Origin of the sequence: Specibacter cremeus, from assembly GCF_003946885.1 — a bacterium.
Taxonomy (GTDB): Bacteria; Actinomycetota; Actinomycetes; order Actinomycetales; family Micrococcaceae; genus Specibacter; species Specibacter cremeus.
Genome location: NZ_RWKQ01000002.1, coordinates 1 through 54,452 on the forward strand (window position 1 = coordinate 1; position 54,452 = coordinate 54,452).

The window sequence follows — 54,452 nt, forward strand, 5'->3', positions numbered from 1 at the left end:
CATGTATCCAGTCTTAACGACCAGGCGGCGAAGTCCAGCAGGCGCGCCTCAAGCCACCCACATTGTTCAGCACCGTCCTAGGACGGCAGGCCCGGATTGCGCCGCCAAAGGCCGGCTCCCCGTTACGGGGGCCGGCCCTCGGCGTGTCCGGCGGTAGATTGGTGGGTATGGACGCCCTGGACGACACCCGCCTGCTGCCCGGCGTGGGAGCCGACGCCACGCTGCTGTTCGTGCACGCCCACCCGGACGATGAAACGCTCGTCACCGGCGCCACGATGGCCGCCTACGCCCGGCTCGGCGCCCGCGTGGTCCTGCTCACGTGCACACGGGGCGAGCTGGGGGAGGTCATCCCGGCGGAACTGGGGCACCTCGAGGTGGGGAAATCGCCGGACGCCGACGGCGCCGGCCTGGCCGCAGAACGCGAGCGTGAACTGGACCGCGCCCTGGCCGCGCTGGGCGTCACCGAGCACTGCTTCCTGGGCCAGGGTTTTGCGGGCCAAGGTTCCGCCGGGCCGGGGCGGGTGTTCCGCGACTCGGGCATGCAATGGGGCCCGGACGGGCGTGCCATGGCCGCCGACGTCGTGCTCGAGGGATCGTTGTCGCGGGTTCCGCTCGACGAGACGGCGACCCTGGCGGCCGGCGCCATCCGCGCGGTCCGGCCGGACGCCGTCGTCACCTACGCGGCCGACGGCGGCTATGGCCACCCCGATCACGTGCGCACCCACCAACTGGTCATCCGCGCGTTGGCGCTTGCCGTCCACGGCGACGGCGACGTGCCGGGCTGGCCGGTTCCCGCCGTGTTCACGATCGTCAGCGACCGGCCGGAACGCCCGCTCGATGACTCGGTGGAACGGATTGCCGTGCACGGTGACGGCGCCGCGAAGAAGGCGGCCATGCGCGCGCACCGGACGCAGATCACCGTCGCGGGGGACCGCTACGCGTTGTCGGACGACGTGTGGAAGGACATCTCGGGGGTCGAGGAGTTCGTCCGGCTCGAGGGCCCGCGACCGTGACGGGTCCCGGAATCCTCCGGCCCAGGCCCTCGCGCGCGGCCGGGATCGCGGCCTCGATCGGCATCGGCCTCGGCGTCGGGCTGCTGGGCACGGCGCTGCACGGGCACGCGTGGTTCGGTGCCGACGCGGTGCTTCCCTATGGCGCCCTCGGGGCGTTGCTGCTGCTGGCCGCCGGCGCCTTATGGGTCGGGCTGTGGGCCCGCAGTGCCTGGTATGTCGTGTTGACCGGTTTCGTGGTGTACGCCTGCGTCGGCGCATTCTCGATCCAGCGCGGCGCCGCCGGGCTGGTGTCCTCGAATTTGCAGGGCGTCGTGTGGCTCTACGGCATCGCCGTGGTCACCCCGCTGACGGCACTGCTGGGCGCCTGGCTGCTGGGTCGCGCGCGGCGCTGAGGCCTGCGTCCCAAGTAGGGCGCACTTGCGCACCGTTTCGGGCCCGGAATGGTGCGCAAGTGCGCCCTACTTGGGACGGCGGGCCGGGGGAGGCGGGACGGCCTTGGCCAGCAGGACCGCGCCGAACGGGATCGTGACCACCCCCGAGCGCGTGCGCACCGTGCAAGCGGAGTCCGTGACGGCGACCAGGTCGCCGAGCGCGTCGGTCGCCCCGTCCTCGACGGCGTACCGGACCACCACGCGGGTGCCCGCCGGGAATGCGCGGATTCGATCAACGGCCTGGCTCACCCGTCCATCCTAGGCCGGCGCCCGGCCGCGGCTTCACACTGTGACGCGGGGGCGTGCGGGCCGGGCAGCGGTGGGGGATAATGGAGACGCCCGGGCGTTGCCGGGCATGCCGTGTAGCGGCAGGCACTTGAGGAGGAAGGTCGGGACGTGACGTATGTAATCGCGCAGCCGTGCGTGGATGTCAAGGACAAGGCGTGCGTTGAGGAATGCCCTGTCGACTGTATCTACGAAGGCGAGCGTTCCCTCTACATCCACCCCGACGAATGCGTCGACTGCGGCGCCTGCGAACCCGTCTGCCCCGTCGAGGCCATCTACTACGAGGACGACACCCCGGAGGAGTGGGCCGACTACTACAAGGCCAACGTCGAGTTCTTCGACACGCTCGGCTCCCCGGGCGGCGCGGCCAAGGTCGGCAACACGCACACCGACCACCCGCTGATCGCGGCGCTGCCCCCGCAGAACCAGGACTAGGGCGCTCATGCAGGAACCGCCCGCCGGTCTCGACAAGCTCGACGGCCGGGGATTGAGTTCGTCGAAATCCCCCCTGGGTCTCGACAAGGCCCCGGGTCTCGACAAGCTCGACCACCGAGACAAGCTCGACCACCGAGACAAGCTCGACCACCGGGCCGCCTTCGGCCTCGCGCTTCCCGACTATCCGTGGGACGCCATGGCGCCCTACCAACAGATCGCCGCCGCCCATCCGGACGGTGTGGTCAACCTGTCCATCGGCACGCCCGTCGACCCGACGCCGACGCTCATCCAGCAGGCACTCGTGGCCGCCGCGGACGCGCCCGGCTACCCGACCACGCACGGCACGCCCGAGCTGCGCCGGGCCATTGTCGACTGGTTCGCACGACGCCGGAACGTCACCTGCCTTGACCCGGCGCAGGTCATGCCCACCGTCGGCTCCAAGGAGCTGGTCGCCTGGCTGCCGCTGTTGCTGGGGCTGGGAGCCGGCGACGTCGTCGTCCGCCCCACCGTGGCGTACCCGACGTACGACATCGGCGCGACGCTGGCCGGGGCGACCTCCGTCGCCGCGGACTCGCTGGACGAGCTCGACGATGAGACGCGGGCCCGGGTGCGACTCGTCTGGGTCAACTCGCCGGGCAACCCGACGGGCATCGTGCGGGACGTGGCACAACTGCGCCAACTCGTGGACCAGGCCCGTGAACTGGGCGCCGTGGTGGCCTCCGACGAGTGCTATGCCGAGCTCGGCTGGGGCCGCTGGGACGTCGAGGAGGGCGGCACGCCGGTGCCCAGCGTCCTGGACCCGCGCGTCTGCGGCGGCTCCGCCGCGAACCTGCTGGCCGTGTACTCGCTGAGCAAGCAGTCCAACGTGGCCGGCTACCGGGCCGCCTTCGTGGCCGGCGACGCCGCCATCATGGCGAACCTGGTCAACAGCCGCAAGCACGCCGGCATGATCGTGCCCCACCCCGTGCAGGAAGCCATGCGCGTGGCGCTGGGCGACGACGCCCACGTCCGCGACCAGAAGTCCCGGTACCGGGTCCGGCGGGCGAAACTCGTCGCCGCACTGGAGGGCTACGGGTTGGCGATCCACCACTCCGAGGCCGGCCTGTACCTGTGGTGCACGGCGGGCCAGGACACCTGGCACACCATCGAGAGGCTGGCCCGGCTGGGCATCGTGGCCGGACCCGGCGTGTTCTACGGCGACGCCGGCAGCGGGTACGTGCGCATCGCCCTGACCGCCACGGACGACCGGATCGACGCCGCGGTGCGCCGCCTGGCGGCGGAGGCCCGCGCCTGACCGGCCGCCGGCGGGCGCATGACGCCGAGGGATTCGGCGCCCGGATTGGTGCCAGCCGCCCCCGAGGCGGTACTTTCATATGTAGACATTCGTGCGCCCCGGGGCCCAAGGGCCCGGGCCGGACCACCCACCCAGGACGGATCGGTCGCGCAGGATTTGAACCAGGGTCCCGGCCACCGGGCCGAGGCACCTCATGAAGGGGACTCCATGACTGAATCCACGAGCGCCACGCTGCGCTATGACGGCGGAGAACTAGAGCTTCCGCGGATAGAGGCAGTTGAGGGCAACGCCGGTTTTGACGTTTCCAAGCTTCTCAAGGACACCGGCGCGGTCACCTTCGACCCCGGTTTCGTGAACACCGCCGCGACGACGTCGGCCATCACCTTCATCGACGGTGACAAGGGGATCCTGCGCTACCGCGGCTACCCGATCGAGGAACTGGCCCAGCACTCCTCCTTCCTGGAGGTGTCCTACCTGCTCATCTACGGGAACCTGCCCACCCCGGCCGAACTGGAGAAGTTCGATTCAAAGATCCGCCGCCACACCATGCTGCACGAGGACCTGAAGGGCTTCTTCGGCGGCTTCCCGCGCGACGCGCACCCCATGCCGGTGCTGTCCTCGGCGGTGTCCGCGCTGTCCACGTTCTACCAGGATTCGCTGGACCCGTTCGACGACGCGCAGGTCGAGATGGCCACCATCCGCCTGATGGCCAAGCTTCCCGTCATCGCCGCCTACGCGCACAAGAAATCGATCGGCCAGCCCATGCTGTACCCGGACAATTCCATGGGCCTGGTGGAGAACTTCCTGCGCCTGAGCTTCGGGCTGCCCGCCGAGCCGTACGACATGGACCCGATCGTGGTCAAGGCGCTCGACACGCTGCTGATCCTGCACGCCGACCACGAGCAGAACTGCTCCACCTCCACGGTGCGCCTGGTCGGCAGTGCGAACGCCAACATGTTCGCCTCCATCTCCGCCGGCATCAACGCCCTGTTCGGGCCGCTGCACGGCGGCGCCAACGAGGCCGTGCTGAACATGCTCCGCGACATCCAGGCCAGCGGCGACCCGGTCGAGAAGTTCGTGGAGCGGGTGAAGAACAAGGAGGCCGGCGTCAAGCTCATGGGCTTCGGCCACCGCGTGTACAAGAACTACGACCCGCGCGCCAAGATCGTCAAGGCCACCGCCCACGAGATCCTGGCCAAGCTCGGCGGCAACGACGAACTGCTCGACATCGCCATGCGCCTGGAGGAGGTCGCCCTGACGGACGAGTACTTCGTGGCCCGCAAGCTGTACCCGAACGTCGACTTCTACACCGGCCTGATCTACAAGGCCATGGGCTTCCCGGAGAAGATGTTCACCGTCCTGTTCGCCATCGGCCGGCTGCCCGGCTGGATCGCCCAGTGGCGCGAGATGATGAAGGACCCGCAGACCAAGATCGGCCGCCCCCGCCAGCTGTACACGGGGGAGCCGGAGCGCATGTACCCCTCGCGCTAGCGGAGACCGACGACGGCGGCCGGTGACCTTTCGTAGCGAAAGGTCACCGGCCGCCGTCGTACTGGTTATTTGGCGACGTCCGGGTTCACCTCGGCCTTGGCAATGGCCACGCTGCCGACGCCCCACTCATCGAGGATCTTCTTGTAGTCGCCGTTGTCGATCAGCTTGTTCATCGTCTTGGCCACCAGCTCCGTCAGGGGCAGGTTGTCCTTCGCCACGGCGATGCCCACCGGGGAGGCCTGGTACACGTCGCCAAACGCCTCGAGCTGCCCCGTGGTCTGCGTGACCGCGTAGGCGATGGTGATGGAGCCCGCCGGCATGGCGTCCACGCTGCCGTTGACCAGGCGCGTGGTGACATCGGTCTGGTTCTTCAGGCTGATGATCTTGATGGCCGGCTTGCCCTCGTCCAGGCACTTCTGGTTCCGGCCGGCCAGGTCCTTGGTCTCCTGGAAGGACCCCGTCTGCACGGCGATGCTGCGGCCGCAGATGTCATCGAGGCTGAAGTGCTTCGGGTTCCCCTTCTGCACCGCCCACTGGGTGCCGGCCTGGAGGTAGCTGACGAAGTTGGCCGCCTTCTTGCGCTCGTTGGTGATGAAGAAGGACGATGCGCTCAGGTCGTATTTGGGCCCCAGCGACGGCAGGATGCTGGTGAAGGCGGCGCTCTGGACTTCGACCTTGAGGCCGAGCAGCGCGCCCATGGCCTTGGTCAGGTCCACGTCGTAGCCGATCGGGGTTTGGCCGTCGGCGCCGCCGAGGAATTCCGCCGGCGCGTAGGACGTGTCCGAACCCACCACCAACGTGCCCTTGGCCCGCAGTTCCGACGGCACCCGGGCCGCCAACGTCGGATCCTTTTGGATGGCGGAGACATTGAAGGACGCCGACGAGGTGGTCAGCGCCGAACCCTCCTGGGAGGCGTTCGTGCAGCCGGACAGGGCCAGGGCCCCGGCGACGAGCAGGCCCGTCGAAAGGGAAACCATCGACTTGACGGTCATGGGGGTCCTCCAACTCTGATGCGTCCGCGGCGGACGAGACTGAAGCCAGCATGTGTGGCCGGGGTTACATCTGTCAAATTGATATGCGGATTATTCAATATGGATGGTATCTATGATCTCCGATGGCATGATGGTGCCATGGCCAAGCCCTTCACGTTGACGCAGCTGCGGTATTTCGCCGTGGTCGCCCGGCTGCGCAGCATGACGGGGGCCGCGGCCGAGCTGCTCGTCACCCAGTCCGCCGTGTCAACGGCCGTCGCCGAATTGGAAAAAGCCGTGGACGCCCAGCTCTTCGTCCGCAACCGGTCCGCCGGGCTGAAATTGACCGGCGCCGGTTCCCGCTTCGCGCAGGAACTCGATTCCTTCCTGGACCACGCCGACCGCCTGTACGAGTCGGCGACCGGGTTGTCCTCCACCCTGTCCGGGGCGTTGTCGGTGGGGGTCTTTGCCCCGCTGGCCCCGTTCCGGCTGCCGGTGATCCTGCAGATGTTCCACACCCGTTTCCCGGGGGTCGACGTCACGTTCCTGGAAGCGGACCTGGGCGAGTTGCGCACGGCCGTGCTGGACGGGCGGTGCGACGTGGCCATCATGTACGGGCTCGGCCTGGACAGCCGGTTCCAGGCCACCGTGGTGGAGCGGATACCGCCCCATGTCCTGGTGGCCGCCGGCCACCCGGCGGCACGGACCCCGGACGTCGCCGTGTCGCTGCACGACTTCGCGGACGAACCCATGATCCTGCTCGACCTGCCGCTGAGCCGTGACTACTACGAAAGCCTGGCCCGGGCGGCCGGCGTGGTCCCCAAGGTGCACTACCGCTTCTCCGGCTACGAGACCGTGCGGTCGTTCGTGGCACAGGGGCACGGCTACGCCCTGCTCAACCAGCGCGTGGCCAATGACAGGCCATATTCGGGTGGACGGGTGGTCGCGTTGGACCTGGCGGACGAGCTGCCGCCCATCGAGGTGGCCCTGGTCCGCTCCGCCGCCATCACGCCAACGCGCAGGACGCTCGCCTTCGAGCAGGTGTGCGCCGACTTCTACGCCGGCGCCCCCACAACCGGCAACCAGGCACCACCCATTCCAACACCTTCCCAGGAGGACTAGACATGCAATCCATCCACGAACGCGCCGAACAGCTGCGGGAGGACCTGATCGGGTTCCGGCATGACCTGCACAAGATCCCGGAGATCGGCCTGGACCTGCCGCGCACCCAGGCCCTGGTGCTGGCGAAGATCAACGAACTCGACGGCGTGGAGGTCACCCGCGGGGAACGCCAAAGCGCCGTCACCGTGGTGCTCCGCGGCGGCAAGGACAACCCCGGCGGCGGTGAACGGCAGGTGGTGCTGCTGCGCGGCGACATGGACGCGCTGCCGGTCACCGAGGAGACGGGACTGGAATTCAGCTCAACCATTCCCGGTGCCATGCACGCCTGCGGGCACGACGTGCACACGTCCGCGCTGTACGGGGCGCTCCGGCTGCTGCACGAACGCCGGGAGGAGCTGGCCGTGGACGTCGTCTTCATGTTCCAGCCGGGGGAGGAAACCTACGATGGCGCCCGCTTCATGGTGGCGGACGGCGTGCTGGACGCCGCCGGACGACGGGCGGATGTGGCATTCGGGCTTCATGTGTTCTCCGGCGAGTACGACAACGGCGTCTTCTACTCGCGTCCGGGCCCGCTGATGGCAGGCTGCGACGAACTGTTCGTCACCGTGCGCGGCGAGGGCGGCCACGGATCAACGCCGCACCTGACCCGGGACCCCGTCCCGGTGGCCTGCGAGATGGTGCTGGCCATGCAAACGCTGGTCACGCGCCACTTCAACGTCTTCGACCCCGTGGTGGCCACGATCGGCAAGCTGGTGGCCGGGACGGCCGGCAACATCATTCCGGACAATGCGACGTTCGACGTGACGTTGCGGACCTTCTCCCCGGGGCACAAGGAAAGACTCCTGGCCGAACTGCAACGCCTGTTCCGCGGCATTGCCCAGGGGCACGGCATGACGGTGGACATCACGGTGGCCCCCGACTACCCGGTGACCGTCAACGACGCGGCCGAATACGCCTACGCGGGCGAGGTGATCGCCGACGTGTTCGGGGCCGGCAGCTTCCGTGAAATGGCGTTTCCCGTGCCGGGCTCGGAGGATTTCTCCCATGTCCTGCGCGAAGTGCCCGGGGCGTTCATCATGCTCGGTGCCACGACGGCGGCCACCCCGGCGGAAGGGGCCAGCAACCATTCGCCGCGTGCCGCGTTCGACGACGCCGTGGTGCCCAGGGCCGCCGCCGCGCTGGCGGAACTGGCCTTCCGGCGGGCCGGCCACGGCAGCCGACGCTGATTCCCGGACCATCCGTGCTAAAAAAGAAGCGTGCCGAAAATCGTTGATGCCGCCGACCGCCGCGACCACGTCGCCGACGCCCTGTACCGGGTGGTGCTGGCCAAGGGACTGGCCGCCGTGTCATTGCGCAACGTCGCCCGGGAGGCCGAGCTGGCACTCGGCTCCGTCCGGCACTACTTCGACAACCAGGCCGACCTGCTCGAGGCCGCGTTCGCGCTGAACTCCGAACGCGTCCATGCCCGGGCGCTGGACGCCCTGGAGGCGTTCGAGCAGGCCGGGCACGCCGACCGGGACGAACTGCTGGCCGGGGCGGCCGGCGTCCTCGAGGAGTTCCTGCCGCTGGACGAAGGGCGGGCGGGCGAGGCCGTGGTGCACATGGAATTCATGCTGGCCGCCCGCGCCGACGACCGGCTGGCCGACGTGGCCCGCGACGACTACCGTGCCACCGCGGCCGTCGTCGGGCGCGTCATCCTGCAGCTGATCGACGGCGGCGCCATGGCGGCCGGCCGCTCCCCGGTCGGGGAGGCGGAGCGGCTCATGGCCGTGCTGGACGGGCTGGCGCTGCGCCTGGTCCTGCAGCCGGCCTGGGCCACGCCCGCACAGGGCAGCGCGACGCTGTGCGCCCATTTGGCCTCGCTCGGCGCCGACCAACCGGAGTAATCTGGAGGGTGGGGCTGTCGCGAGCGGAACGACGGTCCATGGAGGCGAACCATGCAGCATACCGGCGGCCCCGGCTGGAGGATCACGATGGATACCTCCTCGGCCCTGCTCATAGCCTTGTACATTCGCGATGTGGCCGGGCTCGACGGCGCCGGAACCCCCGCACTATCCCACATCGCCCCGCAGGTGCGGGCCGCCGACCACACGCGGCTGACCGCCCACATCGGCGGGGCCGCGGCGCTGCGCACCCAGTGGGAGGCGTGGTGGGAGACGCTCATGGCCGGCCGGCCGCAAATGGAGCCGGAGCTCTCACCGCCGGAGTTCAGCTCCTTCGCCGCCACGCCGGCGCTGCAACGGGTCCTGCAGGCGCACTTCGGCGCCGCCCTGACGTGGGCGCGCGAGCGCACCAGCGCCTACAACCGCATGGCCGAGCAGCGCGAGACGCTCGGGTCGGGCAAGATCCTGGCCGAACTCGTCCAGAACCGTGAACTCGAGCTGGGGCGCAACGCCCGCGACTTCACCCTGACCATCGTCGAGATGCCGCTGGCCGAGCAGCGCGCCTGGTTCATCGAGCCGGACCGGCTCATCATGAGCCAGCACCTGCTCGACGACCACGACGCGTTCCTCAGCTACGTCCAGCCGGTCGTCGAACTGCTCGTCTGAGCCGGCCGGACAGGGCCTGACTCGCTATTGTCCGCCCCGGACGGTGATGACAACCGTCCCCGCGGCCGAGGGTGCGGCGCGCCACCCGACGTTCGCGCCGCCGTCGTTCGCGGAGCGCACCCACGCCTTGCCGTCGTGCGCCACCTCGGTGATGCCGAGCGCCGACGCGTTCGCCACGGCCCACTGGGCCACGCTCCAGCCGAGCGTGTCCGACGCCGGGATGGTCACCGTGGCGCCGGCCGCGGAGATGCCGCCCAGATTCCCGTAGGCGGCGGCCAGGGCGTCGGTCACGGCCGTGGCCGAGCCGGCCTTCGTGGGGTCCGCCAGCGTGCAGCTGAGCGCGCCCGGGGAGTTGCCGGTCAGCGCCGAGGCGAAGGCCTTCGCGACGGATTCGTGCTTGGCGTACGCGGCGGGGTAGGCGGAGCGTTGCACCACCTGGGCCGCCTCCGTGATCGGCATGTCGGCATACCCGGTGACGGTGTCGAGCTCGTTGAAGAACGCGTTCGCCGAGTAGACGGGGTCCAGGATCTGCGCCTCGGTGCCCCAGCCCTGTGACGGGCGCTGCTGGAAGAGGCCCAGCGAATCCATGTCGCCGTGCGTGATGTTGCGCAGCTTGGACTCCTGCATGGCCACCGCCAAGCCGATCGACGCGGCCCGTGCCGGCATGCCGCGGCGCACCGAGATGGCGGAGATCAGCGCCGCGTTCGCCGCCTGGTCGGTGGCCAGGGTGGCTTTCGCGTCGCCGACCGACGCCGTGCAGCCCACGGCCAGCGGCGGGGCGAACATGCCGCGAAACGCGTTCGCCACCCAGATGCCGCCGCCGGCCAGCAGCCCGACGGTCACCAGCACGATGACCAGCCAGGTGGCGGCCGCGCGGCGCCGGCGCGCCATCACCGGCGGCCCGGTACGCTAGTTCGCATGCAGGGCGTCGTTGAGCTCGACGCTCTGGCCCTTGCGCGGCAGCACCTCGACCTCGCCCGTGCTCGAGTTGCGGCGGAACAGCAGGTTCGGCGTGCCGGAGAGCTCCACGGCCTTGACGATGACGCTGGTGTCCTCGCCGTCGTCGTTCTTCGGGCCGAGCACGCGCACCCGCGTGCCAGCGGTGACGTACAGGCCGGCCTCCACCACGGAGTCGTCGCCGATCGAGATGCCCACGCCCGAGTTCGCGCCGAGCAGCACGCGCTCGCCCAGGGCGATGCGTTCCTTGCCGCCGCCGGACAGCGTGCCCATGATGGACGCGCCGCCGCCCACATCGGTGCCGTCGCCGGCCACGACCCCGGCCGAGATGCGGCCCTCCACCATCGAGGCGCCCAGCGTGCCGGCATTGAAGTTCACGAAGCCCTCGTGCATGACCGTGGTGCCCTCGGCCAGGTGCGCGCCGAGGCGGACCCGGTCGGCGTCGGCGATGCGCACGCCGGAGGGGACGACGTAGTCGACCATGCGCGGGAACTTGTCCACGCCGTACACCGTCACGGCGCCGCGCCGGCGCAGCTTGGCGCGCGTGAGCTCGAAGCCCTCCACGGCGGCCGGGCCGAAGTTCGTCCACACCACGTTGGCCAGCTTGCCGAAGATGCCGTCCAGGTTGATGCTGTTCGGGGCGGCCAGCCGGTGCGAGAGCAGGTGCAGGCGCAGGTAGGCGTCGACGGTGTCCGCCGGGGCCCGGTCCAGGTCGATCTGGGCGAACACGACCTGCGCGCTGACGCCGCGGTCCGGGTCCGTGCCGGCCGCCGCCAGGTCCTGGAGGTCGTCGCCGGCCGCCGGCGCGTTCCCGAGCGTCTCGGCGGCCAGGCCGAGCGCGGGGGCGGGGAACCAGACGTCCAGCACGGTGCCGGCGTCGGTGATGGTGGCCAGGCCGAAGCCGTGGGCGGAGCGGGGGGCAGTCGATTCGGCTGTCTCAGTCATGGTCCAAGTCTAGCCAAGGACGCCGGGGCGCCCGGTCCCGCTGGGTAAGCTGGCGGGATGAGTAACAACGACGGCGGCCCGGTCGCCTTGGACCTGCGGGCGGACGTGGCGCTGCTGACGGCGGCGCTGCTGGACATCGAGAGCGTGTCCGGGAACGAGACGGCCTTGGCGGACGCGGTCGAGGCGGCGTTGCGGCCGTTGGCGCACCTGTCCGTGGTGCGCAACGGGGACGCGATCGTGGCCCGCACGTCCCTTGGCCGGGCGCAGCGGGTCATCCTGGCCGGGCACCTGGACACGGTGCCGCTGCCCACGGTGCCCGGGTCGCGCGGCACCGTGCCCGCCAGCTGGGACGGCGACGTGCTGTACGGCCGCGGGGCCACCGACATGAAGGGCGGCGTCGCCGTCCAGCTGGCCATCGCCGCCGCGCTGGCCGAACCCAACAGGGACATCACGTTCGTCTTCTACGACCACGAGGAGGTCGAGGCCGCCAAGAGCGGGCTGGGCCGGCTGGTCCGCGAACACCGGGAGCTGCTGGACGCCGACTTCGGCATCCTGCTCGAGCCGACGAACGGGGTCGTGGAGGGCGGCTGCAACGGGACCATGCGGTTCCAGGCGACGACGGCCGGCCGGGCCGCGCATTCGGCCCGTGCCTGGATGGGGGAGAACGCCATCCACGCGGCGGCACCCATCCTGGCCCGGCTGGCCGCGTATGAACCGTCGACCGTCGCCGTGGACGGGCTGGACTACCGGGAGTCGTTGAACGCCGTGCGCATCAATGGCGGCACGGCCGGCAACGTCATCCCGGACCGGTGCGTGGTGGAGATCAACTACCGGTTCGCCCCGGACAAGACGCCGGCGCAGGCCGAGGCGCACGTGCGCGACTTGTTGGCCGGGTTCGACGTCGTGCGCACCGACGCGGCCGCGGGCGCCCGGCCCGGACTGGACGCCCCGGCTGCGGCCAGCTTCGTGGCCGCGGTCGGCGGGACACCGCTGCCCAAGTACGGCTGGACCGACGTCGCCCGCCTCGGCGAACTCGGCATCCCGGCCGTCAATTTCGGCCCGGGAGACGCGCTGCTGGCCCACTCGGACAACGAGCACGTGCCCGCCGCGGCCATCCGGGACTGCCTGGCCGCGCTGCTGCGCTGGCTCGGCTGACCCGACCACCCGGTCTCGACAGGCTCGACCACCGGTAGTCGAGCCTGTCGAGACCCCGGTGGTCGAGCCTGTCGAGACCCGTCAGGGTTCCGCCAGGTCAACGCGGGCCAGCGCGGTCTTGGCCTTCGCGACCCGGGTCGAGCGGTTCAATCGGCGTTCGAGCCATTTGGCGACACCGGCCAGGATCAGGCACAGGCCCACGTAGATCACGCCGGCGACCATGAGCGCCGGCACCACCGGTGAACCGTACTGGACCTGCGAACCGAAGTACGTGGCCTGGAACAGGATCTCGTTGTAGGTGACGATGAAGCCGAGCGCCGTGTCCTTCAGGATGACCACCAGCTGGGCGATGATGACCGGCATCATGGCCCGCACGGCCTGGGGCAGCAGGATGCTGACCTGGACCTGCGCCTTGGTCATGCCGACGGCCAGGCCGGCCTCCCGCTGGCCGCGCGGCAGCGATTCGATGCCGGCGCGGAACACCTCCGCCAGCACCGACCCGTTGTACAGGACCAGGCCGACGACGACGGCCGTGAACGGGGTGATGCCCTCGACGCCGAGGGACGGCAGGCCGTAGTAGATGATCATCATCAGGATCAGCAGCGGCACGGCCCGGAACAGCTCCGTGAACCAGTAGCACGGGACGCTGATCCAGCGGCGGTCCGCGAGCCGGCCGAACGCCAGGATGACGCCGACCACGAGGCTGCCGACGGCGGCCGTGCCGAACGCGCCCAACGTGGCGCCGATGCTCGTCACGATGGTCTGCTGGACGAGTGGGAACCGGAAGATCTGCCACTTCTCGGCCGTGAACTGGCCCGTCTGCGCAAACCTGTACAGGATGAACGCGATGATGCCCACGACCACGATTGCCGTGATGATGGACAGGTAGACATTGCGGGTGCGTGCCTTCGGTCCGGGCACGTCAAAGAGAACCGAACTCATCGGGCCACCCTCCACTTTTTCTCGAGATATCGCTGCAGCGTGGACAGCACGCCCAGGACCAAGACGATGAAGATGAGCGCCACCCAGAGCAGGCCCACCATCTGCGGTTCGCCGCGCTCGCTCAGGTTGGCGCGGATGGCGCCCGCCTCGGCGACCGAGAAGCCGGCCGCCACGGTCGTGTTCTTCAGCAACGCGATCAGCACGCTGAACAGCGGCGGCACGACGGACCGGAACGCCTGCGGCATGATGATCAGGGACAGGGTCTTGCCGAACGGCAGCCCGATGGCGCGGGCCGCCTCGGCCTGGCCGACGGGCACGGTGTTGATGCCGGACCGGATGGTTTCGGCGACATACGTGGCCGTGTACAGGGACAGGCCGATGATCGCGGCGACCATGAAATTGATCTCCGGCAGGCCGAGCCGCGGATAGCCCAGCGCGAAGAACGCCAGGATCAGGGTCAGTGGCGTGTTGCGGACCGTGTTGACGTACAACGTGCCGGCCGCCCGCATGGCGGGCACCGGCGAGACGCGCATGGCGGCCACGATGGTGCCCAGGATCAACGCGAAGACCGCCGACACCACGAACAGGATGCCGGTGTTCTTGAAGCCCGTGACAAACAGGTCAAGGTTGTTGATGAGTGTATCCACAGTGCACAGTCGCTTTCAGTGAATCAAGGGGAATGGGAGGTGCCGGTGGTGCGGCCAGGGGGCCGCACCACCGGCACCGGCAACCGGGGCAGGCCTAGTACTGGTCGACCTTCGGCTGCTCCACCTTGGTGCCGGACTTGCCCAGCGTGCTGTCGAAGATCTTCGTCCAGGTTGCCCCGCCATTGGTGAACATCTCGTTGATGAACGTGCGCAGCGCGGTGTCGCCCTTGGGCAGGCCGACGCCGTACTTCTCCACCGTGAACGGCTCGCCGACGACCTTCAGGGTGGCCGGGTCCTGGGACGCATAGCCGAGCAGGATGGCCTGGTCGGTGGTCACCGCGTCGACCGTGCCGCTCTTGAGCGCGTCAACGCACTTCGAGTACGTGTCGAACTCGGTGGTCTTCGTGTTGGGGAAGTTGGCCTTGATGTTCTGGATCGGCGTGGACCCGGTGGCCGAGCACACGTTCTTGCCGGCCAGGTCCTTCTCGCTCTTGATCGTGTCGTTGCTCTTCTTCACCAGCAGGCCCTGGCCGGTGATGAAGTACGGGCCGGCGAAGTCGACGAGCTTCTTGCGCTTGTCGGTGATGGAGTAGGTGCCCACGTACAGGTCGATGTCGCCGTTGGCCAGAGCGGACTCGCGGTTCGCGGACGGGATCGGCTTGAATTCGATCTTGTCCGTGCCGAAGCCCAGCGACGCGGCGGTCCAGCGCGCGATCTCGATGTCGAAGCCGCTGTACTCGCCCGTGGCCGCATCCTTGAAGCCGAGTCCGGGCTGGTCCTGCTTGACGCCGATGCGGACTTTCCCGTTGGACTTCATCTTGTCGAAGGTCGGGCTGCCGGTGAGTTTGACATCCTTGGCCACGGCGTACGACGGGCCGCTTTCGGTCCCCGGCGTCGTCGTGCCGCTGCCGCCGCACGCACTGAGCGCCAGGGCGGCCGTCGCGAGCAGGGCAGTGGCGCCCAGGCGTTTCCTGGTCAGGAAGTTTTTCATGGTGTTCCTTTCGTGAACGGCCGTGAGACCGGCCGTGCGAGTGGTGCCGGGCGGGCCCGGCGTCGAAACCTGTTAGTGGGTGAGGATCTTGGAGAGGAAGTCCTTGGCCCGGGCGCTCTGCGGGTTCGTGAAGAAGTCCTCCGGTTTGGCGTCCTCGACGATCTGCCCGTCGGCCATGAAGACGACCCGGTCCGCGGCCTTCCGGGCGAAGCCCATCTCGTGTGTGACGACGACCATGGTCATGCCCTCGCGGGCCAGCTCGATCATCACGTCCAGCACCTCGTTGATCATCTCCGGGTCCAGGGCGCTGGTCGGCTCATCGAACAGCATGACCTTCGGCTTCATGGCCAGGGCCCGGGCGATGGCGACGCGCTGCTGCTGGCCGCCGGAGAGCTGCGCCGGCAGCTTGTCGGCCTGCTGGCCCACCCCGACGCGCTCGAGCAACGCACGGGCCTGCTCCTCGGCGTCGGCCTTGGATGCGCCCTTGACCTTGATCGGCCCGAGCGTCACGTTCTCCAGGATGGTCTTGTGCGCGAACAGGTTGAACGACTGGAACACCATGCCGACGTCGGCCCGCAGGTGCGCCAGTTCCTTGCCCTCCGACGGCAGCGTCTTGCCGTCGATCGTGATGGTGCCGGTGTCGATGGTCTCCAGCCGGTTGATGGCGCGGCACAGCGTGGACTTGCCGGACCCCGACGGCCCGATCACCACGACGACCTCGCCGCGCTTGACCTGCAGGTTGATGTCCCGCAGCACATGCAGCGGACCGAAGTGCTTGTTGACTGCTTGCAGATCCACCAGTGGTTGCGGCTGTTCAGGGCTTGTCATGGCCTCGAATCTACCAACATGCGCCCGGCCGGATAACCCAAATCGCAATCGGTCGCGGATCGTAACGTGTTCGATACGTCCCGCTGCCGCGTTGGCCGCGCCGTGGCATAGCCTAGGGGGATGAGCGCACCCATCGAATCCAACCGGCCCGGATCGGCAGCCATCCTGCGCCGAGGCAGCTGGAAACGCGTCGACGTCGACGGCACCACCTCCGATGCCCGGCTGCTCAAGTCCAAGCTGGGCGGCGAATTCACGCACACGGACCCGTGGCGCGTCATGCGCATCCAGAGCGAGTTCGTTCAGGGCTTCGACGCGTTGTCCAACATCGGCCCGGCCGTCAGCGTGTTCGGCTCCGCCCGCACGAAACCGGGCAGCGTCGGCTACCAGGTCGGCGTCGAGGTGGGCCGGCTGCTGGCCGAGCAGGAAGTCGCCGTCATCACCGGCGGCGGGCCCGGCTCGATGGAGGCGGCCAACAAGGGTGCACGCGAGGCCGGCGGCCTGTCGGTGGGCCTCGGCATCGAGCTGCCGTTCGAGCAGGGCATGAACCAGTGGGTGGGGTTGGGTGTGGACTTCCGCTACTTTTTCGCCCGCAAGACCATGTTCGTCAAGTACGCCCAGGGTTTCATCGTGCTGCCCGGCGGCCTCGGCACGCTGGACGAACTGTTCGAGGCCATGGTGCTTGTGCAGACACGCAAGGTCACGCAGTTCCCGATCGTGCTGATCGGGACGGATTTCTGGCGCCCGGTGCTGGACTGGATCCGCACCACCATGGTCGATGAGGGCGTGGTGTCCGCCGAGGACGTGGACATCGTCAAGCTGGTGGACTCGGCCGAGGAGGCCGTGGACCTGGTCATGGCGGGTGGCGTGCGCGAGCAGGTCGAGGCGTGGCGCCAGCGCATCGAGGACTGACGCCGGCGCCCGGCTGACCCGCCATTTCCCGGGCCGGTCTGGCACCATGGAACGGTGATGTATTTCCTGGTCTTCGTGGCCCTGCTGGTGGCCGGCGGTGTTGCCCTGTACGTGGTGGGCCTGCGGCGTCCGGACCCGGACGCCGCCCTCCTGCGGGACGGCCTCGCCGATCCCGTGGCCAACCTGCCCCCCGTCCTGTTGCCGGCCGATCCGGTCCCGGCGGACGTCGACAGGCTGCGGTTCGCCCTGGGCCTGCGCGGCTACCGGATGGACCAGGTCGACGAGGTCCTGGACACGCTGCGCGACCAGTTGGCGGAACGGGACCGGCAGATCACCGAGCTGCAGGCCCGGCTCGCGTCCGGCAGTGAGGCGCCGGGCGGCGTCGAGCGGGGGCCGGCGTGAGCGCCGTCGTCGTCGGTTCCGACGGGCTGGCCCGCTGCCCCTGGCAGGGCATCGAGACCGACGAACTGTACCAGCGCTACCATGACACCGAATGGGGCCGGCCCGTCTCGGGGGAGCGGGACATGTTCGAGCGGCTGAGCCTGGAGGCGTTCCAGTCGGGGCTGAGCTGGATCACGATCCTGCGCAAGCGGGACGCGTTCCGCACCGCCTTTGCCGGGTTCGATCCGCACGCCGTCGCCGCCTTCACGGACGACGACGTCGCGCGGCTCCTGGACGATGCCGGCATTGTGCGCAACGCGGCCAAGATCAACGCCACGATCGCCAATGCGCGTGCCCTCCTGGCCCTGCCGGACGGCACGACGCTGGCGTCGATCGTGGCCGCGCACGCCCCGGCGGCGCCGCGTCCGGCCACCGATCCGGTGCCCGACAGCACGCCCGAGTCCGTGGCCCTGGCGAAGGAATTGAAGAGGAACGGGTTCCGCTTCGTGGGGCCGACGACCGCGTATGCCATGATGCAGGCGATCGGGCTGGTGGACGACCATGCGCCCGGCTGCTGGGTGCACGACGCGGCCGGCCGGACCACGTGACCCGGGTGGAACCCGACGTGCGCGCCGCGGCGCCGACCCTCAACGGCGTCCTGTTCGGGGCGGTGCGCCGGGGCACGGATCCGTTGCGCCGGGCGCCCTGGTGGGCCAAGGTCAGCCTGCTGTTCCTGGCCACCCGGCTGGTCGCGTACTGGATCTTCCTCGGCGTGGCCCTGCACCAGGGCCCCAGCCCGTGGGGTGCGGGCCAGCCCGGGTACCTGCAGTTCATCGGGATCTGGGACAGCGAGTGGTACCAGCGCATCTTCTCCGGCGGGTACCCGTCGGTGCTGCCGCGCGGCGACGACGGCGCCGTCCAGACGAACGCGTGGGCGTTCTACCCGCTGTTCCCGCTGCTGGTGCGCGGGCTCAACGCCGTGACCGGGCTCGGCTGGGAGGTCGCGGCGCCACTGGTCGCGTTCGCGGCCGCGTGGGCCGCTGCCCTCATGGTGTTTGTCCTGTTCCGCCGCTTCGCCGAGCCGGCGACCGCCCTGTGGGGCACGGCGTTCGTGTTCACCTTCCCGGCGTCGCCCATCCTGCAGGTGCCGTACGCCGAATCGCTGAACCTGCTGCTGCTGGCCGCCGCCCTGTACCTGCTGTCGGCGCGCAACTATTGGGCGGCCCTGCCCATGGTTGTGCTGATGGGCTTTTCCCGGCCCACCGGTGTGCCGTTCGCCGCCGTCGTCGGCCTGCACCTGGCGCTGCGCTGGTGGAACCGCCGGAAGGATCCGTTCCCCGGCGCCGAGCTGGCTTCCGGGGCGGTGTTGCTCGTGGGCGCCGCCGTCGCGGCCGTCGCCTGGCCGGTCATCGCATGGGCGGCCACGGGGGACATGCGCGCCTACATGGACACCGAAACGTCGTGGCGCGGGCACACGTTGGTGCTGTTCAAGCCCTGGTTCGACGCCGGCGCCGGGCTGGCCGGCCCGTTGTGGGGCTGGCTGCTGCCGGTGCTGCTCGCCGCCCTGGCCGTGCTCTACCTGACCTCGCGCCCCGTGGTGCGCCTGGGCCCGGACCTGCGCCTGTGGTGCGCGGTGTACCTGCTGTACCTGTTGGCCGTGCTGGACCCGCAGACGAGCACGTTCCGCATGATGCTGCCGTTCTTCCCGCTGGGCCTGGCGGCGGCCCACCTGTCCCGGTCGCGGGCGTACCGGGGCGCCGTGCTCGTGTTCTTCGTGCTGTTGCAGATCGTCTGGGTCGCCTGGCTGTGGCGCTGGACCGAACTGCCCGGCGGAGGCGACTACCCGCCGTAGCCCGGGCCGTCGCGCCCCCCGATTCGCTCCGAACCCGCAAGTACGGAATAATGGTGTGAGCAAACCAACACAAACGGGGCCCCGGCGAAAAAGCCTGGATTCGATACCGTTGGACCCAAGAGATGGACTAGGAAAAGGGGAAATCCTGATGGCGGCCATGAAACCGAGAACCGGCGACGGTCCAATGGAAGTGACCAAGGAAGGGCGCAGCCTGATCCTCCGGTTGCCCCTGGAGGGCGGCGGACGCCTTGTTGTCGAGATGAACTCGGACGAGGCCGTAAACCTGAAGGAATGCCTGGTCGGGGTCACCGAGTAGTCCCCGCGCCCTCCCCGAGTCCGGCTCGCAAGCGAGCCGGACTCGGGGCCCCTCGGGCGCGTGGGCCCAACGCCCTCCCAACGTTCGCAAGCTCGCAAGCGAGCCGGACTCGGGGTCCCTCGGGCGCGTGGGCCCAGGACCCCCCGGGGGTGTCCACCGGAGCGCACGGTTTAGGAAGGGGTCCCTGGGCTGACTCCAACAAGGAAGGCTCCGTCCCAATTTCGGGACGGGGCCTTCCCTGTCAAGTGCTGTTGTTGACGACGGCGGCCATGCCCAAATGTCCACGCAGGGTGGCTTAGCTCCTGCCTTCGGCATGTTGATCTTTGCGGCGCCTGCCGACCAGTCCAAGGCAGAGTGCAGCCGCTGCCGCGGAGGCGGATGCGACGATGCCGAAGGGAACCGGATCGTGGGCGCCGCCGATGCCGACCAGGGGTGCGGCGAGGCCGCCGAAGGCGAACCGGGCCAGGCCCAGGAGCGAGGAGGCTGTGCCGGCGATGTCGGGATAGTCCTTTAGCGCGAGTGACGTGGCCGGCGGGCTGGTCACGGCCACTCCGCTGACCATGGTGAACAGGGACAGGATGATGGCGGCCAGGGGTAGGTGCAGGAGTGCGGTCGCGAGCAGGCCCAGGGCGCCGGAGACGGCCATGACCAGGCCAGCGGTGAGAGTTCCTTTTTCGGACCACCGTTCAGCCAGACGGCCGGCGATGAACCCAAAGGTCATGAAGCCCAGGGAGTTCAGGCCGAATGCGAATGAGTAGCCCTGCGGGGAGAGCCCATAGATGCCTTGGAGGATGTAGGTTGCCCCGCTCAGATAGGCGAAGATCGCGGAGTATGTGAAGCCGGTGATCAGCACGGCTCCAACGAACACCCGGTCGGCAAGGAGTTGGCGGAAGTCGTTTAGGGTGTGGGAGAACCCTCCGGTGATGCGCCGGCTGGCCGGCAGCGTCTCCTGGAAGACCACCAAGGACGCCACGAGGATGGCAACGCCGACGGCTGCGAGGAACAGGAAGACTCCGCGCCAGTCTGTGACGGCTGCGAGTTGGCCGCCGATGACGGGGCCGATGATGGCGGCAAGTCCGCCGAGCACGGTCAGGCGGCCGTAGTAACGAAGCAGCGTGCCGCCCGAGTAGACGTCCCGGCCGGCAGCTTGGGCGATCACGATGCCCACGGCGCCGGCCAGTCCCTGGACGAACCTCGCGATGATGAGCGTTTCGATGGTTGGGCTGAGCGCGCACAGGGCCGATGTGACGGTGTAGGCGATGACTCCGATCAGCAGCGGCGTTCGGCGGCCGAAGCGGTCCGAGAGGGGGCCGGCGATCACCTGGCCCATGGCCAGGCCGAGCAGGCAGGCAGTGATTGTCAGCTGCGCCACTGATGTCGTGCTTTGAAGCTCCGCGGTGAGGGCTGGAAGGACGGGCAGGTATAAGTCCATGGAGATTGGACCGAAGATTGTCAGCAGGCCGAGCACGACCGCCAGCGGGCGGCCGACGGTCTGTTCGCGTGCGGGCGCAGGGGTGTCGGTGGCGGTCACGCTGGCTCCGTTCTGGTGGTCATGGCATGGCCCAAGATTTTGGGCGGAGGATGCTGGGCGGGTGGCGCGGATGGCCTGCATCATGGACTCCTGGGTCCCGACGGCCTCGATGACCGAGTGCGCACCGAGGCCTCCGGTGAGTGCCTTGACTTGGCAACACCTTCGTCGCCGCGTTCAGTGACGATGTCAGTCGCGCCGAATTCGAGAGCGAGTTTTTGGCGGTATTCGTGGCGGCTCATGGCGATGATTTTCTCGGCACCGAGCTGCTTGGCGGCGAGGACAGCGAGAAGACCGACGGCACCGTCCCCGACGACTGCGGCGGTCTTGCCGGGGCCTACCTGGGCGGCAACGGCACCGAACCATCCGGTGCCGAACACAGCCGAAGCGGCGAGCAGGCTTGGGATAAGGTCTTCCGACGGGTTGCCCGGAGTGCCGACCAGGGTGCCGTCCGCGAGTGGGACCCGCAGAGGCTCGTCCTGGGCGCCCTGGGGCCCTTCCCGGTGGAGGCAGGAGCTCTGGTAGCCGGAGCGGCAGATCTCGCAGGTGTTGTCCGAGGCGAAGAAGGAACCGACGACAAAGTCGCCCGGCTTGATGCTCTTCACGTCGTCACCGACCTCGACGACGACGCCGGCGTACTCGTGGCCCATCGGCCGGGGGCTGTCCACGGCATCGGCTCCCCGGTAGGGCCACAGGTCCGAGCCGCAGACGCAGGTCGCAGCCAGGCGGATGATCGCATCGGTTGGGCTGAGGATGATCGGTTCGTCCAATGCCTGGACTCGCACGTCACCGGGGGCGTGCATGACCACACCGCGCATCGCGGTCTCCCTTCAGGGGCGGGTTTGGGGGAACATGTTCAATGCAACAGGGTCACGCCATTCCTAGCGAGGGCTCTGCTTATCCGGGTTCTGGGAGTACCTCCCTACGGTCTGCCGCTCCGGGGTAGCGTGGATGAGTGGACAACAGGATGGACGTGCGCGAGTTCCTCGCCTCCAGACGAGCCAAGATCACGCCGGAAATGGCCGGGCTGACGCTCATTGGCGGACGCCGCCGGGTTCCCGGTCTGCGCCGTGAAGAGGTTGCGATGCTCGCCGGGGTCAGCGTGGACTACTACACAAAGCTTGAGCGCGGCAACCTGGCCGGTACCTCCGAAAGTGTTCTCGACGCCATCGCCAGGGCGCTGAAGCTCGACGACGCCGAACGCGACCACCTCTACAACCTTGCCCGTGCAGCCAGCCCTTCCGGCAAGACCCGCCGCCCCCTCCAAAGCGGGACTGTCCGCCCGACCCTGCAATTCATGCTTGACTCCATCACGGCCGCGCCGGCCTTCATAGGCAACCACCACATGGACATCGTGGCCGCCAACCAGCTCGGCTATGCCCTGTACTCGGAGATGTACCGCGGATCCGCACGGCCCGCCAACCACTCCCGGTTCATCTTCCTCGACCCCAGAGCCCGGGACTTTTACCCCGACTGGGAGCTGGCAGCCAATACCAACGTGGCAATCCTGCGCACGCAGAACGGGCGCAACCCCTTCGACAAACGCCTGGCCGACCTCGTCGGAGAACTGTCCATGCGCAGCGAAGAATTCCGGACGCGCTGGGCCGCCCACAACGTCCGGCGCCATTATGCCGGGACCAAAGTTTTCCGCCACCCGGTCGTGGGAGAACTCGAACTCGCCTACGAAGCCATGGAGCTCGCCGAAGACCCTGGCTTCACCCTCACCGTCTACCCGGCCGTGCCCGGATCCCCATCCGATGAACGCCTCCGCCTGCTCGCCAGTTGGGCCGCAACCGAACGAATCCAAGACCTTGCCGGCGCAACCCAACCACAAGACGTTCATCGGCCCTGAACGCGAACTGCCCTTACGAAGCCTTCCCCTGCCGCAGCCTGAATTGCACCGGACTCAGCCCACCTAATGCTTCTTGTGCTTGCGCTTCGGCGGGGGTGGCGGCGTTGGCGTGGGGGCCGGCACCGCGCCCAGCAGGGTGGCCAGGGCCGTGCCGATCGGCACGCCCAGGCCGGTGCATGCGTCCCAGCCCGCGCCGGCCGCGTAGGCGCCGTTGTTGCCGACGGTGATGTCGCGGAAACCTTGCGGCGTGCCCGACGCGACGGCGGGTGAGTACAGCCGGGCCGCCACGAGTCCCAGCGGCTTGCCGTTCGCCCCGGCAATGCGCGAGAGCAGGGCCGCCCACAGCGGGGCGACGGCGCTCGTCCCGCCGATCACCATGCGCTGTCCGTCCACCAGCACCTGGTAGCCGGTCTGGGGATCGGCCACCGCGGCCACGTCCGGGACCCCGCGGCCCGGCTTGCCGTTGAGCAGCGGCACATTGGAGGCCTGCTGCCAGGACGGCAGGGCGAAGTGCCGGCTCACACCGCCGCCGGTGGCACCGCGACCCGCGCCGTCATTCCACACCGTCTCGGAGACCACCTTGGCCCCCGAGGCCTCCAGCCGGGTCCCGCCGCAACCCAGCACGTGCGGGCTCGACGCCGGGAAATCCGCGTGCGGCTGGTTCCCCGGCACCCGGTCGGCGCTGCCGTCGTCGCCCGCGGCCGCCGTCACCGACACGCCCAGCAGCGCGGCGTCGGCGAACGCCTGGTCCATGGCCGTGCGGGCCTGGTCCGTCCACGAATCCTCGCTCTGCCCCCAGCTGATGCTCATGGCCGCCGGCGTGGGCGAGGCGTGCGCGGCCTGGGACACGGCGTTCAGGAACCCGGCGTCCGTGTTCGGCGCGAAATACACGACGATGTTCGCCCCCGGCGCCAGGGCGCCGGCCACCTCGATGTCGAGCAGCACCTCGCCGTCCGCGCCCTGCGGGTCCTGGCCCGGCACGTTGGTGGCACCGTCGACGCCGACGGCCGTGATCGGGGCGCGGGTGACGCCCAGCCCGCCGAAGTAGGTGTCCAGTTCGGATTGGGCGAACCCGCCGCCCAGTTCGATGATGGCGATGCTGGTCCCGGTACCATCCGCGCCGGCCGGGAACTGGTACGCGTCGCCAAGCTGCAGCGGCGTGTAGGAGGTGGCGCCCGCCGCGGCCGGGGCGACGCGGAACTTGACCCGGGCCTGCGGCCGGTTGTCCAGGCCCAGCACGGCCGTCACGACGCCGTCGAGGGCGGCGGGGACGCTCAGGTCGCCGGTGCGCCGGCGCAGGTTCGGTCCGGGCCCGGGCGTTTCCACCTCCAGCAGGTCCGTGCCGAACACGTGGCCGAGCAGTCGTGCCGATCCGCTCACCGTCACCCGGCGGGACGCCGCGTCCTCGGCGACGACGTCCACCCCCAGCGAGCGCATCGTCTCGACGACGAGGGCCAGGTCGGCCGGGTCGGCGCCATAGGCGGCGGACAGTTCGGCGGTGGACAACGGCACAAGGAAGGCGCCGTCGTCGGGCTCTGCCTTGCGGCGCAGCACCAAGGTGGCGGTGATGGCCGACCCGGGTGGCGGTGGCGCCGCGCCGGCGGCGTTGAATCCCTCCGCGGGCGGCCGCTCGCTGCCGGGCAGTGGGCGAAGGTCGACGGACGGCAGGTCCGGTTGCGCTGGTGTGCTCTCCATGGAACACATCTACTCTTGTGCCCAGGCAAAGTCGAGAACGAATTGGCAGCGGACACCGCACGTCGCGGCCGCGGGTGTGACCCGTTCGTTACCTCTTGACGGCCAGCAGCAGCCCGTCGCCGGTGGGCAGCATGGCAGAAACGAGGGAATCGTTGTCGCGGATCATCTTGCCGACTCGGCGCAGGACGACCGTGCTCGCCTCCCGGATGGCAGGATCGGAGACGCGGTCCTTGTCGAGGGCGTCGTTGACGACCAGCAGCCCGCCGGCCTTCAGCAGCCGCACGGCCTGGCTGACATAGTCCGGGAAGCTGGGCTTGTCGGCGTCGATGAACACCAGATCGTAGGCGCCGTCCGTCAACCGGGGCAGCACATCCTGGCCGCGGCCGGAGATTGTGCGCGTGCGGTTGGCCGGGAACCCGACCTCGGCGAACGCCTCGCGGGCCGCCTTCAGGTGCTCCACGTCCGGGTCGATGGTGGTCAGCACGGCCCTGGGGCCCATGCCGCGCAGCAGCGCCACCCCGGAGACGCCGGCCCCGGTGCCGACCTCGACGGCCGTCTGCGCCTTCGACGACGCAGCCAGCACCGTCAACGCGGCCGAGACGCCGGCGCTGACGGGGAACAGGCCCAGCTCATGCGAGCGTTCACGGGCACGCCGCAGCACCTCGTCCTCGACGGGCAACCCCTCGGCGTAGGACCAGCTGGTGGACTTGTCGGCGCTCATGAATGATGGATCCTCAACTCGTGAAATGACCTGTGCGGCCGGTGCCCCCAACACTACCGAAAAGGCGACCGCCGTGCGCTTATGGCTGAATCGGGCCAAGAATCCAGCGAACCCCCAGAATGCTTTGGAAAACTAAAATCTCCTTCGAGAAATGAGGTGCGGTCATGGGGACACCGGCCAGCCCAGTTGCGCACGCGACCGTACTCTCGCCCGCGAATGCGTCTCCCGCGCCCGAGTGGACGCCGCCGACGTGGGAGGAAGTCGTCAGGAACCATTCGGCGCAGATCTTCCGGCTCGCCTACCGCCTGACCGGCAACAAGTACGACGCCGAGGACCTCACCCAGGAGGTCTTTGTCCGCGTGTTCAAGTCGTTGGCCAAATTCAAGCCGGGCACCCTGGACGGGTGGCTGCACCGCATCACCACGAACCTGTTCCTCGACCAGGCCCGGCGCAGGCAGCGCATCCGTTTCGACGCGCTGGCCGAGGACGCGGAGTCCCGCCTGCCCGGCAGCGACCCCGGTCCGGAGCGGTCCTTCGAACACAACAACCTGGACCTGGACGTGCAGGCCGCGCTGGACGCTTTGCCACCGGACTTCCGTGCCGCCGTCGTCCTGTGCGACATGGAGGGGCTGTCCTACGACGAGGTGGCCCGGGCCCTGGACATCAAGCTGGGCACGGTCCGGTCGCGCATCCACCGCGGCCGCGCCATGCTGCGCGAGTCGCTGGCCGCCCGCGCCCCCCGGCACCAGGGCGAACCGCCGAAGAAGCCGTCGCGGTTGCGGCCGCGCGCCATGGGCGCCCACTGATCGCCGCTTTCCAGACAGACAAGGTAATCTTCCTAACGTGTTTGGTATCAATACCCCCGAGCTGCTGATCATCATCGCGGTGGCCCTGCTGGTGATCGGTCCCCAACGTCTGCCCGAGTACCTGGAAAAGACGAAGAACCTGATCCGCGAGGCCCGCAAGATGGCTTCCGGCGCGCGCGAAACCATCAAGGATGAGGCCGGGATTGATATCGATGACATCGATTGGAAGAAGCTGGACCCGCGCCAGTACGATCCGCGCCGCATCATCCGCGACGCGCTGCTCGACGAGGACGATGTCGAGACCCTGAAGTCCGCCAAGACGGCGCCGGCGGCCGCGCTCGCGGCCATGATGGGCCGTGACGAGGAGTCCGCCAGGCCGGCGGAAACGAACGACGACGGGCCCGCCCCCCAGCCGGCCGTCACGGTGGGTGCCACGGCAGGGCCCGTGGTGGAACGCCTGGCCGAGGGCCAGCGCGCCCCGTTCGACATCGAGGCGACGTAACCGGGTTACTTGGGGGCGACGTTCAGCTTCAGGCCGGCCAGTCCGCGCGGACGGGCGGCCAGCGTGCCCGCGATCTCCAGCAGTGCCGCCGCGGCCGGGGACTCCGGGGCGCAGAGCACGATCGGCGCCCCGGCGTCCCCGCCCTCGCGCAGCGCCAGATCGAGCGGGATCTGCCCCAGCAGTTCTACGGGGCTGTTCATGGTCTGGCTGAGCCGCGCCGCCAGTTTCCGTCCCCCGCCGGAGCCGAACACGTCCATGACCGTGCCGTCCGGCAGCGTCAGCCCGGACATGTTCTCCACGACGCCGGCCACCTTCTGTCCGGTCTGCAACGCGATGGCCCCGGCCCGTTCGGCCACGTCCGCGGCGGCCGCCTGCGGGGTGGTCACCACGAGGATCTCGGCCCCGGGCAGCAGCTGCGCCACGGAAATGGCCACATCCCCGGTGCCCGGGGGCAGGTCCAGGAACAGGGCGTCCAGGTCGCCGAAGTACACGTCCGTCAGGAACTGCTCCAACGCCCGGTGCAGCATCGGTCCGCGCCAGGCCACCGGCTGGTTCCCGGTCACGAACATGCCGATCGAGATGACCTTCACGCCGTGCGCCACGGGCGGCAGGATCATCTCGTCCACCTTGGTGGGCGTCTGGGTGATGCCCATGAGCGACGGCACGGAAAACCCGTAGATGTCGGCGTCGACGATGCCCACGCGCAGCCCCCTGGCCGCCATGGCGCAGGCCAGGTTCACCGTCACCGACGACTTGCCGACGCCACCCTTGCCGCTGGCCACCGCGTAGACGCGCGTCAGCGAGCCGGGTTCATTGAACGGGATGCCGCGCCGCCCGCCGGCGCCCAACAGCTGCTCCTTCAGCGTCGCGCGCTCGTCCGCCGTCATGACGGTGAGCTCCACGCTCACGTCCGTGACGCCGTCGACCCTCATCAGCGCGGCCGTGGCGTCCGCGGTGATGGTGTCGCGCAGCGGACAGCCGGCCACGGTGAGACGGACGACGGCGCGTACCCGGCCGGCGTCGTCGGCGCCCACGTCCGCCACCATGCCGAGCTCCGTGATGGGGCGGCGCAGCTCCGGGTCGATGACCGTGGCGAGGGCGTGCTGCAGGGCGGACTGGGCGGGAGCGGGCATGGCGGGCCTTACGGGTTCGGGCTGGCCGCGGTGGCGGTCTTGCGGGCAGGCGTGCGGGGCCGGCCGTCGTCGTCGGTCGACAGGATCTCCTCGAGCAGGCTGCGCAGCTCGGAGCGGACGAAGTCGCGGGTGGCGACGTCGCGGATGGCGATGCGCAGCGCGGCGACCTCGCGGGTCAGGTATTCGGTGTCGGCGAGGTTGCGCTCGTCGCGGCTGCGGTCCTGCTCGATCTGCACGCGGTCGCGGTCGTCCTGGCGGTTCTGCGCCAGCAGGATCAGCGGGGCCGCATACGACGCCTGGGTGGAGAAGAACAGGTTCAGCAGGATGAAGGGGTACGGGTCCCACTGGAAGCCGAACAGGGCGACCACATTGATGCCCACCCACACGATGACGAAAATCGTCATGTAGAGCAGGAAGTTCGCCGTGCCCATGTAGCGGGCGAAGCGCTCGGCGAAGCGGCCGAACGCGTCCGGGTCGGCCCCCAGGTTGGGCAGCAGCCGCGACTTCAGCTCCAGCGGCGTGTCGAGACCGGGGCCCTTGATCTGGCGCTTCTCAGCCACGGCGGCCTCCCTGGTTCTTCAGCGGTGTGTCGTCCTCGTGGCTGCGCCAGTCCTCGGGCAGCAGCTGGTCCAGCAGATCGTCGACGGTCACGGCACCGACCAGCCGGCCCTCCCGGTTGACGATGGGCAGCGAGTTGAGGTTGTAGGAGGCCATGGCGTGGCTGATCTCGCTGACGCTGGCATGGTCTGAGGCCGGTTCCAGGTTCTTGTCCACGAGCGTGCCGAGCAGCTCGGGCGGGGCGCTGCGCAGCAGCTGCTGGATGTGCACGACGCCCAGGAAACGGCCCGTGGGCGTCTCCAGCGGGGGCCGGCAGATGAAGATGGCGGACGCCAGGGCGGGGGAGAGGTCCTCGCTGCGCACGTGCGCCAGCGCCTCGGCCACGGTGCCCTCCGGGGGCAGGATGACCGGCACCGGGGTCATCAGCGCCCCGGCCGTGCCCTCCGGGTATTGGAGCAGGCGGCGGACGTCATCGGCCTCATCCGGTTCCATGAGGGCCAGCAGTTCCTCGGCCTTGGCGGCGGGCAAGTCCGCGAGCAGGTCGGCGGCGTCGTCCGGGTCCATCTCCTCGAGCACGTCGGCGGCCCGCTCGATGTCCAGGCCGCTGAGCAGGGTGACCTGGTCCTCCTCGGGCAGCTCGGACATGACGTCGGCCAGCCGTTCATCCTGCAGCTCCCGGGCCACCTCGATGCGCCGTTTGTCGCTCATCTCCTGCAGCGCGTCCGCGAAGTCGGCCGGCTTGAGGTCCTCGTGGCTGGCCACGAACTGGGTGGCGCCCTGCGGCTCGAGGGCCGAGTCCGGCAACGCGTCGGCCCAGTCGATGAGCAGGGTGTGGCCGCGGCGCAGCCCGCGCAGCCGGGACGTGGAGCCGCCGCGCCGGACGAACATCTTGGTGACGAGCCAGTCGCCGTTGCGCTGCTGGTCCATGGCGATGTCCTCGATGACGGCCGCGCCGCTGCCGTCGACCAGTGTCACGCGCCGGTCGAAGAGCCCGCCCACGACGAGTTGTTCGGCGCCGCGCTGCTCGAAGCGGCGCAGGTTGACCAGCCCGGTGCAGATGATCTGCGACTGGTCCATGGACGTCAGCCGTGTCATGGGCACGAACACGCGCTTCTTGCCGGGCACCTCGACGACGATGCCGACGGCGTGGGGCGACGCGCCCGGCCCGCGTCCGAGCACGACGACGTCGCGCAGGCGGCCGAGGCGGTCGCCTATCGGGTCGAAGACGTCCAGGCCGAGGAGGCGTGCGACAAAGACGCGTTGCGGATTCGTGCTCACACGTAAAGGCTACGACGGCGCCGCCGATTCCACCGAACGGCGCAGGGTGCGAACCCGCGGCCGGGGCGCGGCGTCGACCGTTCTTCAAGTTCACTTCCAGCGATACTCCAGCCATTGCACTGCCGGATGGGGAAGAATGGTGCCATGGCAAACCTTTTTGGCGGCAACAGGCCCATGGACCAGGCGCGAATCGTCCCGACCGGGGAGACGATCGGGTCCTATTCGTCCTACCTGGATGCGCAAAAGGCCGTCGACTACCTGGCCGACCAGAAATTCCCGGTCCAGCACGTTTCGATCGTTGGCAACGACCTGAAGATGGTTGAACGCGTCACCGGCAAGCTCAGCTACCCGCGCGTGGCGTTGTCCGGGGCCATGACGGGCGCCTGGTTCGGCCTGTTCGTGGGCATCATGCTCTCCTTCTTCGGCTCGGCCGGCGGGGAGGCCACGTTGAGCATCATGACGTCCGTGCTGATGGGCGCCGCGTTCTGGATGCTGTTCGGCATCATCGGCTACGCGTCCCAGCGCGGCAAGCGCGACTTCACGTCCACCAACCAGGTCCTTGCCTCGTCCTATGACGTGATCGTCACCCCGGATGTGGCGTCCGAGGCCCGCCGCCTGCTCGCGCAGCTGCCCATGCGCTCCACCGCCCCGGCCGGGCGCCCCACCCAGATGTACCCGCCGCAGACCCCGGCTCGCCCGGACGGCTGGCACGACCCGTACGGGCGGCCCGAGGTGCCCGCGCCGGCATCTGCCGGCAACCCGCCCGCGGCCGCGGCTGCACCGGAGGAAGCGCCCGTGCGCGGCCGGTTCCCGGACCTGCCCGATGGCCGCCCGCAGTACGGCATCCGCGTGGATACGCCGGCCGCTTCTCCCGAATCCGGCCGGCCCGACGGGGACGCCCCGGAATCCCGCGGCTAGGGCCGCCCGGGACGCATCTCCCGTAATCCGTCTCCGGCGCGCGTGCGAAGCTACCCGGAAAGCCGCGCCATCCAGGCCTCCACATCCTCCGGGGTGCGCGGCAGCGCCGCCGAGAGGTTGACGGGGCCGTCGGCCGTGATCAGCACGTCGTCCTCGATCCGCACGCCGTTGCCGCGGTACTCGGCCGGGATGGCCAGGTCCTCGGCCTTGAAGTACAGCCCGGGCTCGATCGTGAAGATCATGCCCGCCGTGATCGTGCCGTCCAGGTACAGCTCGGCGCGCGCCTGGGCGCAGTCGTGCACGTCCAGGCCCAGGTGGTGGCTGGTGCCGTGCGGCATCCACCGGCGGTGCTGCTGGCCCTCGGGCGACAGCGACACCTCCGCGGCGACGGGCAGCAGGCCCCACTCCTCGAGGCGGGCGGCCAGCACGGCCATGGCGGCGTTGTGCACGTCACGGAACTTGGCTCCCGGCACGGCCGCGGCGAACGCGGCGTCGGCGGCGTCCAGCACGGCCTGGTAGATCTTGCGCTGGATGTCCGAGTACGTGCCGTTGACCGGGATGGTGCGCGTGACGTCCGCCGTGTACAGCGAATCGGCCTCCACGCCGGCGTCGACCAGCAGCAGCTCGCCCTCGTCCACGGTGCCGTCGTTGCGCGTCCAGTGCAGGATCGTGGCGTTGTTGCCGCCGGCGGCAATCGTGTCGTAGCCGAGCTCGTTGCCCTCCTCGCGCGCCCGGGCGAAGAACGCGCCCTCCACGACGCGCTCGCCACGGCGGTGCCCCACGGCCCGCGGCAGCGACTTCACGATCTCCTCGAAACCGGCCACCGTGGCGGCGATCGCCTCCCTCATCTGCTCGACCTCCCACGCGTCCTTGAGCAGGCGCAGCTCGGACAGGGCCTCGGCCAGTTTCTCGTCCAGGGCGTCCAGCGCGGAGAGGTCCACGTTCTCCGGGTCCTGCGCCGTGTTGTAGCGGGCCGTGTCGACGAGCGCGTCGATGTTTTCGTCGACCTTGCGCACCAGCCGGATGGACACGCCGCCGATCGCCGGGTCGCCGACGTTCTTCGTCACGGCCACCTCCAGCTCGGCGATGTCCACGCAGGCCAACCCCAGCAGCGCCTTGAACTCGGCCAGCGTGGGCCGGGCCCCGATCCAGAACTCGCCGCTGCGCGAGTCCGCGTAGAACTGCTTGGTGTCCCGTCCCGCCAGCGGACGGAAGTACAGCGTGGCGTGGTGGTGGCCGCCGTCGTCACCGCGGCCCTCGTCGGTGGGTTCGAGCACCAGCACGGCGTCCGGCTCGTGGTCCACACCCAGTCCGGTCAGGTGCGCGAAGGCCGAATGCGGCCGGAACCGGTAGTCGCAGTCGTTGGAGCGGACCTTCAGCGGCCCGGCGGGGATGACCAGGCGCTCGCCCTTGAACTGCTCGGAGATGGCACGACGGCGGCGGGCGGCGTGGTCGGCGACGGCGGCTCGGGCGGGCAGTTCCGTGCTGGACGGAGCCCAGTTGCCGGCCATGAAGGCACGGAACGCGTCCGAATCAGGGCGATGTGAACGGTTGTTCACACGCTCCTCAAGCGGCTGCTCGATGGTTTCGGGATGCTGGGTGAGGGGTTCAGTCTGGTTCACCTCCCCAGTCTCTCACCGGTGCCGCCATGGCGCACTCCGGGGCACCGCCGCGCCGCGTACGCTGGGGGAATGAGGATCGACCTGCACACGCACTCCAACGTCTCCGACGGCACGCAGCCGCCGGCGGAGCTCGTGGCTGCGGCGGTCGGGGCGGGCCTGGACGTGCTGGCGTTGACCGACCACGACACGACGGACGGGTGGCAGGATGCGGGGGCCGCCGCGGTGCGGCTCGGCATCGGCTGGGTGCCTGGCATGGAGATCTCCTGCAAGACCGACACCGGCATCAGCGTCCACCTGCTGGCCTACCTGCACGATCCCGCCCATCCGGGCCTGCTGGCCGAGATCACCCGGTCCAAGGACGCCCGGCTGACCCGGGCCGAACGCATGGTCGAACGGCTGGCCGAGGATTATCCGTTGAGCTGGGACGACGTCCGCCTGCACGTGGCGCCCGGGGCGACGATCGGCCGCCCGCACATCGCCGACGCACTCGTGGCCGCCGGCGTCGTCGGCACCCGCAGCGAGGCGTTCGCGACCATCCTGACCGCGCGGTCGCGGTACTTCGTCGCCCACTATGCGCCGGACCCGGTCACGGCCGTGGAATTGGTGCGCGCCGCCGGCGGCGTGCCGGTGTTCGCGCACCCGGTCGCCTCGGCCCGGGGCCGGGTCGTGGCCGAGCAGACGTACCAGGACATGATCGACGCCGGGCTGCTGGGTCTGGAGGTCGACCATCGTGACAACCCGGCGGACGGCCGGGCGTGGCTGCGTCGATTGGCGGCCCGGAAAGACCTGATCGTCACCGGGTCCTCGGACTACCACGGCGCCGGCAAACCGAACATGCTGGGCGAGAACCTGACCAGCCAGGACGCGCTGGAGCGCATCCTGGAACTGGGCACGGGCAGCACGGCCTGGCTGCCCTGACGGGGGTCGAGCTCGTCGGTGATTGAGCTTGTCGGTGATTGAGCTTGTCGAAATCACCGGGGTCTCGACAGGCTCGACCAGCGACGGGGTCAGCCGGCCGCGGGGTGGGAGACCACCGTGGCCGTGACGCCCAGCCGTTCGGCCATGATCTCGATGGCTTGCGGGTTCGCGTCCACGCAGATGAACTTCCGGCCCAGCCCGAAGGCCACGGCGCCCAGGGTGCCGGATCCCGCGAAGAAATCCAGCACCCAATCGCCCGGCCGGGACGACGCGGCCACGGCCCGGCGCAGCAGTCCCTCGGGTTTCTGCGTCGGGTAGCCGGTCTTCTCCTTGCCCGTGGGGGAGACGATGGTGTGCCACCACACGTCCGTGGGCAGCTTGCCCAGCTCGCGTTTCTCGGCCGTCACCAGCCCGGGCGCCATGTACGGTTCCCGGTCCACCTCGGCCGAGTCGAAGTGGTACTTCTTCGGGTCCTTCACGTACACCAGGATGTTGTCGTGCTTGGCCGGCCAGCGGCTCTTCGCCCGGGCGCCGTAGTCGTACGCCCAGATGATCTCGTTCAGGAAGCAGTCCCGGCCGAAGATCGCATCCAGCATCACCTTCGCGTAGTGTACCTCGCGGTAGTCCAGGTGCACGTACAGCGTGCCGTCCGCGGCGAGCAGCCGCCACGCCTCCAGCAGCCGCGGCTCCAGGAACGCCCAGTAGTCCGTGAACGCGTCGTCGTAGCTGTGCAGGGCGCCCTTGACGGTCGCGTAGCTGTTCCCGCCGAAGCCCACCCGGTCCCCGGACTCGCTGCGCACCATGGTGGTCTGCTGCCGGCGCTGCACCCGCCCCGTGTTGAAGGGCGGGTCCACGTAGATCATCGTGAACGATTCGTCGGGCAGCGTCGGCAGGAACCCGGCGTTGTCCGCGTGGACCACCAGGTTCGGCCCGTCCGGGCGCCAGTGCGGTGACGTCATGGACGCTATTCGGCGGCGGGTGCCGGGGTCACGACCTCGCCGTTGCGCCGGCGGGTGCGGCGGCGGTTGCGCCGCGGCGCCGCGGACTCGGCGTCGTCGGAGCGCTCGGACGGGCCGCTGGCGCCCGCCTCGCCCTGCGCGGCGCCCGCGGAGGAGGCCCGACGGCGGTTCCTGCCGCCGTCGTTCCTCTCACCGGAGCCTGTGGAACCGGAGCGGCGGTTGCCGTGGCCCTGTGCGCCACCATGGCCCGAGCGCGGCGTGCGCTTGCCGGTCTCGCCCAGATCCTCCAGAACCTCGGCGTCGATGCCGGCGTGCGTGCGCTTGTTGCGCGGCAGCCTGCCCTTGGTGCCCTCGGGGATGTCCAGGTCCTCGTAGAGGTGCGGCGACGATGAGTACGTCTCGATCGGTTCCGGAACGCTGAGCCCCAGGGCCTTGTTGATCAGGCCCCAGCGCGGCATGTCGTCCCAGTCGACGAACGTGACGGCCGTGCCCTTGTTGCCGGCGCGGCCGGTGCGGCCCACCCGGTGCAGGTAGATCTTCTCGTCCTCGACGCACTGGTAGTTGATGACGTGGGTGACGTCGTCCACGTCGATGCCGCGGGCGGCCACGTCGGTGGCGACGAGCACGTCGACCTTGTTGTTGCGGAAGGCGCGCAGCGCCTGCTCGCGGGCGCCCTGGCCCAGGTCGCCGTGGATGGCGGCGGCGGCGAAGCCGCGGTCCACGAGTTCCTCGGCGACCTTCGCGGCGGTGCGCTTCGTCTTCGTGAAGATGATGGTCCGGCCGCGCCCGCGGGCCTGCAGGATGCGGGCCACGACCTCGGCCTTGTCCAGGTTGTGGGCGCGGTAGATCAGCTGGCGGATGTCCCGCTTCGTCAGGCCCTCATCTTCCGGGTCCGCGGCGCGGATGTGCGTGGGCTGGGTCATGTAGCGGCGGGCCATGGCCACGACCGGTCCGGGCATGGTGGCCGAGAACAGCAGCGTCTGGCGCACGGCCGGGGTCCCGGCAATCAGCGTCTCGACGTCGGGCAGGAAGCCCAGGTCCAGCATCTCGTCGGCCTCATCCAGCACGACCATCTTGACCTGCTTGAGGGTCAGGTGGCGCTGGCGCAGCAGGTCGATCAGGCGGCCCGGCGTGCCGACGACGACCTCGACCCCCTTCTGCAGGGCCTCGATCTGCGGCTCGTAGGCGCGGCCGCCGTAGATGCAGGCGATGCGCACGCCGCGGTGCCGGGACGCGGTGCCCAGGTCGCTAGCGACCTGCACGGCCAGTTCGCGCGTCGGCACGATGACCAGGGCCTGCGGGGCGCCCGGGAAGGGCAGCAAGTCGTAGCCATCGTCGCGATGCCCCACGACCCGCTGCAGTGCCGGGATGCCGAAGCCGAGCGTCTTGCCGGTACCCGTCTTTGCCTGGCCGATGATGTCGTGCCCGCCGAGCGCGATCGGCAGCGTCATGGCCTGGATCGGGAACGGGTGCGTGATGCCGGCGTCGTCCAGCGAGGACACGATGTCGGCGTGCACGCCGAACGATGCGAACGTCGCCTTCTCCTCGTGGTGCGGCGGCTCGGTGGTGGTCAGGGTGCCGTCAACGCTGATCTCCTCGCTGCCGGCGTCCGCGTGCAGCAGGGTCTCGTTCGCTGCGGTCAAATTCTCTGTGGTCGTTGATTCAGGACTCAAATGCTTACCATTCAATTCGTCTATAAAGGTGTCGCCGTGGAACGGCTCAACGCGGGCCTGTCATGACCGTGCGGAGCCGGTGCCGGGCGGCACATCCGGCGGAAGCCGATCGCGGATTTACAAAATGCTGGCCCGCGCGCCGCCGCGGGAATCGGGCGGAACGGGCGGGCAGCCAAAACGCGTGTAGGAGTGGGCTGTTACGACCGGGCATCCATGTCTACACGGCCAAGTCTAGCCGGTCGCGGTCCGGTCGCATGATTCTAGGGTGCCGTGTGCGCGGCGGCGCCCGGTACGGGCGTGAACAGGATGGAGCGTTTGTCGATGTCGGCCTCGATGAGCTTCACGCGCACCACCGTGCCCGGTGCCAGGTCGCCCTCGCAGTAGCCGGCGATGGCCGGTTCCCGGATCTGGATGGTGCTGCGCGGGGCGGACTTGCCGTTGCCGTTGCCGTTCCCGTTGCCGTTGCGGCGTGGGCCGGACAGCACGACGGCGTCGAACTCCGCCCCGACGCGATGGCTGAGCAGCGCGGCCTCGATGACGTCGATGGCGGCCCGGTCCACCCGGGCGGCCAGCTGGTTCGACACGGCCATGATGCCGGGCAACTGGTCCAGCGCCTGGCGCGCCCAGGCCGGGACGTCCTCGCCGGCGGACAGCGATGCGCAGATGGCCAGCACGAACCTGTCGACGAGCCGGCGCAGCGGGGCGGTGGCGTGCGCATACGGGGCGGCGACGGCGGCCTGCAGGATCTCCGCCGGCAGCTCGCCGTCGAACGGGGTGTACCCGGCACCCCGGAACAGCGACGTCGCCGCGTGCAGCAGCGCCAGCTGGCGCGGGTCCGCGGCGTCCAGCGTGCGCAGGTACTCCCCATACGCCACGTCCTCGGTCCACGGCGAGCCCAACGCCACGGTCTTGAGCCGGTACGCCTTCACCGCCTCGTCGTCCGGGGCGGGCATGGTGCGCAGGATGCCGACCTTGCCGTCGATCATCAGCTGCGCGGCCGCCATGCCGGTCAGCAGCGAAATCTGGGCGTTCCAGTCCTCGATCGGCAGGGCCGGGCGGAACTCCAGGCTGTAGCGCCCGTTCGCGAACGACACCTCCTGCTGCGGCACGTTCAGGCTGGCGCCGCCGCGGGCGCGCTCCAGCTCGACCCGTTTCAGCCCGATCTCCCGCAGCAGGCGCAAGGTTCCGGCATAGGCGGGCGGTGCCGTCCCGTCGTCGTGCATCTGCTGCGCCTGCTCATAGCCGAGCTTGGCGACGCTGCGCACGCGTGCCCGGCGGACCGCGGCGGTCCGTTGCAGGCCGCCCGCGTCGAGCGTGATCGTCCAGACGTAGGCGGAGCGCACGTCGTCGGCGAACAGTGACGCGGCGCCCTCGCTCAACGGCACGGGGTGCAGCGGGATGCGCGCGTTCGGCGTGTAGACGGTCTGGCCGCGGCGGCGGGTCTCCGCGTCCAGCTCCCCGCCGGCGGGCACGAACGACGGAACATCGGCGATGGCATAGTGCACCACATACCCGCCGTCGTCGCCCGGTTCCAGATACATGGCCTGGTCCAGGTCCTCCGAGGCCGGGGGGTCGATGGTGATGAACGGCAGCGCCGTCAGGTCCTCGGCCGGCAGCACGTGCCCGGCGATGGTCGCGTTGACCTCGGCCATGACCTCGGGGCTGAATTCGCCCGGCAGCTTGAATTCCTCCGTGAGCCCGGACAGGGCGCGGGCCAGTTTCTGCTGTGCGACGGAGGATCGCACGCCAATGTGGGAGTACGGCACGGGATCAGCTTAGCGGGGTGCCGGTTCGCGTGGCGGTCTACGCTAGGNGGCATGAGCATTTCGTCGCCCGAGTCCATGCCGGCAGGGGAGCTGAACGCGCGCTACGACAAGTTCGTGGTGGATTTGCTGGGAGTCATCGCCTATGGCGAATTGTCCGCGTTCGAGCGGCTGTCCTCCGACGCCAGGTATTCGCCCACCCTCCACGACCGGGCCCTGCTCGGCAAACTGGCCGTCGCCGAGTTCGGCCACTTCGAGCTGGTGTGCGCCCGGCTGGCCGGCATGGGCATGGACGCCGAACTGGCCATGGCCCCGTTCCAGCGCGAGATCGACGCATTCCACGACCGGACCCGCCCGGCGGACTGGTATGAGTCGCTGATGAAGGCGTACGTCGTGGACACCATCTCCGAGGACTTCTACGCGAGCGTCAGCCGGTTCCTGGATGCGGACACGCAAAGCGTCATCGCCGAGGTGCGCACGGGGGAGACGGAGTCGACGGTGCTGGCCGCCCGACTGCACCAGATGCTGGCCGACGACCCGAAACTGTCGTCCCGGCTGGCCCTGTGGGGGCGCCGGCTGGTGGGTGAGGCGTTGACCCAGGCGCAGCGCGTGGGCCGGCGGCAGCGCTTCCTGGTCGGCCTGATGCCCGGCGGGGCGGAGCAGGCGGCCGGCGAGGTGGAGAAGATCATGGCAAGCCTGACCCGCAACCACTCCAAGCGGATGAGCCAGCTGGGCCTGACCGCGTAGCGCTACACGAGGCCCAGGTCGGCCAGCACGCGGCGGAGCGTGTCCTCCAGGGATTCCTCAACCGTGATGCGGGTTTCCGGGATCCCGTCCAGCGGATTCCAACCGTGGAACCAGCCGCGCATGTCGTGTTCGCCGAAGTCGGCGACCTTGTGCGCCCGGGTCTGGTGCCGTGCCAGCGTCTGCTCGAACGTGAGGTCGTAGGCGTAGAACAGGCTGGCGCCGTCGTGCCCGTCGCGCAGGCGCCGGAACGTTTCGCTGTACGTGCCGGCGTTGAAGATGCCGTCCATGACCACGGTCCGCCCGGCAGCCAGCGCCAGCGCCGCGGTGTGCTCGATCAGCTCGATGGACAGCGGCGTGTAGTTGCCGGTCTCGCCCAGCACGACCCGGCGGAAATAGTCCTGCTCCACCCAGACGGCGCCCAGCTCGCGCGCCAGGGCCCGGGCCACGGTGCTTTTCCCGGAACCCGAATTGCCCCGCAACACGATCAGTGCGCCCATGGTCCCATGCAATCACAGTCCCATGCAATCACACCCGCGTGTGGGGTGCCCCACATGCGGAATAGCGGCCCGTCGGGGCCCGTTTTCCGTATGGGTTTGAAGACCGGCCGCCACCGCCGGCGGCCCGCTTACGCGAAGGGGATGCCCGTGCTGGACGTCGTGATCATCGGGGCCGGACAGGCCGGCCTGTCGGCCGCCTACTACCTGGCCCGGCAGGGCCTGGAACCGGAACGGGACTTCATCGTCCTCGACGCCAACGACCGGCCCGGCGGGGCCTGGCTGCACCGTTGGCCGTCGCTGACGCTCGGCGCCGCGCACGCCGTGCACGACCTCCCCGGCATGAAGCTGGGCCACCCGGACCCGTCCGAGGCCGCCTCGGCCGTCGTCGGCCGCTACTACGGGATGTATGAGAAGACGTTCAACCTGCCCATCCACCGGCCCGTCAGGGTCACGGCCGTCCGGCCGGCGGCGGCGAACGACGACGGCGGCACCGCCGACGCTGCCGGCTCGCCGTTGCGTGTGGAGACGGACCGTGGAGTGTACGACGCGCGGCTCGTCATCAACGCGACGGGCACCTGGGACAAGCCGCACTGGCCGCACTACCCCGGCCAGGACGCGTTCACTGGCAGCCAGCTGCACACCCACGACTTCGACTCCGCCGCCGGGTTCGCCGGCCACCGCGTGCTGGTGGTGGGCGGCGGCACCTCCGCGGTGCAATTCCTGCTGCAGCTGGCCGACGCCGGCGCCGTCACCGCCTGGTCCACGCGCCGTCCACCGGAGTTCACCACCCGCCCGTTCGACGCCGACTGGGGCCGGGACGTGGAGCGGCGCGTCAACGAACGCACCGCCGCCGGGCTGCCGCCGCTGAGTGTGGTGGGCGTGACCGGGCTGCCGCTGACACCGGAATACCGCGCCGGGATCGCAACCGGCACGCTCGTCTCGCGCGGGCCGCTGGACCGCCTCGAGCCCGGACGGGCCGTGTTCGCCGATGGGTCCTCGTTCGCGGCCGACACCATCCTGTGGGCCACCGGATTCCGCGCGGCACTGGACCATCTGGCGCCGCTGAAGCTGCGCGAACCAGGCGGCGGCATCACGATGGACGGCGTCAAGGTCGTCCGGGAACCCCGGCTGCTGCTGGTCGGCTACGGGGCGTCCGCGTCAACGCTCGGCGCCACCCGGGCAGGACGGGCCGCCGCGCTCGCCGCCCTGGGCCGCCTCGGCGGCGATGCCGTCCCCGTCGACACCGGCGCCCTCGCGCTGGCCTGATGGGTTCGAACCGGCGGGTTCGGGCCGGCGGAAATATCCCGGTTGCCGGGCCGGTTGTCGCACAGTGAACACCCCTTGAAGTGAAAGGCGCCGCCATGTCGCTCCCGTTGTCCATCCTCGACCTTGCCCATGTGGGCGACGACGGCATCGCCGCCAGTTTTCGCGCTTCCGTGGAACTGGCCCGGCATGCCGAGCGGTGGGGGTACCGGCGGATCTGGTTCGCGGAGCATCACAACATGCCGTCGATCGCTTCGTCGGCCACGAGCGTGCTGATCGCGCACGTCGCCGCGCACACCTCGACCATCCGGCTGGGCTCGGGCGGGATCATGTTGCCGAACCATTCGCCGCTGCAGATCGCCGAACAGTTCGGCACGCTGGAGACGCTGCACCCGGGCCGGATCGACCTGGGCCTGGGCCGCGCGCCCGGCACGGATGCGAACACGTTGCGGGCGCTGCGCCGCGACCCGTCCGCGGCCGACACGTTCCCGTCCGACGTCCAGGAGCTGCAGGCCTTCCTGGCGGGGGACTCGCTGATCCCGGGCGTGGCGGCGTACCCGGGGGCGGGGACGAACGTGCCGCTGTACATCCTCGGCTCGTCCCTATTCGGCGCCCGGCTGGCGGCGGCGCTGGGGCTGCCGTATTCGTTTGCGTCGCACTTCGCCCCGCAGGCGCTGCGCGACGCCGTGGCGGCGTACCGGCGTGAATTCCGCCCGTCGGCGGCGCTGCCCGAGCCGTACGTGATCGCCGGCGTGAACGTGATCGCCGCGGACACGGACGAGGAGGCGCAGGCGCTGTTCCTGGCGGCGAAACGGCGCCGCGTGGCATCCATGGTGGGCCGCGGGCGCACGTTCACGGAGGAGGAGCTGGACCTGCTGCTGGACTCGCCGGCCGGCCTGCAGGTGCTGTCCATGCTGCAGTACTCGGCGATCGGGTCGCCGGCTACGGTGCGGGACTACCTGGACTCCTTTGCCGCGGTGGCGGACGCCGACGAACTCATTGTGGCCAGCCAGATCACGTCACTTCCAGAGCGCCTGCGCAGTTTCGAGCTGCTCGCCGGGGCCATGGAGCTCGCGGCGGCCTCGTAGGGTTCCGCGCCCGGGCTCAATCACCGAGACCCAGGTGGTGCCGGTCTGCCAGCGAGATGGAGGCGGCCGCCACCAGGACGCCCACCACGACCCCGACCAGCGTGTCGGCGACCCGGCTCATGGCCGCGTCCGGCGCCAGCGGGGCGCCGATGCCCGTCATCAGCAACGCCATGGGCGTCACGACGATGGTCGTGAGCGTGTAGTTCGAAAGCACCAGAACCTCCGCGAGCACCTGGAACACCACCACGGCGGCCACGGCCGGCCAGAACCCCAGTGACAGCGAGAGCAGCCCCGCGGCCACCAGGGCGCCGAGCACGTTGCCGACCAGTCGCTGGATGCCGCGCTGGACCGTCATGCGGTAGTTGATGCCCTGCAGCGCGGCCACGGCGCCCATTGCCGCCCAGAGCGGGTGCCCCAGGCCGAGTCCGACGGCGGCCCACCCGGACAGCGCCGACGCGGCGGCCATGCGCAGTCCCCGGCCGACGCCGTGGTTGCCGGCCAACGCCGTGCGGGCCGGCTCGCGCAGCCGTGCGGGCCGCACCCCCGGGAGCTCGCGGGCGCCCATGACGCCGGGAAGCTCCAGGGTGCGGCGCATGCGGCGCAGTTCGGCCTGGTGGCGGCGCAGCCGGGCGATGGCACTTTCGGACGCGGCGCCGGGCGTCCCGGTACCGGCAGTACGCTGGAGGTCCTCGACGGTGTCGAGCAGGGTCGAGAGCCGGGCCACCTGGTCGTCCAGCCGCCACCTTGACGGCACCAGGGGGAAGCGCCGGGTGGACTGGCTGAGCGCCACCGTCTCCCGGGCCGAGCGCACGGCGACGGTGGTGGCGGACCGGTGCGCGTCGTCGTCGTTCTCCATGAGCCGGGCCAGCGCGGCGACGGCCCGGGCCACGCCCAGCCGGGCCGGGCCCAGCGGCAGCACGAGTGCCGGGGCCATGGCCACGAGCCACCCGACGGCGGACCCGATCGCGAGGGCGGCGACGACGGCCGGGATGCCCGCGGACGTGTGTGCGTAGCCGGAACCGGCGCCGGCCGCGAACACCAGGATGACCGGGCCGGGGCCGGTGATGCGCAGGGCACCGAGCAGGATCGCGGCCAGGGCGGCGAGCAGGGACACCACGGCGATCTGCAGCCACATGGTCGTGCCGGTGGCACCCAGGAGAGCGCCGGTGGCGCCGGAGACCACCATGGCCGCCGCCACGACGAGCAGGTGCCGGGCCAGCCGCGTGTACGGCTGGTGCCGTCCGAATGCCGACGTCAGTGCGCCCAGCGACGCGATGGCGGCCAGCGGCCCATGGCCCAGGAGCCCGCCGCCGACCAGCACCAGCGTGCCGGCGATGCCCACCCGAACCGCGGGGGCGAACCACACGTCGGCGCGGCGGAACTGGAACGCCCCACGCCACGCGGAGGACGAGAGGGAGTGCGCCAGGGCGCCGACGGAGTGGTGGAGGCGGGGTGAGGCGAGCGTTGCGGGCATGGTTCAAGTCTAGGCGATATTTTACTAGTAAAATAGATGTGAATCATGTGAGATTGGCCAACCTAGAATGGGGGGATGGGCGCAACCGATGGTGATTTCGTTGACCGTGACTTTGTGGACGCGGCCCGGTCCGGGTGGGCCCTCGCCTACCCGGACCTGGATGTCTCCAGCATTGAGGTCATGGGCCGGATCACCCGCATCGGCGCGCTGGCCGCAGCCAGGGTGGAACGCGACCTGGCGCCCGCCGGGGTGTCCCGTGCCGAGTTCGACGTGCTGTGCACACTGGCCCGAAGCGACCGCCCGCTGCGCGCCAGCGAGGTCACCGCGGCGACGATGCTCAGCGGCGCGTCCACCACGAAGAACGCCGACCGGCTGGTCCGGCGCGGGCTCATCGAGCGGCTGCCCTGGGAACGGGACGGCAGGGTGGTGCTCCTGCGGCTGACCGATTCCGGGCGTGCCCTGGTGGGCCGCGAGTTCCCGCGGTTCCTTGGCCGCGACCGCGACCTGGTGGCGGAGCTGACCTCGCAGGAAAAGACGCAGCTGGCCGGGCTGCTGCGCAAGATCGCCGCCCGGCTCGAGTAGCCTCGCCGCCGCCTGCCTCGCCGCCGCCGGCCTCACCGCTGGTCGCGCCACCAGGCGACGGTGGCCGCCGCGCCGTCGGCCAGGCTCGTCGGGGCCAGGCCCAGCGCCTCCTCGCTGCGGCGCGAATCCATGACGAACGGGCGCTCCAGCTGGTACAGCATCTCGGCCAGCTCCCGCATGTCGGTGTTGAGCAGGCCGGCCGCCCGGACGACCCACCCCGGAATGGCGTTGATCCTGGCAGCCGGCGCGCCGGCCGCGGTGGCGAAGGCCTGACCCATCTGCCGCTGCGTCACGGGCGGGACGGTCGGCGCATGCCACACCCCGTTCCAGAGCTCTGGCCTGGCCGCGGCCGTGATCATGGCCGCCGCGAGGTCTCCGATGTAGGTGAACGAGTGCGGCGCCGTCGCGCTGCCCAGCACGATGACCCGCCGGCCGGCCATGACCGCGGGCACCATGCGCTCTCCGGCGTGGGCTGCCAAGACGCGTGGGCCGTAGAAGTCCGAGGCGACGACGGTGACCGTGGGTGTGCCGGATGCGGCCCGCGCGTCGAGCAGGGCGGTGCGCACGCCGCGCTTGCCGCCGTGCGCCGTCCGCGGTCCCGTCTCCGTCATGACGTCATCGGGGGTGCTGTAGGAGTACAGGCTCTCCGGGAAAGCGACGACGGCGCCGGCCTCACCTGCCACCTGTTGGACCGCCCGCTCCGCATCCGGCAGCTCGGCCCGCCACGTCTCGGCACGGTACCTGGAGCCGTGGATGCAGTGGAAGACGGCGTCGACTCCCTCCATGGCCTGCCGCAATTGGACCGTGTCCGACGCGTCGGCGGCCCGTCGCTCAATTAGGGGATGATCCGGCCCGGAACCGGACCGGGTCACGATGCGGACCCTGTGGCCGGCATCCGCCAGCTGGGTGGCGACGGTCCAGCCGACGGGGCCGGCCCCGGTGACGAGTTTGATGGGGGTCATGGTGTCTCGATTCTCTGATTCCCGGTTTCATCGTGTGAGCGGTGCTCTCACATTCATCATGGGCGGTGTCCATCGGACTGTCAAGAGCGGTACTCACTAAAGTTGACGATGCTCTCGAGTTGTCCCATGCTTACCTGTATGACGAAGACCCCACGTGAACTCGCCCGGGCCCGCACCATGACGGAGGTGGTTCGGATCGGGCGCGCCCATCTGGTCACCGAGGGAGCCGCCGGGCTGTCGCTGCGCGCCGTCGCGCGGGACCTGGGAGTCGTCTCCTCGGCCGTCTACCGGTACGTGAAGAACCGGGATGAGTTGCTCACGCTGCTCGTCGTGGATGGCTACAACGAACTGGGCGACGCCGTGGACGCCGCCGTGGCCGCCGCCGCCGGCGGGTTCCGGGCGCAATTCGATGCCCTGGCGCACGCGGTCAGGGCATGGGGCATCGCCGAACCGGCCCGCTACGCATTGCTTTTTGGCACGCCTGTGCCCGGCTATGAAGCTCCCGCCGAACGGACGACGGGACCCGGCACGCGCGTGATCGGGCGGCTGGCCCGGATCCTCGATGACGCGTACCGGGCCGGAAGGTTGGCTGGGCCGGACGCGCCAACGGTTCCGGTGCCCGAGTCGTTGCGGTCGGACTTCGCGGCCGTGCGTGACGAGATGGGGCTTTCGGTTCCGGACGCGGCCCTGGCCCGCGGCGTCTTGGCGTGGGCAGCGCTGTTCGGCGCCGTCAGTTTCGAGGTGTTCGGGCAGTATGGGACGTCGACGTTTGGTGACCGGGAAGGGCTGTTCGGCCTGCACGTGGACGCCCTGGCCGAACTGGCCGGCCTGTCCTGCCATTGTTGTCAGGTCAAATAGATCCAATGCGTGAACCCCCGGGGATTGCAGGCCCTCGGGGGTGGCGGGGCGGGGAATCAGGGCAGGCGGGCGAGCAACTCCCGGGCGGCGGCGGACGGGTCTGCGGCCTCCGTGATGGCACGGACCACGACGATGCGGGACGCGCCGGCAGCAATCACCGAGTCGACGTTGCCCAAGTCGATTCCGCCGATCGCGAACCACGGCTTCGCCGTCGGGAGGGACGCCGCATGCGACACGAGAGACAGCCCGACGGCGGCCCGCCCCGGCTTCGTCGGCGTCGCCCACAGCGGTCCCACGCAGAAGTAGTCGGCCCCGGACGCGGCGGCCGCGGAGGCCTGCTCCGGGGAATGCGTCGACAACCCGACGGAAACGTTGGAGCCCAGCAGCGACCGCACCGAAGGCAGCGGCAGGTCCTGCTGGCCGACGTGGAACACCGGCGCACCGGCCAGCGACGCCAGGTCGGCGCGGTCGTTCACGGCCCACAGCTTCCCGAACTCCGCCGCCACGGATCGCAGCACGCCCAGCAGCTCGAGTTCCTCGGCCGCGTCCAGCGACTTGTCGCGCAGCTGGATGATGTCCACGCCGCCGGCGTACGCGGCACGCAGGAAATCGGCGAAGTCGCCGCGGTCGCGCCGGGCGTCCGTGCACAGGTACAGCCGCGCGTCCGCCAGCGAAGGGCCCGGTCCGGCAACGCCGGAGGCTGAGTGGCGGGGGCCCGGAGCACCGGCCGTGTCGGAAAGGGTCGTCATGTCTCATAGAATAGATGACATACCGCGGGAGCCAGGACAGCTGGCTGAGAGGGCGCCACGCGCCGACCGACACCTGCTCGCAACGCATGCGAGGTGACACCTGATCCGGTTCGTACCGGCGGAGGGAAGGAGCACGATGCCCGGATTGTTGCCGGAAACCATCACCACGGACGTGGCCGTCATCGGCGGCGGGATCGTCGGCCTCGGCATCGCCTGGGAGGCGCAGCGCGCCGGACACGCCGTCACGGTCATCGACCCCACGCCCGGCACGGGCGCCACGTTCGCGGCGGCCGGCATGCTCGCGCCGGTCAGCGAATTGCACTACCAGGAAGACGACCTGCTCGGGCTCACACTCGCCTCGGCCGCCCGCTGGCCCGAATTCGTCGCACCGCTGGTCGCCGCCGGGCACGCGGACACGGGCTTCCGGACGACGCCGACACTCGTGTTGGGTGCCGACGCCGCCGACCGTCGGGCACTGGCCGACCTTTGCGACGTCCAGCTCGCCCACGGACTGGAGGTGGAACAGCTGACCATCCGCCAGGCACGGCAAGACGAGCCAATGATCGGCCCGCACATCTCCGCGGCATACCGCATCAACCAGGACCACCAGGTCGATCCGCGCGGCGTCGCCACGGCCATCCGTGTCCAGCTCAACGTCGAGGCGGCCGCCGCCGGGCGCCTGCGCGAGGAACAGACCTCCATCAGGCGCGCCGCCGTCGACCTTCTCCACGAGGACCTGCTGGACTCGGGCTCCCGCGTCACCGGCGTCCTGCTCGAGGACGGCCGCCAGGTGCGCGCCCGGGAGGTCGTCGTCGCCAACGGGCTCGGCACCGCGCACCTGGCCGGGCTGCCGGAGGGGCTGAACCTGCCCGTACGCCCGGTCCACGGCGACATCCTGCGCCTGCGCGTGCCCGAGCACCTGCGCCCGCTGACCACGGCCACCATCCGCGGCCTGGTGCGCGGGCTTGCCGTGTACCTCGTGCCGCGCAACGACGGCACGGTCGTCATCGGCGCCACCAGCCGCGAGGACGGGCTGACCGGCGTCTCGGCCGGGGGGGTGCACCAGCTGCTGCGCGACGCCCAGGTGCTCGTGCCGGCCGTCGCCGAACTGGAACTGCTCGAAACGACCGCCCGCGCCCGCCCCGGCACACCGGACAACGCGCCGCTGCTGGGTCGGGTGGCCGGCCCGGGCGGGCGCGACGTCCCCGGGCTCATCATCGCCACCGGCTTCTTCCGGCACGGCGTGCTGCTCACGGCCATCGCCGCCCACATCTGCCGCCAGCTGATCGGCGGCGTCACCGACCTCGCGTGGGAGCGGTTCCGTCCCGACCGGTTCTCGCCCGCGCTCACCATCCAGGAGCGTAAATGACCCAGATCTCCCTCAACGGCGCCGCACATTCCCTGACCGACGGCAGCACGGTCGCGGACCTCGTCCACACCGTGACGGGCCGCCCCATCAACCCCGACGGCAGGCCGGCCGACGGGGGCCGGCTCGGCGTCGCCGTCGCCCTCAACGCCGGCATCGTGCCGCGCAGCCTGTGGGCGGCGACGCCGCTGTCCATGAACGACGACGTCGAGATCGTCACCGCCGTCCAGGGCGGCTAGCGCTTGGCGCACCGGCCCGGCGTCCGAGACCCCGCAGTTCGAAAGCTTGTGAGGAAAACCATGACCACGACAACGACCCCCGTATCCGACCCGCTGGTGATCGACGGCGTCCCGCTCGGCTCCCGCCTCATCATGGGCACCGGCGGCGCCCCCAGCCTCGACGGGCTCGGCGCCGCCCTGGTCGCATCCGGCACCGAGCTGACCACGGTGGCCATGCGCCGCTACAGCACCCCCACGGCCGGAACAGCCGGTGCCGTCAACCTGTTCGACCTGCTGCTGGAGAAGAACATCCGGGTGCTGCCCAACACGGCCGGCTGCTTCACGGCCCGCGAGGCCGTCATGACCGCCGAACTGGCCCGCGAGGCGCTTGAGACGGACTGGGTGAAGCTGGAGGTCATCGCCGACGAGCACACGCTGCTGCCGGACGCCGTCGAACTCGTCGACGCGACGGAACAGCTCGTCAACCGCGGCTTCAAGGTGTTCGCCTACACCAACGACGACCCCGTCCTGGCGCTGCGGCTCGAACAGCTCGGCGCGGCGGCCGTCATGCCGCTGGGCGCCCCGATCGGCACCGGCCTGGGCATCCTGAACCCGCACAACATCGGGCTGATCGTGGCCCGGGCGTCCGTGCCCGTGGTGCTGGATGCCGGCATCGGCACGGCGTCGGATGCCGCGCTGGCCATGGAGCTGGGCTGCGACGCCGTGCTGCTGGCCACGGCCGTGACGCGCGCGCAGGATCCGGTTCGCATGGCCGAGGCCTTCAAGCACGCCGTCATCGGTGGCAGACTGGCAGCACGGGCCGGGCGCATTCCGAAGCGCGAACACGCGCTGGCGTCCTCCGCCATGGAGGGCCGCCCCGACCTCTGACCCAAGGAGGACCCATGGCCGCCACCGACATCCTGACCCGGCCGGAAATCGACGCCGCCCTCGAATCGCTGCCGCACTGGCGGTACCGCCTCGGCTCGCTGGCGACCGTACTGAAGGTGCCGTCGTCGACCGTTGCGGTGGCCCTGATGCGCGCCATCGCCGCCATGGCCGAGGAGGCCAACCACCATCCCGACGTCGACTGGCGCTACGACACGCTGTTCATCTCGCTGACGTCGCACGACGCCGGCCGCGAGGTGACGGCGCGGGACGCGGCACTGGCGACGAAAATCTCCGCGGCGGCGGAGGCGGCCGAGGCCGTGGCCAGGCCGGAACTGATGCGGGCCGTGGAGATCGCCATGGACACGGACGATTTCACGGCCGTGTCCGAAATGTGGCGGACGGCGCTGGGCTACAAGACGGGCCGGCCCGACGACCTGGTGGACCCGTACGGGCGCGGCCCCTCGCTGTGGTTCCAGCAGACGGACACGCCGAACCCGAACAGGTTCCACTTCGACGTGCACGTCCCGTTGAGCGAGGCGCCGCCGGTGCTGGCCGCCCTGGAGGCCGCGGGCGCGACGCTGGACCACTCGAACGCGCCGGACTTCGTGATCGCGACCGACGCGCAGGGGAACCGGCTGTGCCTGTGCACCGAGGCCGGGCGCGAACCCCACCCCGACGACTAGACCTCGACGACCAGACCCCCGGCCGACTTCAACGTCGACGTGGTGGTCGGGTGAGCGGACGCGTCAACGCATCCGCAGGATCTCGTTGACCTTTTCGGTGTCGTGCGCGTGACGGGTGCGGCCGACGACCTGGGCGGTCAGCCAGGCTGCCACGACGCCCACGGCCATGGGCACGATCCACACGATCCAGGCCGTGGACGCCGGCTTGTCCAGTCCGACGGCGGTGGTGATCATCCACACGATGAGCGCCGCCACGACGGCGACGCCGGCCGGGAGTGCGGCGCCATAGGCGAGCCGGCGCGAGTCCGTTCCCCAGGCGATGGCGCCGAACGCCCCGGCGACGAGCGTGACGATGACCATGGTGAGCATGCTGTTCCCCCGGAGGCCTAGAGGGCGCCGAAACCGACGCGTCGGGTTTCCTCGCCGCCGAGTTCCACGTACCCGAGCTGCGGGCCGGGCACGATCACGATGCGGCCCTTCTCGTCCTTGAGCCGCAACTCCCCACCCTTGGCCAGGGCCTCGGACACCAGCGCGGCCACGTCGTCGGCGCTCTGTTCGGACTCGAGCACGATTTCACGGGCGATGTTCTGGACGCCGATCTTGATTTCCACGAAGGTCTCCTTGTACTGCTTGGTGTTCGGGTGCTGTACCCACTCTAGTAGGGCGTGCGGGTTTTGCCGGACGCCGGAGCCCGGGCCCTGCCGCCCGGGGCGGAGTATATTCCTCCTTGTGTGCACGGCCGGTGCCCCGGCCGTCCCCAGGGCAGGACGAGAGCGAAGGAATCGGCCATGGTCACGTCAGCGTATGAGCGAACACCCCAGCAGAGGATCGGTTCCGGCTTCGGCCACGGCAGCACCGCCGCCGACGTCCTGGCAGGCCTGGACCTGGACGGTGTCACGGCCATGGTCACCGGCGGCTATTCGGGGCTGGGGCTGGAAACCGTCAAGGCGCTCGCGGATGCGGGGGCCGCGGTGGTGGTCCCGGCCCGCAGGCCCGACCGGGCCCGGGAGGTCCTGGCCGCCGCCGGGCTCCTTGGCGCGGAGGACCGGTCGGTGGACGTGGATGCCCTGGACTTGGGCGATCAGCAAAGCGTGCAGGGCTTCGCCCAACGCTATTTGGACTCCGGGCGCGGGCTGGACATCCTGATCAACAACGCGGCCATCATGGCCTGCCCCGAGACGCGCGTCGGCCCCGGGTGGGAGGCGCAGTTCGCCACGAACCACCTGGGCCATTTCGCGCTGGTCAACCGGTTGTGGCCCGCGCTGGCGTCCGGGGACGGCGGGCGCGTGGTGGCGCTGTCCTCAACGGGGCACAAGATCTCCGGGATCAGGTTCGAGGACCTGGGCTTCTCCTCCGGGTATGACAAGTGGCAGGCCTACGGCCAGGCCAAGACCGCCAACAGTCTCTTCGCCGTCGAGCTTGACAGGTTGGGGGCCGGGGCCGGTGTGCGCGCCTTTGCCGTGCATCCCGGCGGGATCATGACGGAGCTGCAACGGCACCTGGCCCGGGAGGAAATGGTGGCGGCGGGTTGGATGGACGACGCCGGCAAGCTCAGGGAGGGGTTCAAGTCGCCGGCCCAGGGCGCGGCCACATCCAGCTGGGCCGCCACCTCGCCACGACTGGCCGGCATGGGCGGGGTCTATTGCGAGGACTGCGACATCGCCGAGCCGACCGATCCCGGCTCACCCATGGCGCGCTATGCGGGTGTGGACGCGCACGCCATCGATCCGGACCAGGCCGCCAGGTTGTGGGACGTGTCCGCCGAGATGACGGGGCTGAACGCGTTCGGCTGACCCCGGCGCAGGGTCACGCGGCCGGCGGGCCCACTTCCTTCGGGAAGCGGCTGATGCCCCGCCACGCCAGCCGGTACACGAGCTCGCTGGCCACCTCGAGGTCCAGGTCGCCCTTGGCCTCGAGCCAGTACCGGGCGGACACCTGGGCCATGCCGGCCAAGGCCCGGCCCAGCAGCGTCGCCTCGACCGGGGCCAGTTTCGTGTCCTCCGCGATGACCCGGGCGATGGCGCCGGCGTATTCGGCGTTGAACGATTCCAGCCGGGCGGCCACGTCCGGGTCGTTGACCAGGTCGGATTCAAACACGAGCCGGTGCGCCTGGTCGTCGTTGGACATGAACTGGAAGTACGCCTTCATGGTGGCCTGCACGCGCAACTTGTTGTCGGTGGTAGAGTCCAGTGCCGCCAGCAGCATCCGCTTGAGCTCGGCCAGGTGGCTGTCCAGCAGGGCCAGGTACAGGTCCCGCTTGCTGGGGAAGTGCTGGTACAGGACGGGCTTGCTGACCTTCGCGGTCTCGGCGATCTCATCCATGGCCGCCCCGTGGTAGCCGTTGGCGACGAACACCTCCAGCGCGGATGCGAGCAGCTGGGCGCGTCGCTCGTCGCGTGGCAGGCGGGCCAGCGGGCCCCGGCGCGGCGTGCCGCCCCCGCTGGAAAGTTCTTGGGTCATTGGAATCACCCTTCCTTTTTCACCGGAGACGATCATTGTCGTCATTGTACCGATTGGTAACAATCAGGCCGGAATATATTTGAGGGTATGGCACCCGTACTCCAGACCATTTCCCGGCCCGCCCCGCAGACCCTTCCGGCGCTTGTGGAGCCGGGGCCGCCGCTGACCCCCGACGAACTGGAACGATACTCCCGGCACGCGCTCATCCCGGAGATCGGCGTGGACGGCCAGCGCCGCCTGCGCAACGCCCGGGTGCTGGTCATCGGCGCCGGCGGACTCGGCTCGCCCGCCCTGCTGTACCTGGCCGCCGCCGGCGTCGGCACGCTGGGCATCGTCGACGACGACGACGTCGAGCTGAGCAACCTGCAACGCCAGGTCATCCACACCGTCGCCGACATCGGCCGGCCCAAGCTCGAGTCGGCCAGGGACTCCGTCGCGGCGCTGAACCCGGGCGTCACCGTGGTGCTGCACAACGTCCGGCTGGACTCCTCCAACGTGCTGGACATCTTCGCCGGCTACGACGTGATCCTCGACGGCACCGACAACTTCGCCACCCGCTACCTCGTCAACGACGCCGCCGCCATCCTCGGCAAGCCGTACGTGTGGGGTTCCATCCTGCGCTTCGACGGCCAGGTCAGCGTGTTCTGGGCCAAGCACGGGCCCAACTACCGCGACCTGTACCCGGAGCCGCCCGCGCCCGGCACCGTGCCGTCGTGCGCGGAGGGCGGCGTGTTCGGCATGCTGTGCGCCTCGGTCGGCGCCATGATGGTCACCGAGGCCGTGAAGCTGGTCACCGGCGTCGGCGAGACGCTGCTGGGCCGGCTGCTCATGGTCGACGCGCTCACCTCCCGCTGGCGGGAAATCCGCATCAGCCCCGACCCGGCCGCCCCGCCCATCACCGAACTCGTCGACTACGACGTGTTCTGTGGCCTGCCGCCGGCAGGGGAGAAGGACGACGGCGAGCTCATCTCCGCGGACGACCTCGCCGCACGCCTGGCCGCCAGGGAGCGGGGTGAGGCGTCCTTCGAGCTGATCGACGTGCGCGAGCCACTGGAATTCGAGATCGCCCGCATCCCCGGCTCGACGCTGATTCCGCTCGGCGGCATCAAGGACGGCTCGGCGCTGGGGAGCATCCCGCGCGGGGTGCCGCTGGTGCTGCACTGCAAGGCCGGGAGCAGGAGCGCCCAGGCGCTGGCGAGCCTGAAGGCGGCCGGGTTCACCGACGTCGTCCATCTGGACGGCGGCATCGACGCGTGGGCCAAGCGCGGGGCGACGTCCTGATGCCCGGCGGTGGTTGAGCCTGTCGAAACCTGAGCATGTCGAGACCCGGTGGTCGAGCCTGTCGAGACCCGGCGGTGGTTGAGCCTGTCGAAACCTGAGCCTGTCGAGACCCGGGCAGGGCGCCCTTCCGGACAGCACCCATCCAGTGATCGATAGATCGGGGTTCGCGGGTATGGCACCCCGACCTATCGATCATTGGATGCCGGAGGCGGGGTGGGTCTGGATCGTCTAGCTGTGATCGAGCCTGTCGAGATCTCGACAGGCTCGATCACCGGGACGCTCGATCGGTGCACGGCTCAGGCCGGGCGGCGGGCCTGCTTTTCGACAACCCTTTCGACAGCCCTTTCGACAGCGGGCACGGCCGGCAGGTGCTCCGCCGCGACGGACTCGAACGCGGCCGGCTCCACCGAGATGCCGTACAGCGCCTCGAGCCCGGCCAGGTAGCTGTCGCCGTCGCCGGCCGCGGCCAGTTCCTTGGCGCGGACCGTGGGCGTGTGCAGCAGCTGGCGGACCATGCGGCGCATGGCGAACTCCACCTGCTCCGTGGCCGCCGTGCACCCGTGCTGGCCGCGGATCTTCTCGATCTCGGCGTCCAGCACGGCCATGGTGTGCCGGCGCAGCGCGACGATGGCATGGTCCAGCGACCGGGCGTGCTGTGCCGCCTCGAACGTGTTCGCGGCCTCGGCCACGATGGCGCCGGCCTCCTCGAGCGTCGTCTCCTGCTCGGCCGGCGCCGCCTGGCGCACCGTCTCCAGCGTCAACAGGTCCACATTGGGCAGCTCGCCGACGGCCGGGTCGAAGTCGTGGCTGAGCGCCAGGTCAATGACGACCAGGGGTGCGGGGGAGTCCTGGCGCACGCGTGCCACCTCCGCGGCGGCCACCTGGTGGTCCGAGCCGCTGCACCCGATCAGCAGGTCCGCCCCGGCCAGGGCCAGCGGCAGCGTGTTGTCCGTGAGCGGTGCGCCACCGCGGGACGCCGTGAAATCGTTGGCGCGGCCGGAGGACGAATAGACGGCGATGTCGGTGCAGCCGCGGTCGGCCAGCTGCGCCATGGTCGCCCCGGCGTAGGCGCCGGTGCCGAACAGCACGGCCCGGGCGCCGCGCAGCGAGTCGGAGCGCCCCAGCGAGTCCGGTGCCTGGCGCAACTCGGCGGCCAGGTCGAGGGCGATCGAAACGATGGACATGCCGCGGCTGCCCAGGGCCGTGCGCGCGCCGACGTCCCTGGCCGTCTTGGACGCCGCCTGGAACAACCGCACGAGGGCGGGCGTCGTGGATCCGACCTCCTGGGCGCCGGCCAAGGCCCGGCGCACCTGCCCGGCGATCTCCCGTTCGCCCACGACGGCGGAATCGAGCCCGGCGCTGACGGAGAACAGGTGTTTGGGGACGGCCGGGCCGCGATGCATGGTGAATGCGGAGGACACCAGCTCGGCGTCGAGCCCGCTGCCGGCGGAGATGGCGGACAACGTGGCGTCGCGGGCCGTTTCGACGTCCTCGGCGGAGCGTGCGTGCACATACAGTTCGTACCGGTTGCAGGTGGCCAGTTCCACGGTCCCGACGATTTCAGGGACGGTGTCGGCGAGCGACGCGGACACCGCCGTCGCGCCTGCGCTCAGGCGGGCGACGGTTTCCAGGTCGAGGTCTGCGTGCGAGGCAGCGAGCGAAAAGAGAACCACAATGCCCCCTATCGTATCCCCGCCGGGCGGGGTTTATGCACACCTGTTCCCATTCCGTCACCAAAAGGTGGGTGATCCTGCTCTCCCGTGCGCCGCCGTCGCCCGTCATCGGCGGCACATGCTCCCGTCCGGACGCGCAGGATTGCTCGGTATGGTTGGTGTCATGACACTGAGCCCGACGCACCCCCTTCTGGATGGGCGCACCGCCGACTCCCCGCTGATC

58 protein-coding genes and 1 pseudogene (1 of these 59 running past the window's edge) are annotated in these 54,452 nt (G+C 70.1%); 32 read left to right on the plus strand and 27 right to left on the minus strand.

All coding sequences use genetic code 11. The features are described 5' to 3' along the window. The first annotated feature begins 167 nt into the window (after nt 1-167). Nucleotides 168-1,013 (plus strand): PIG-L family deacetylase, encoded by an 846-nt coding sequence (locus EJC77_RS00675; protein WP_125609653.1) that lies wholly within the window; start codon nt 168-170, stop codon nt 1,011-1,013. Further along, nucleotides 1,010-1,405 carry a hypothetical protein gene (locus EJC77_RS00680; protein WP_125609654.1) on the plus strand — a complete coding sequence of 132 codons (396 nt, stop codon included), beginning with the start codon at nt 1,010-1,012 and terminating at the stop codon, nt 1,403-1,405. The genes EJC77_RS00675 and EJC77_RS00680 overlap by 4 nt, the downstream gene beginning before the upstream one ends. Nucleotides 1,406-1,471: 66 nt before the next feature. Here the strand turns inward: EJC77_RS00680 and EJC77_RS00685 are convergent, their stop codons facing one another. Continuing rightward, nucleotides 1,472-1,693: a putative acetyltransferase gene (locus tag EJC77_RS00685; protein ID WP_125609655.1), complete on the minus strand. Its 222-nt coding sequence runs from the start codon at nt 1,691-1,693 to the stop codon at nt 1,472-1,474. Nucleotides 1,694-1,840: 147 nt separating this feature from the next. Here EJC77_RS00685 and fdxA point away from each other — a divergent pair, with 147 nt between their 5' ends. From fdxA to EJC77_RS00700, 3 genes are all read left to right on the plus strand, one after another. After that, nucleotides 1,841-2,164 (plus strand): ferredoxin, encoded by a 324-nt coding sequence (gene fdxA, locus EJC77_RS00690; RefSeq protein WP_125609656.1) that lies wholly within the window; start codon nt 1,841-1,843, stop codon nt 2,162-2,164. 7 nt (nt 2,165-2,171) lie between these two features. Beyond that, nucleotides 2,172-3,458: a succinyldiaminopimelate transaminase gene (gene dapC / locus EJC77_RS00695; protein ID WP_125609657.1), complete on the plus strand. Its 1,287-nt coding sequence runs from the start codon at nt 2,172-2,174 to the stop codon at nt 3,456-3,458. 207 nt (nt 3,459-3,665) lie between these two features. Continuing rightward, nucleotides 3,666-4,949, plus strand: a complete 1,284-nt coding sequence (locus EJC77_RS00700; protein ID WP_125609658.1) for a citrate synthase — start codon at nt 3,666-3,668, stop codon at nt 4,947-4,949. A 65-nt stretch (nt 4,950-5,014) separates the two neighbouring features. Here the strand turns inward: EJC77_RS00700 and EJC77_RS00705 are convergent, their stop codons facing one another. Then, the gene (locus tag EJC77_RS00705) at nt 5,015-5,941 is read right to left on the minus strand and encodes an ABC transporter substrate-binding protein (protein ID WP_125609659.1); all 927 of its coding nucleotides are present in this window, start codon (nt 5,939-5,941) and stop codon (nt 5,015-5,017) included. A 138-nt stretch (nt 5,942-6,079) separates the two neighbouring features. Between EJC77_RS00705 and EJC77_RS00710 the strand changes: the two genes are divergently transcribed. The 4 genes from EJC77_RS00710 to EJC77_RS00725 are packed head-to-tail and all read left to right on the plus strand — an operon-like array spanning nt 6,080 to nt 9,591. Further along, nucleotides 6,080-7,042, plus strand: a complete 963-nt coding sequence (locus EJC77_RS00710) for a LysR family transcriptional regulator (RefSeq protein ID WP_125609660.1) — start codon at nt 6,080-6,082, stop codon at nt 7,040-7,042. A 2-nt stretch (nt 7,043-7,044) separates the two neighbouring features. Further along, nucleotides 7,045-8,268, plus strand: a complete 1,224-nt coding sequence (locus tag EJC77_RS00715) for a M20 metallopeptidase family protein (protein ID WP_125609661.1) — start codon at nt 7,045-7,047, stop codon at nt 8,266-8,268. 30 nt (nt 8,269-8,298) lie between these two features. Beyond that, nucleotides 8,299-8,928 (plus strand): TetR/AcrR family transcriptional regulator, encoded by a 630-nt coding sequence (locus EJC77_RS00720; RefSeq protein ID WP_125609662.1) that lies wholly within the window; start codon nt 8,299-8,301, stop codon nt 8,926-8,928. Between the two features lie 51 nt (nt 8,929-8,979). After that, nucleotides 8,980-9,591, plus strand: coding sequence for a hypothetical protein (locus tag EJC77_RS00725; RefSeq protein WP_125609663.1), 612 nt, complete (start codon nt 8,980-8,982; stop codon nt 9,589-9,591). Between the two features lie 24 nt (nt 9,592-9,615). Here EJC77_RS00725 and EJC77_RS00730 read toward each other — a convergent pair whose 3' ends face one another. Next, entirely contained in the window at nt 9,616-10,482 is an 867-nt protein-coding gene (locus tag EJC77_RS00730; RefSeq protein WP_125609664.1) for a hypothetical protein, read from the minus strand. An 18-nt stretch (nt 10,483-10,500) separates the two neighbouring features. Further along, entirely contained in the window at nt 10,501-11,493 is a 993-nt protein-coding gene (gene dapD, locus EJC77_RS00735; RefSeq protein WP_125609665.1) for a 2,3,4,5-tetrahydropyridine-2,6-dicarboxylate N-succinyltransferase, read from the minus strand. A 57-nt stretch (nt 11,494-11,550) separates the two neighbouring features. On the opposite strand from dapD, the gene dapE reads away from it, so the two are divergent. Further along, entirely contained in the window at nt 11,551-12,648 is a 1,098-nt protein-coding gene (gene dapE, locus EJC77_RS00740; protein WP_125609666.1) for a succinyl-diaminopimelate desuccinylase, read from the plus strand. Nucleotides 12,649-12,729: 81 nt separating this feature from the next. Here the strand turns inward: dapE and EJC77_RS00745 are convergent, their stop codons facing one another. The 4 genes from EJC77_RS00745 to EJC77_RS00760 all read right to left on the minus strand — a co-directional run bounded on the left by EJC77_RS00745 (nt 12,730) and on the right by EJC77_RS00760 (nt 16,056). After that, nucleotides 12,730-13,590, minus strand: a complete 861-nt coding sequence (locus EJC77_RS00745; RefSeq protein WP_125609667.1) for an amino acid ABC transporter permease — start codon at nt 13,588-13,590, stop codon at nt 12,730-12,732. Next, complete coding sequence (locus EJC77_RS00750; protein WP_125609668.1) at nt 13,587-14,237, minus strand: amino acid ABC transporter permease; 651 nt, start codon at nt 14,235-14,237, stop codon at nt 13,587-13,589. Before EJC77_RS00750 ends, EJC77_RS00745 begins: the two co-directional genes overlap by 4 nt. Nucleotides 14,238-14,331: 94 nt before the next feature. Beyond that, entirely contained in the window at nt 14,332-15,228 is an 897-nt protein-coding gene (locus EJC77_RS00755; RefSeq protein ID WP_205786739.1) for a glutamate ABC transporter substrate-binding protein, read from the minus strand. A 72-nt stretch (nt 15,229-15,300) separates the two neighbouring features. Beyond that, on the minus strand, nt 15,301-16,056 hold the full coding sequence (locus EJC77_RS00760; protein WP_125609669.1) for an amino acid ABC transporter ATP-binding protein: 756 nt from the start codon (nt 16,054-16,056) through the stop codon (nt 15,301-15,303). A 120-nt stretch (nt 16,057-16,176) separates the two neighbouring features. On the opposite strand from EJC77_RS00760, the gene EJC77_RS00765 reads away from it, so the two are divergent. The 5 genes from EJC77_RS00765 to EJC77_RS00785 all read left to right on the plus strand — a co-directional run bounded on the left by EJC77_RS00765 (nt 16,177) and on the right by EJC77_RS00785 (nt 19,514). Continuing rightward, nucleotides 16,177-16,965: an LOG family protein gene (locus EJC77_RS00765; RefSeq protein ID WP_125609670.1), complete on the plus strand. Its 789-nt coding sequence runs from the start codon at nt 16,177-16,179 to the stop codon at nt 16,963-16,965. A 57-nt stretch (nt 16,966-17,022) separates the two neighbouring features. Continuing rightward, nucleotides 17,023-17,367: a DivIVA domain-containing protein gene (locus EJC77_RS00770; protein WP_125609671.1), complete on the plus strand. Its 345-nt coding sequence runs from the start codon at nt 17,023-17,025 to the stop codon at nt 17,365-17,367. Further along, nucleotides 17,364-17,954, plus strand: coding sequence for a DNA-3-methyladenine glycosylase I (locus EJC77_RS00775; RefSeq protein WP_125609672.1), 591 nt, complete (start codon nt 17,364-17,366; stop codon nt 17,952-17,954). Before EJC77_RS00770 ends, EJC77_RS00775 begins: the two co-directional genes overlap by 4 nt. Then, complete coding sequence (locus EJC77_RS00780; RefSeq protein ID WP_240629608.1) at nt 17,951-19,198, plus strand: hypothetical protein; 1,248 nt, start codon at nt 17,951-17,953, stop codon at nt 19,196-19,198. Before EJC77_RS00775 ends, EJC77_RS00780 begins: the two co-directional genes overlap by 4 nt. 148 nt (nt 19,199-19,346) lie before the next feature. Beyond that, nucleotides 19,347-19,514: a DUF3117 domain-containing protein gene (locus EJC77_RS00785; protein ID WP_125609673.1), complete on the plus strand. Its 168-nt coding sequence runs from the start codon at nt 19,347-19,349 to the stop codon at nt 19,512-19,514. A gap of 295 nt (nt 19,515-19,809) precedes the next feature. On the opposite strand, the gene EJC77_RS00790 is transcribed toward EJC77_RS00785, so the two are convergent. Both EJC77_RS00790 and EJC77_RS20240 read right to left on the minus strand, forming a co-directional pair. Continuing rightward, complete coding sequence (locus tag EJC77_RS00790; RefSeq protein WP_240629639.1) at nt 19,810-21,045, minus strand: multidrug effflux MFS transporter; 1,236 nt, start codon at nt 21,043-21,045, stop codon at nt 19,810-19,812. A gap of 18 nt (nt 21,046-21,063) precedes the next feature. Then, a pseudogene (locus EJC77_RS20240) lies at nt 21,064-21,860 on the minus strand (zinc-binding dehydrogenase); the annotation flags it as partial. Nucleotides 21,861-21,997: 137 nt separating this feature from the next. Between EJC77_RS20240 and EJC77_RS00795 the strand changes: the two are divergent. Further along, nucleotides 21,998-22,894 (plus strand): helix-turn-helix transcriptional regulator, encoded by an 897-nt coding sequence (locus EJC77_RS00795; protein ID WP_125609674.1) that lies wholly within the window; start codon nt 21,998-22,000, stop codon nt 22,892-22,894. Between the two features lie 63 nt (nt 22,895-22,957). Here the strand turns inward: EJC77_RS00795 and EJC77_RS00800 are convergent, their stop codons facing one another. Beyond that, nucleotides 22,958-24,589, minus strand: coding sequence for a S53 family peptidase (locus EJC77_RS00800; protein WP_125609675.1), 1,632 nt, complete (start codon nt 24,587-24,589; stop codon nt 22,958-22,960). An 88-nt stretch (nt 24,590-24,677) separates the two neighbouring features. Next, nucleotides 24,678-25,310, minus strand: coding sequence for an O-methyltransferase (locus tag EJC77_RS00805; protein ID WP_125609676.1), 633 nt, complete (start codon nt 25,308-25,310; stop codon nt 24,678-24,680). 164 nt (nt 25,311-25,474) lie between these two features. Between EJC77_RS00805 and sigE the strand changes: the two genes are divergently transcribed. Further along, nucleotides 25,475-26,116 carry an RNA polymerase sigma factor SigE gene (gene sigE / locus EJC77_RS00810; protein WP_125609677.1) on the plus strand — a complete coding sequence of 214 codons (642 nt, stop codon included), beginning with the start codon at nt 25,475-25,477 and terminating at the stop codon, nt 26,114-26,116. Between the two features lie 37 nt (nt 26,117-26,153). Beyond that, nucleotides 26,154-26,618 (plus strand): twin-arginine translocase TatA/TatE family subunit, encoded by a 465-nt coding sequence (locus EJC77_RS00815; RefSeq protein ID WP_125609678.1) that lies wholly within the window; start codon nt 26,154-26,156, stop codon nt 26,616-26,618. Between the two features lie 5 nt (nt 26,619-26,623). On the opposite strand, the gene EJC77_RS00820 is transcribed toward EJC77_RS00815, so the two are convergent. From EJC77_RS00820 to EJC77_RS00830, 3 genes are read right to left on the minus strand one after another with little or no spacing between them, the layout of a single operon-like run. Beyond that, a complete protein-coding gene (locus EJC77_RS00820; protein WP_125609679.1) occupies nt 26,624-27,751 on the minus strand; it encodes an Mrp/NBP35 family ATP-binding protein in 1,128 nt (375 codons plus the stop codon). Nucleotides 27,752-27,759: 8 nt separating this feature from the next. Further along, nucleotides 27,760-28,311, minus strand: coding sequence for a DUF1003 domain-containing protein (locus tag EJC77_RS00825; protein WP_205786740.1), 552 nt, complete (start codon nt 28,309-28,311; stop codon nt 27,760-27,762). Next, complete coding sequence (locus EJC77_RS00830) at nt 28,304-29,587, minus strand: magnesium transporter MgtE N-terminal domain-containing protein (RefSeq protein WP_125609680.1); 1,284 nt, start codon at nt 29,585-29,587, stop codon at nt 28,304-28,306. The genes EJC77_RS00825 and EJC77_RS00830 overlap by 8 nt, the downstream gene beginning before the upstream one ends. Before the next feature lie 144 nt (nt 29,588-29,731). Between EJC77_RS00830 and EJC77_RS00835 the strand changes: the two genes are divergently transcribed. Further along, nucleotides 29,732-30,505, plus strand: a complete 774-nt coding sequence (locus tag EJC77_RS00835) for a YflT domain-containing protein (RefSeq protein ID WP_125609681.1) — start codon at nt 29,732-29,734, stop codon at nt 30,503-30,505. Between the two features lie 50 nt (nt 30,506-30,555). Here EJC77_RS00835 and EJC77_RS00840 read toward each other — a convergent pair whose 3' ends face one another. Next, nucleotides 30,556-32,127 carry an aminopeptidase P family protein gene (locus tag EJC77_RS00840; protein ID WP_125609682.1) on the minus strand — a complete coding sequence of 524 codons (1,572 nt, stop codon included), beginning with the start codon at nt 32,125-32,127 and terminating at the stop codon, nt 30,556-30,558. 69 nt (nt 32,128-32,196) lie between these two features. Between EJC77_RS00840 and EJC77_RS00845 the strand changes: the two genes are divergently transcribed. After that, complete coding sequence (locus EJC77_RS00845) at nt 32,197-33,045, plus strand: PHP domain-containing protein (RefSeq protein WP_125609683.1); 849 nt, start codon at nt 32,197-32,199, stop codon at nt 33,043-33,045. 89 nt (nt 33,046-33,134) lie between these two features. On the opposite strand, the gene EJC77_RS00850 is transcribed toward EJC77_RS00845, so the two are convergent. From EJC77_RS00850 to EJC77_RS00860, 3 genes are all read right to left on the minus strand, one after another. Then, nucleotides 33,135-34,004: a DNA-methyltransferase gene (locus tag EJC77_RS00850; RefSeq protein WP_125609684.1), complete on the minus strand. Its 870-nt coding sequence runs from the start codon at nt 34,002-34,004 to the stop codon at nt 33,135-33,137. Between the two features lie 5 nt (nt 34,005-34,009). Next, a complete protein-coding gene (locus tag EJC77_RS00855; protein WP_125609685.1) occupies nt 34,010-35,647 on the minus strand; it encodes a DEAD/DEAH box helicase in 1,638 nt (545 codons plus the stop codon). 290 nt (nt 35,648-35,937) lie between these two features. Continuing rightward, the gene (locus EJC77_RS00860) at nt 35,938-37,443 is read right to left on the minus strand and encodes an RNB domain-containing ribonuclease (protein WP_240629610.1); all 1,506 of its coding nucleotides are present in this window, start codon (nt 37,441-37,443) and stop codon (nt 35,938-35,940) included. Nucleotides 37,444-37,494: 51 nt separating this feature from the next. Between EJC77_RS00860 and EJC77_RS00865 the strand changes: the two genes are divergently transcribed. Further along, nucleotides 37,495-38,187: a ferritin-like fold-containing protein gene (locus EJC77_RS00865; protein WP_240629611.1), complete on the plus strand. Its 693-nt coding sequence runs from the start codon at nt 37,495-37,497 to the stop codon at nt 38,185-38,187. A gap of 2 nt (nt 38,188-38,189) precedes the next feature. On the opposite strand, the gene EJC77_RS00870 is transcribed toward EJC77_RS00865, so the two are convergent. Then, nucleotides 38,190-38,684, minus strand: a complete 495-nt coding sequence (locus EJC77_RS00870) for an AAA family ATPase (protein WP_125609686.1) — start codon at nt 38,682-38,684, stop codon at nt 38,190-38,192. A gap of 141 nt (nt 38,685-38,825) precedes the next feature. Between EJC77_RS00870 and EJC77_RS00875 the strand changes: the two genes are divergently transcribed. Together EJC77_RS00875 and EJC77_RS00880 are read left to right on the plus strand one after the other, a co-directional pair. Next, nucleotides 38,826-39,950, plus strand: coding sequence for an FAD-dependent oxidoreductase (locus EJC77_RS00875; protein ID WP_240629640.1), 1,125 nt, complete (start codon nt 38,826-38,828; stop codon nt 39,948-39,950). Nucleotides 39,951-40,045: 95 nt separating this feature from the next. Beyond that, nucleotides 40,046-41,035, plus strand: a complete 990-nt coding sequence (locus EJC77_RS00880; protein ID WP_125609688.1) for an LLM class flavin-dependent oxidoreductase — start codon at nt 40,046-40,048, stop codon at nt 41,033-41,035. 16 nt (nt 41,036-41,051) lie between these two features. Here the strand turns inward: EJC77_RS00880 and EJC77_RS00885 are convergent, their stop codons facing one another. Further along, nucleotides 41,052-42,509: an FUSC family protein gene (locus tag EJC77_RS00885; RefSeq protein ID WP_125609689.1), complete on the minus strand. Its 1,458-nt coding sequence runs from the start codon at nt 42,507-42,509 to the stop codon at nt 41,052-41,054. A 75-nt stretch (nt 42,510-42,584) separates the two neighbouring features. Here EJC77_RS00885 and EJC77_RS00890 point away from each other — a divergent pair, with 75 nt between their 5' ends. After that, nucleotides 42,585-43,091 (plus strand): MarR family winged helix-turn-helix transcriptional regulator, encoded by a 507-nt coding sequence (locus EJC77_RS00890; protein WP_125609690.1) that lies wholly within the window; start codon nt 42,585-42,587, stop codon nt 43,089-43,091. A 32-nt stretch (nt 43,092-43,123) separates the two neighbouring features. On the opposite strand, the gene EJC77_RS00895 is transcribed toward EJC77_RS00890, so the two are convergent. Then, the gene (locus EJC77_RS00895; protein WP_205786743.1) at nt 43,124-44,053 is read right to left on the minus strand and encodes an NAD-dependent epimerase/dehydratase family protein; all 930 of its coding nucleotides are present in this window, start codon (nt 44,051-44,053) and stop codon (nt 43,124-43,126) included. Nucleotides 44,054-44,191: 138 nt separating this feature from the next. Between EJC77_RS00895 and EJC77_RS00900 the strand changes: the two genes are divergently transcribed. Continuing rightward, nucleotides 44,192-44,911: a TetR/AcrR family transcriptional regulator gene (locus EJC77_RS00900; RefSeq protein WP_125609691.1), complete on the plus strand. Its 720-nt coding sequence runs from the start codon at nt 44,192-44,194 to the stop codon at nt 44,909-44,911. 56 nt (nt 44,912-44,967) lie between these two features. Here EJC77_RS00900 and thiE read toward each other — a convergent pair whose 3' ends face one another. After that, nucleotides 44,968-45,660: a thiamine phosphate synthase gene (gene thiE / locus EJC77_RS00905; RefSeq protein WP_125609692.1), complete on the minus strand. Its 693-nt coding sequence runs from the start codon at nt 45,658-45,660 to the stop codon at nt 44,968-44,970. Nucleotides 45,661-45,796: 136 nt separating this feature from the next. Here thiE and thiO point away from each other — a divergent pair, with 136 nt between their 5' ends. Genes thiO through EJC77_RS00925 form a run of 4 tightly spaced genes read left to right on the plus strand, consistent with a single transcriptional unit; the run spans nt 45,797 to nt 48,815 of the window. Continuing rightward, nucleotides 45,797-47,029, plus strand: coding sequence for a glycine oxidase ThiO (gene thiO / locus EJC77_RS00910; RefSeq protein WP_125609693.1), 1,233 nt, complete (start codon nt 45,797-45,799; stop codon nt 47,027-47,029). Beyond that, nucleotides 47,026-47,265 carry a sulfur carrier protein ThiS gene (gene thiS, locus EJC77_RS00915; protein ID WP_125609694.1) on the plus strand — a complete coding sequence of 80 codons (240 nt, stop codon included), beginning with the start codon at nt 47,026-47,028 and terminating at the stop codon, nt 47,263-47,265. The genes thiO and thiS overlap by 4 nt, the downstream gene beginning before the upstream one ends. Before the next feature lie 60 nt (nt 47,266-47,325). Beyond that, nucleotides 47,326-48,132 (plus strand): thiazole synthase, encoded by an 807-nt coding sequence (locus EJC77_RS00920; RefSeq protein ID WP_125609695.1) that lies wholly within the window; start codon nt 47,326-47,328, stop codon nt 48,130-48,132. Nucleotides 48,133-48,146: 14 nt separating this feature from the next. Next, nucleotides 48,147-48,815, plus strand: coding sequence for a 4a-hydroxytetrahydrobiopterin dehydratase (locus EJC77_RS00925; RefSeq protein WP_125609696.1), 669 nt, complete (start codon nt 48,147-48,149; stop codon nt 48,813-48,815). A 63-nt stretch (nt 48,816-48,878) separates the two neighbouring features. Here EJC77_RS00925 and EJC77_RS00930 read toward each other — a convergent pair whose 3' ends face one another. Continuing rightward, nucleotides 48,879-49,184 carry a hypothetical protein gene (locus EJC77_RS00930; protein WP_125609697.1) on the minus strand — a complete coding sequence of 102 codons (306 nt, stop codon included), beginning with the start codon at nt 49,182-49,184 and terminating at the stop codon, nt 48,879-48,881. Between the two features lie 17 nt (nt 49,185-49,201). Continuing rightward, entirely contained in the window at nt 49,202-49,426 is a 225-nt protein-coding gene (locus EJC77_RS00935; RefSeq protein WP_125609698.1) for a DUF3107 domain-containing protein, read from the minus strand. A 177-nt stretch (nt 49,427-49,603) separates the two neighbouring features. On the opposite strand from EJC77_RS00935, the gene EJC77_RS00940 reads away from it, so the two are divergent. Then, nucleotides 49,604-50,608, plus strand: a complete 1,005-nt coding sequence (locus tag EJC77_RS00940) for an SDR family NAD(P)-dependent oxidoreductase (protein WP_125609699.1) — start codon at nt 49,604-49,606, stop codon at nt 50,606-50,608. Between the two features lie 13 nt (nt 50,609-50,621). Here the strand turns inward: EJC77_RS00940 and EJC77_RS00945 are convergent, their stop codons facing one another. Continuing rightward, complete coding sequence (locus tag EJC77_RS00945) at nt 50,622-51,275, minus strand: TetR/AcrR family transcriptional regulator (protein ID WP_125609700.1); 654 nt, start codon at nt 51,273-51,275, stop codon at nt 50,622-50,624. Between the two features lie 87 nt (nt 51,276-51,362). On the opposite strand from EJC77_RS00945, the gene moeB reads away from it, so the two are divergent. Continuing rightward, complete coding sequence (gene moeB, locus EJC77_RS00950) at nt 51,363-52,556, plus strand: molybdopterin-synthase adenylyltransferase MoeB (RefSeq protein WP_125609701.1); 1,194 nt, start codon at nt 51,363-51,365, stop codon at nt 52,554-52,556. A 296-nt stretch (nt 52,557-52,852) separates the two neighbouring features. On the opposite strand, the gene EJC77_RS00955 is transcribed toward moeB, so the two are convergent. After that, complete coding sequence (locus EJC77_RS00955) at nt 52,853-54,229, minus strand: glutamyl-tRNA reductase (RefSeq protein WP_125609702.1); 1,377 nt, start codon at nt 54,227-54,229, stop codon at nt 52,853-52,855. A 163-nt stretch (nt 54,230-54,392) separates the two neighbouring features. On the opposite strand from EJC77_RS00955, the gene hemE reads away from it, so the two are divergent. Further along, a protein-coding gene (gene hemE, locus EJC77_RS00960) for a uroporphyrinogen decarboxylase (protein ID WP_125609703.1) crosses the window boundary here: on the plus strand, nt 54,393-54,452 show its start. It continues 1,002 nt past the right edge of the window; the window shows 60 of its 1,062 coding nt (coding positions 1-60); its start codon is at nt 54,393-54,395; the stop codon falls past the right edge of the window.

What these genes read in the sequence shown, in the direction of transcription:
- EJC77_RS00675 (WP_125609653.1), top strand. Translation starts at nt 168, where the DNA reads ATGGACGCCCTGGACGACACCCGCCTGCTGCCCGGCGTGGGAGCCGAC.
- dapC (WP_125609657.1), top strand. Translation starts at nt 2,172, where the DNA reads ATGCAGGAACCGCCCGCCGGTCTCGACAAGCTCGACGGCCGGGGATTG.
- EJC77_RS00700 (WP_125609658.1), top strand. Translation starts at nt 3,666, where the DNA reads ATGACTGAATCCACGAGCGCCACGCTGCGCTATGACGGCGGAGAACTA.
- EJC77_RS00705 (WP_125609659.1), bottom strand. Translation starts at nt 5,941, where the DNA reads ATGACCGTCAAGTCGATGGTTTCCCTTTCGACGGGCCTGCTCGTCGCC.
- EJC77_RS00710 (WP_125609660.1), top strand. Translation starts at nt 6,080, where the DNA reads ATGGCCAAGCCCTTCACGTTGACGCAGCTGCGGTATTTCGCCGTGGTC.
- EJC77_RS00715 (WP_125609661.1), top strand. Translation starts at nt 7,045, where the DNA reads ATGCAATCCATCCACGAACGCGCCGAACAGCTGCGGGAGGACCTGATC.
- EJC77_RS00725 (WP_125609663.1), top strand. Translation starts at nt 8,980, where the DNA reads ATGCAGCATACCGGCGGCCCCGGCTGGAGGATCACGATGGATACCTCC.
- EJC77_RS00730 (WP_125609664.1), bottom strand. Translation starts at nt 10,482, where the DNA reads ATGGCGCGCCGGCGCCGCGCGGCCGCCACCTGGCTGGTCATCGTGCTG.
- dapD (WP_125609665.1), bottom strand. Translation starts at nt 11,493, where the DNA reads ATGACTGAGACAGCCGAATCGACTGCCCCCCGCTCCGCCCACGGCTTC.
- dapE (WP_125609666.1), top strand. Translation starts at nt 11,551, where the DNA reads ATGAGTAACAACGACGGCGGCCCGGTCGCCTTGGACCTGCGGGCGGAC.
- EJC77_RS00745 (WP_125609667.1), bottom strand. Translation starts at nt 13,590, where the DNA reads ATGAGTTCGGTTCTCTTTGACGTGCCCGGACCGAAGGCACGCACCCGC.
- EJC77_RS00755 (WP_205786739.1), bottom strand. Translation starts at nt 15,228, where the DNA reads ATGAAAAACTTCCTGACCAGGAAACGCCTGGGCGCCACTGCCCTGCTC.
- EJC77_RS00760 (WP_125609669.1), bottom strand. Translation starts at nt 16,056, where the DNA reads ATGACAAGCCCTGAACAGCCGCAACCACTGGTGGATCTGCAAGCAGTC.
- EJC77_RS00765 (WP_125609670.1), top strand. Translation starts at nt 16,177, where the DNA reads ATGAGCGCACCCATCGAATCCAACCGGCCCGGATCGGCAGCCATCCTG.
- EJC77_RS00770 (WP_125609671.1), top strand. Translation starts at nt 17,023, where the DNA reads ATGTATTTCCTGGTCTTCGTGGCCCTGCTGGTGGCCGGCGGTGTTGCC.
- EJC77_RS00785 (WP_125609673.1), top strand. Translation starts at nt 19,347, where the DNA reads ATGGCGGCCATGAAACCGAGAACCGGCGACGGTCCAATGGAAGTGACC.
- EJC77_RS00800 (WP_125609675.1), bottom strand. Translation starts at nt 24,589, where the DNA reads ATGGAGAGCACACCAGCGCAACCGGACCTGCCGTCCGTCGACCTTCGC.
- EJC77_RS00805 (WP_125609676.1), bottom strand. Translation starts at nt 25,310, where the DNA reads ATGAGCGCCGACAAGTCCACCAGCTGGTCCTACGCCGAGGGGTTGCCC.
- sigE (WP_125609677.1), top strand. Translation starts at nt 25,475, where the DNA reads ATGGGGACACCGGCCAGCCCAGTTGCGCACGCGACCGTACTCTCGCCC.
- EJC77_RS00820 (WP_125609679.1), bottom strand. Translation starts at nt 27,751, where the DNA reads ATGCCCGCTCCCGCCCAGTCCGCCCTGCAGCACGCCCTCGCCACGGTC.
- EJC77_RS00835 (WP_125609681.1), top strand. Translation starts at nt 29,732, where the DNA reads ATGGCAAACCTTTTTGGCGGCAACAGGCCCATGGACCAGGCGCGAATC.
- EJC77_RS00845 (WP_125609683.1), top strand. Translation starts at nt 32,197, where the DNA reads ATGAGGATCGACCTGCACACGCACTCCAACGTCTCCGACGGCACGCAG.
- EJC77_RS00850 (WP_125609684.1), bottom strand. Translation starts at nt 34,004, where the DNA reads ATGACGTCACCGCACTGGCGCCCGGACGGGCCGAACCTGGTGGTCCAC.
- EJC77_RS00865 (WP_240629611.1), top strand. Translation starts at nt 37,495, where the DNA reads ATGAGCATTTCGTCGCCCGAGTCCATGCCGGCAGGGGAGCTGAACGCG.
- EJC77_RS00870 (WP_125609686.1), bottom strand. Translation starts at nt 38,684, where the DNA reads ATGGGCGCACTGATCGTGTTGCGGGGCAATTCGGGTTCCGGGAAAAGC.
- EJC77_RS00875 (WP_240629640.1), top strand. Translation starts at nt 38,826, where the DNA reads ATGCCCGTGCTGGACGTCGTGATCATCGGGGCCGGACAGGCCGGCCTG.
- EJC77_RS00880 (WP_125609688.1), top strand. Translation starts at nt 40,046, where the DNA reads ATGTCGCTCCCGTTGTCCATCCTCGACCTTGCCCATGTGGGCGACGAC.
- EJC77_RS00885 (WP_125609689.1), bottom strand. Translation starts at nt 42,509, where the DNA reads ATGCCCGCAACGCTCGCCTCACCCCGCCTCCACCACTCCGTCGGCGCC.
- EJC77_RS00890 (WP_125609690.1), top strand. Translation starts at nt 42,585, where the DNA reads ATGGGCGCAACCGATGGTGATTTCGTTGACCGTGACTTTGTGGACGCG.
- EJC77_RS00895 (WP_205786743.1), bottom strand. Translation starts at nt 44,053, where the DNA reads ATGACCCCCATCAAACTCGTCACCGGGGCCGGCCCCGTCGGCTGGACC.
- EJC77_RS00900 (WP_125609691.1), top strand. Translation starts at nt 44,192, where the DNA reads ATGACGAAGACCCCACGTGAACTCGCCCGGGCCCGCACCATGACGGAG.
- thiE (WP_125609692.1), bottom strand. Translation starts at nt 45,660, where the DNA reads ATGACGACCCTTTCCGACACGGCCGGTGCTCCGGGCCCCCGCCACTCA.
- thiO (WP_125609693.1), top strand. Translation starts at nt 45,797, where the DNA reads ATGCCCGGATTGTTGCCGGAAACCATCACCACGGACGTGGCCGTCATC.
- thiS (WP_125609694.1), top strand. Translation starts at nt 47,026, where the DNA reads ATGACCCAGATCTCCCTCAACGGCGCCGCACATTCCCTGACCGACGGC.
- EJC77_RS00920 (WP_125609695.1), top strand. Translation starts at nt 47,326, where the DNA reads ATGACCACGACAACGACCCCCGTATCCGACCCGCTGGTGATCGACGGC.
- EJC77_RS00925 (WP_125609696.1), top strand. Translation starts at nt 48,147, where the DNA reads ATGGCCGCCACCGACATCCTGACCCGGCCGGAAATCGACGCCGCCCTC.
- EJC77_RS00930 (WP_125609697.1), bottom strand. Translation starts at nt 49,184, where the DNA reads ATGCTCACCATGGTCATCGTCACGCTCGTCGCCGGGGCGTTCGGCGCC.
- EJC77_RS00940 (WP_125609699.1), top strand. Translation starts at nt 49,604, where the DNA reads ATGGTCACGTCAGCGTATGAGCGAACACCCCAGCAGAGGATCGGTTCC.
- EJC77_RS00945 (WP_125609700.1), bottom strand. Translation starts at nt 51,275, where the DNA reads ATGACCCAAGAACTTTCCAGCGGGGGCGGCACGCCGCGCCGGGGCCCG.
- moeB (WP_125609701.1), top strand. Translation starts at nt 51,363, where the DNA reads ATGGCACCCGTACTCCAGACCATTTCCCGGCCCGCCCCGCAGACCCTT.